Origin of the sequence: Streptomyces sp. NPDC094147, assembly GCF_044764265.1 — a bacterium.
Lineage (GTDB): Bacteria > Actinomycetota > Actinomycetes > Streptomycetales > Streptomycetaceae > Streptomyces.
The window spans coordinates 1-56,658 of the sequence record NZ_JBIWHT010000031.1 but is presented as its reverse complement, the minus strand read 5'-3'; the positions used below and the strand labels follow the sequence as shown (position 1 = coordinate 56,658).

At 69.5% G+C, this 56,658-nt stretch carries 47 protein-coding genes and 2 pseudogenes; 23 read left to right on the top strand and 26 right to left on the bottom strand.

Annotated elements, in window-relative coordinates:
• Positions 1-69: 69 nt before the first annotated feature.
• Positions 70-756 (bottom strand): ScbR family autoregulator-binding transcription factor, encoded by a 687-nt coding sequence (locus ACIQ8J_RS30465; RefSeq protein ID WP_403276056.1) that lies wholly within the window; start codon positions 754-756, stop codon positions 70-72.
• A gap of 415 nt (positions 757-1,171) precedes the next feature.
• On the opposite strand from ACIQ8J_RS30465, the gene ACIQ8J_RS30460 reads away from it, so the two are divergent.
• From ACIQ8J_RS30460 to ACIQ8J_RS30440, 5 genes are all read left to right on the top strand, one after another.
• Entirely contained in the window at positions 1,172-3,088 is a 1,917-nt protein-coding gene (locus tag ACIQ8J_RS30460; RefSeq protein WP_403276055.1) for an acyl-CoA dehydrogenase, read from the top strand.
• A 93-nt stretch (positions 3,089-3,181) separates the two neighbouring features.
• Positions 3,182-3,883 carry a TetR family transcriptional regulator gene (locus tag ACIQ8J_RS30455; protein WP_403276054.1) on the top strand — a complete coding sequence of 234 codons (702 nt, stop codon included), beginning with the start codon at positions 3,182-3,184 and terminating at the stop codon, positions 3,881-3,883.
• Positions 3,884-4,615: 732 nt separating this feature from the next.
• On the top strand, positions 4,616-5,740 hold the full coding sequence (locus ACIQ8J_RS30450; RefSeq protein WP_403276052.1) for a bifunctional DNA primase/polymerase: 1,125 nt from the start codon (positions 4,616-4,618) through the stop codon (positions 5,738-5,740).
• Between the two features lie 59 nt (positions 5,741-5,799).
• The gene (locus tag ACIQ8J_RS30445; protein ID WP_403276074.1) at positions 5,800-7,269 is read left to right on the top strand and encodes a phage/plasmid primase, P4 family; all 1,470 of its coding nucleotides are present in this window, start codon (positions 5,800-5,802) and stop codon (positions 7,267-7,269) included.
• Entirely contained in the window at positions 7,266-7,670 is a 405-nt protein-coding gene (locus tag ACIQ8J_RS30440) for a DUF6009 family protein (protein WP_399056939.1), read from the top strand. The genes ACIQ8J_RS30445 and ACIQ8J_RS30440 overlap by 4 nt, the downstream gene beginning before the upstream one ends.
• 558 nt (positions 7,671-8,228) lie before the next feature.
• Here ACIQ8J_RS30440 and ACIQ8J_RS30435 read toward each other — a convergent pair.
• A complete protein-coding gene (locus tag ACIQ8J_RS30435; protein ID WP_403276049.1) occupies positions 8,229-8,960 on the bottom strand; it encodes a TetR/AcrR family transcriptional regulator in 732 nt (243 codons plus the stop codon).
• A gap of 966 nt (positions 8,961-9,926) precedes the next feature.
• On the opposite strand from ACIQ8J_RS30435, the gene ACIQ8J_RS30430 reads away from it, so the two are divergent.
• Together ACIQ8J_RS30430 and ACIQ8J_RS30425 are read left to right on the top strand one after the other, a co-directional pair.
• Complete coding sequence (locus ACIQ8J_RS30430; protein WP_403276048.1) at positions 9,927-10,253, top strand: hypothetical protein; 327 nt, start codon at positions 9,927-9,929, stop codon at positions 10,251-10,253.
• On the top strand, positions 10,253-11,071 hold the full coding sequence (locus ACIQ8J_RS30425; protein WP_403276046.1) for a Crp/Fnr family transcriptional regulator: 819 nt from the start codon (positions 10,253-10,255) through the stop codon (positions 11,069-11,071). Before ACIQ8J_RS30430 ends, ACIQ8J_RS30425 begins: the two co-directional genes overlap by 1 nt.
• 248 nt (positions 11,072-11,319) lie before the next feature.
• Here the strand turns inward: ACIQ8J_RS30425 and ACIQ8J_RS30420 are convergent, their stop codons facing one another.
• A complete protein-coding gene (locus ACIQ8J_RS30420) occupies positions 11,320-12,075 on the bottom strand; it encodes a helix-turn-helix domain-containing protein (protein WP_403276044.1) in 756 nt (251 codons plus the stop codon).
• A gap of 257 nt (positions 12,076-12,332) precedes the next feature.
• Between ACIQ8J_RS30420 and ACIQ8J_RS30415 the strand changes: the two genes are divergently transcribed.
• Genes ACIQ8J_RS30415 through ACIQ8J_RS30405 form a run of 3 tightly spaced genes read left to right on the top strand, consistent with a single transcriptional unit; the run spans position 12,333 to position 14,776 of the window.
• Complete coding sequence (locus ACIQ8J_RS30415; protein WP_403276073.1) at positions 12,333-13,004, top strand: DUF4097 family beta strand repeat-containing protein; 672 nt, start codon at positions 12,333-12,335, stop codon at positions 13,002-13,004.
• 12 nt (positions 13,005-13,016) lie between these two features.
• The gene (locus ACIQ8J_RS30410; RefSeq protein ID WP_403276043.1) at positions 13,017-13,994 is read left to right on the top strand and encodes an ATP-binding cassette domain-containing protein; all 978 of its coding nucleotides are present in this window, start codon (positions 13,017-13,019) and stop codon (positions 13,992-13,994) included.
• Entirely contained in the window at positions 13,991-14,776 is a 786-nt protein-coding gene (locus ACIQ8J_RS30405) for an ABC transporter permease (RefSeq protein WP_403276041.1), read from the top strand. The genes ACIQ8J_RS30410 and ACIQ8J_RS30405 overlap by 4 nt, the downstream gene beginning before the upstream one ends.
• 188 nt (positions 14,777-14,964) lie before the next feature.
• Here ACIQ8J_RS30405 and tpg read toward each other — a convergent pair whose 3' ends face one another.
• The 10 genes from tpg to ACIQ8J_RS30355 form a co-directional block, all read right to left on the bottom strand.
• A complete protein-coding gene (gene tpg / locus ACIQ8J_RS30400; RefSeq protein WP_403276040.1) occupies positions 14,965-15,522 on the bottom strand; it encodes a telomere-protecting terminal protein Tpg in 558 nt (185 codons plus the stop codon).
• A 9-nt stretch (positions 15,523-15,531) separates the two neighbouring features.
• Entirely contained in the window at positions 15,532-17,868 is a 2,337-nt protein-coding gene (gene tap / locus ACIQ8J_RS30395; RefSeq protein WP_403276039.1) for a telomere-associated protein Tap, read from the bottom strand.
• A 90-nt stretch (positions 17,869-17,958) separates the two neighbouring features.
• A complete protein-coding gene (locus ACIQ8J_RS30390; RefSeq protein ID WP_403276038.1) occupies positions 17,959-18,687 on the bottom strand; it encodes a hypothetical protein in 729 nt (242 codons plus the stop codon).
• 101 nt (positions 18,688-18,788) lie between these two features.
• On the bottom strand, positions 18,789-19,463 hold the full coding sequence (locus tag ACIQ8J_RS30385; RefSeq protein WP_403276037.1) for a GtrA family protein: 675 nt from the start codon (positions 19,461-19,463) through the stop codon (positions 18,789-18,791).
• 119 nt (positions 19,464-19,582) lie between these two features.
• On the bottom strand, positions 19,583-20,662 hold the full coding sequence (locus ACIQ8J_RS30380; RefSeq protein WP_403276035.1) for a serine hydrolase domain-containing protein: 1,080 nt from the start codon (positions 20,660-20,662) through the stop codon (positions 19,583-19,585).
• Between the two features lie 279 nt (positions 20,663-20,941).
• Entirely contained in the window at positions 20,942-21,979 is a 1,038-nt protein-coding gene (locus tag ACIQ8J_RS30375; RefSeq protein ID WP_403276033.1) for an aldo/keto reductase, read from the bottom strand.
• A gap of 282 nt (positions 21,980-22,261) precedes the next feature.
• On the bottom strand, positions 22,262-23,995 hold the full coding sequence (locus ACIQ8J_RS30370) for a hypothetical protein (protein WP_403276031.1): 1,734 nt from the start codon (positions 23,993-23,995) through the stop codon (positions 22,262-22,264).
• Positions 23,996-24,385: 390 nt separating this feature from the next.
• Positions 24,386-24,859 carry a hypothetical protein gene (locus ACIQ8J_RS30365; RefSeq protein WP_403276030.1) on the bottom strand — a complete coding sequence of 158 codons (474 nt, stop codon included), beginning with the start codon at positions 24,857-24,859 and terminating at the stop codon, positions 24,386-24,388.
• A gap of 453 nt (positions 24,860-25,312) precedes the next feature.
• Positions 25,313-26,449, bottom strand: a complete 1,137-nt coding sequence (locus tag ACIQ8J_RS30360) for a hypothetical protein (RefSeq protein ID WP_403276029.1) — start codon at positions 26,447-26,449, stop codon at positions 25,313-25,315.
• Positions 26,442-27,326 (bottom strand): ParA family protein, encoded by an 885-nt coding sequence (locus ACIQ8J_RS30355; RefSeq protein ID WP_403276027.1) that lies wholly within the window; start codon positions 27,324-27,326, stop codon positions 26,442-26,444. The genes ACIQ8J_RS30360 and ACIQ8J_RS30355 overlap by 8 nt, the downstream gene beginning before the upstream one ends.
• A 1,802-nt stretch (positions 27,327-29,128) precedes the next feature.
• On the opposite strand from ACIQ8J_RS30355, the gene ACIQ8J_RS30350 reads away from it, so the two are divergent.
• The gene (locus tag ACIQ8J_RS30350; RefSeq protein ID WP_403276026.1) at positions 29,129-30,391 is read left to right on the top strand and encodes a ParA family protein; all 1,263 of its coding nucleotides are present in this window, start codon (positions 29,129-29,131) and stop codon (positions 30,389-30,391) included.
• Positions 30,388-31,443, top strand: coding sequence for a ParB/RepB/Spo0J family partition protein (locus tag ACIQ8J_RS30345; RefSeq protein ID WP_403276025.1), 1,056 nt, complete (start codon positions 30,388-30,390; stop codon positions 31,441-31,443). The genes ACIQ8J_RS30350 and ACIQ8J_RS30345 overlap by 4 nt, the downstream gene beginning before the upstream one ends.
• Before the next feature lie 42 nt (positions 31,444-31,485).
• Here ACIQ8J_RS30345 and ACIQ8J_RS30340 read toward each other — a convergent pair whose 3' ends face one another.
• The 6 genes from ACIQ8J_RS30340 to ACIQ8J_RS30315 form a co-directional block, all read right to left on the bottom strand.
• A complete protein-coding gene (locus ACIQ8J_RS30340; protein ID WP_403276023.1) occupies positions 31,486-32,391 on the bottom strand; it encodes a GNAT family N-acetyltransferase in 906 nt (301 codons plus the stop codon).
• A 229-nt stretch (positions 32,392-32,620) separates the two neighbouring features.
• On the bottom strand, positions 32,621-33,025 hold the full coding sequence (locus tag ACIQ8J_RS30335; RefSeq protein WP_403276022.1) for a GntR family transcriptional regulator: 405 nt from the start codon (positions 33,023-33,025) through the stop codon (positions 32,621-32,623).
• 78 nt (positions 33,026-33,103) lie between these two features.
• Positions 33,104-34,084 carry an ABC transporter permease gene (locus ACIQ8J_RS30330; RefSeq protein ID WP_403276021.1) on the bottom strand — a complete coding sequence of 327 codons (981 nt, stop codon included), beginning with the start codon at positions 34,082-34,084 and terminating at the stop codon, positions 33,104-33,106.
• Positions 34,081-35,028 carry an ABC transporter ATP-binding protein gene (locus ACIQ8J_RS30325; RefSeq protein ID WP_403276020.1) on the bottom strand — a complete coding sequence of 316 codons (948 nt, stop codon included), beginning with the start codon at positions 35,026-35,028 and terminating at the stop codon, positions 34,081-34,083. The genes ACIQ8J_RS30330 and ACIQ8J_RS30325 overlap by 4 nt, the downstream gene beginning before the upstream one ends.
• Positions 35,029-35,162: 134 nt before the next feature.
• Positions 35,163-37,043 (bottom strand): ATP-binding cassette domain-containing protein, encoded by a 1,881-nt coding sequence (locus ACIQ8J_RS30320; protein ID WP_403276019.1) that lies wholly within the window; start codon positions 37,041-37,043, stop codon positions 35,163-35,165.
• The gene (locus tag ACIQ8J_RS30315) at positions 37,043-37,486 is read right to left on the bottom strand and encodes an NUDIX domain-containing protein (RefSeq protein WP_403276018.1); all 444 of its coding nucleotides are present in this window, start codon (positions 37,484-37,486) and stop codon (positions 37,043-37,045) included. The genes ACIQ8J_RS30320 and ACIQ8J_RS30315 overlap by 1 nt, the downstream gene beginning before the upstream one ends.
• 489 nt (positions 37,487-37,975) lie before the next feature.
• On the opposite strand from ACIQ8J_RS30315, the gene ACIQ8J_RS30310 reads away from it, so the two are divergent.
• Complete coding sequence (locus ACIQ8J_RS30310) at positions 37,976-40,360, top strand: ATP-binding cassette domain-containing protein (RefSeq protein WP_403276017.1); 2,385 nt, start codon at positions 37,976-37,978, stop codon at positions 40,358-40,360.
• Between the two features lie 53 nt (positions 40,361-40,413).
• Here ACIQ8J_RS30310 and ACIQ8J_RS30305 read toward each other — a convergent pair whose 3' ends face one another.
• Positions 40,414-40,962 (bottom strand): DinB family protein, encoded by a 549-nt coding sequence (locus ACIQ8J_RS30305; RefSeq protein WP_403276015.1) that lies wholly within the window; start codon positions 40,960-40,962, stop codon positions 40,414-40,416.
• Between the two features lie 243 nt (positions 40,963-41,205).
• On the opposite strand from ACIQ8J_RS30305, the gene ACIQ8J_RS30300 reads away from it, so the two are divergent.
• The 3 genes from ACIQ8J_RS30300 to ACIQ8J_RS30290 all read left to right on the top strand — a co-directional run bounded on the left by ACIQ8J_RS30300 (position 41,206) and on the right by ACIQ8J_RS30290 (position 43,699).
• The gene (locus ACIQ8J_RS30300; protein WP_403276071.1) at positions 41,206-42,021 is read left to right on the top strand and encodes a class I SAM-dependent methyltransferase; all 816 of its coding nucleotides are present in this window, start codon (positions 41,206-41,208) and stop codon (positions 42,019-42,021) included.
• 409 nt (positions 42,022-42,430) lie between these two features.
• Positions 42,431-43,069: a DUF1707 domain-containing protein gene (locus ACIQ8J_RS30295; RefSeq protein ID WP_403276014.1), complete on the top strand. Its 639-nt coding sequence runs from the start codon at positions 42,431-42,433 to the stop codon at positions 43,067-43,069.
• 87 nt (positions 43,070-43,156) lie between these two features.
• Positions 43,157-43,699 carry a hypothetical protein gene (locus tag ACIQ8J_RS30290; protein WP_403276013.1) on the top strand — a complete coding sequence of 181 codons (543 nt, stop codon included), beginning with the start codon at positions 43,157-43,159 and terminating at the stop codon, positions 43,697-43,699.
• 15 nt (positions 43,700-43,714) lie between these two features.
• On the opposite strand, the pseudogene ACIQ8J_RS30285 reads toward ACIQ8J_RS30290, so the two are convergent.
• Both ACIQ8J_RS30285 and tnpA read right to left on the bottom strand, forming a co-directional pair.
• A pseudogene (locus ACIQ8J_RS30285) lies at positions 43,715-44,218 on the bottom strand (aldo/keto reductase); the annotation flags it as partial.
• Positions 44,219-44,327: 109 nt separating this feature from the next.
• Entirely contained in the window at positions 44,328-44,744 is a 417-nt protein-coding gene (tnpA, locus tag ACIQ8J_RS30280) for an IS200/IS605 family transposase (RefSeq protein ID WP_403276012.1), read from the bottom strand.
• 25 nt (positions 44,745-44,769) lie between these two features.
• Between tnpA and ACIQ8J_RS30275 the strand changes: the two genes are divergently transcribed.
• Positions 44,770-45,984, top strand: a complete 1,215-nt coding sequence (locus ACIQ8J_RS30275; protein ID WP_403276011.1) for an RNA-guided endonuclease InsQ/TnpB family protein — start codon at positions 44,770-44,772, stop codon at positions 45,982-45,984.
• 174 nt (positions 45,985-46,158) lie between these two features.
• Here the strand turns inward: ACIQ8J_RS30275 and ACIQ8J_RS30270 are convergent.
• Positions 46,159-46,503, bottom strand: a pseudogene (locus ACIQ8J_RS30270) (aldo/keto reductase); the annotation flags it as partial.
• A 378-nt stretch (positions 46,504-46,881) separates the two neighbouring features.
• On the opposite strand from ACIQ8J_RS30270, the gene ACIQ8J_RS30265 reads away from it, so the two are divergent.
• The 3 genes from ACIQ8J_RS30265 to ACIQ8J_RS30255 all read left to right on the top strand — a co-directional run bounded on the left by ACIQ8J_RS30265 (position 46,882) and on the right by ACIQ8J_RS30255 (position 49,796).
• Complete coding sequence (locus ACIQ8J_RS30265; RefSeq protein ID WP_403276009.1) at positions 46,882-48,129, top strand: DUF4157 domain-containing protein; 1,248 nt, start codon at positions 46,882-46,884, stop codon at positions 48,127-48,129.
• Positions 48,130-48,174: 45 nt separating this feature from the next.
• Positions 48,175-48,804 carry a hypothetical protein gene (locus ACIQ8J_RS30260; RefSeq protein ID WP_403276007.1) on the top strand — a complete coding sequence of 210 codons (630 nt, stop codon included), beginning with the start codon at positions 48,175-48,177 and terminating at the stop codon, positions 48,802-48,804.
• Positions 48,805-48,878: 74 nt separating this feature from the next.
• Complete coding sequence (locus tag ACIQ8J_RS30255; protein WP_403276006.1) at positions 48,879-49,796, top strand: aminoglycoside phosphotransferase family protein; 918 nt, start codon at positions 48,879-48,881, stop codon at positions 49,794-49,796.
• Between the two features lie 55 nt (positions 49,797-49,851).
• Here the strand turns inward: ACIQ8J_RS30255 and ACIQ8J_RS30250 are convergent, their stop codons facing one another.
• Together ACIQ8J_RS30250 and ACIQ8J_RS30245 are read right to left on the bottom strand one after the other, a co-directional pair.
• Positions 49,852-50,373 carry a DUF2231 domain-containing protein gene (locus ACIQ8J_RS30250; protein WP_403276005.1) on the bottom strand — a complete coding sequence of 174 codons (522 nt, stop codon included), beginning with the start codon at positions 50,371-50,373 and terminating at the stop codon, positions 49,852-49,854.
• Positions 50,374-50,460: 87 nt separating this feature from the next.
• Entirely contained in the window at positions 50,461-52,551 is a 2,091-nt protein-coding gene (locus ACIQ8J_RS30245) for a SpoIIE family protein phosphatase (protein ID WP_403276003.1), read from the bottom strand.
• Between the two features lie 235 nt (positions 52,552-52,786).
• Between ACIQ8J_RS30245 and ACIQ8J_RS30240 the strand changes: the two genes are divergently transcribed.
• The 3 genes from ACIQ8J_RS30240 (at position 52,787) to ACIQ8J_RS30230 (ending at position 55,146) form a co-directional block, all read left to right on the top strand.
• A complete protein-coding gene (locus ACIQ8J_RS30240; protein ID WP_403276002.1) occupies positions 52,787-53,368 on the top strand; it encodes a 2Fe-2S iron-sulfur cluster-binding protein in 582 nt (193 codons plus the stop codon).
• Complete coding sequence (locus ACIQ8J_RS30235) at positions 53,365-54,354, top strand: FAD binding domain-containing protein (RefSeq protein WP_403276000.1); 990 nt, start codon at positions 53,365-53,367, stop codon at positions 54,352-54,354. Before ACIQ8J_RS30240 ends, ACIQ8J_RS30235 begins: the two co-directional genes overlap by 4 nt.
• 312 nt (positions 54,355-54,666) lie before the next feature.
• On the top strand, positions 54,667-55,146 hold the full coding sequence (locus tag ACIQ8J_RS30230; RefSeq protein WP_403275998.1) for a hemerythrin domain-containing protein: 480 nt from the start codon (positions 54,667-54,669) through the stop codon (positions 55,144-55,146).
• Between the two features lie 84 nt (positions 55,147-55,230).
• Here ACIQ8J_RS30230 and ACIQ8J_RS30225 read toward each other — a convergent pair whose 3' ends face one another.
• A complete protein-coding gene (locus tag ACIQ8J_RS30225; protein WP_403275997.1) occupies positions 55,231-56,385 on the bottom strand; it encodes a lipase in 1,155 nt (384 codons plus the stop codon).
• Between the last annotated feature and the right edge of the window lie 273 nt (positions 56,386-56,658).

Here is a 56,658-nt window from a genome sequence, read left to right as displayed (position 1 = left end):
TTCATGTTCCAAAATCCTGTGCACAGAGAGCACTCACAGCCCCGTCAGCTGGCCGGTGGGAAACTCGGCTCAGCCAGGCAGCACGAGCTCCGAATCTTCACGGAGCCTCATTGCCGCCTCGTAGATCTGCGGCCCCCTCGTCGCCGTGAAGTCCAGCCGGACAAGCACGGCGGGCACCGCGATGGACGGCATCACATGCCGGTAGAGGTCGACCACCCGTTCCGCCATGTCCATCCGATCGGTCATGATCCTTGACAGCACCTGAATACCGGTGAAGGAAGCGACCATGAACTTCGCCACGCGAAGCACGTCCGTGTCCGGAAGGATCTCCCCGTTCGCCTTGGCCTCACCGAAGACGGCTACGTTGTGTTCGATCCACCCCGCCATCGGCACCTGCCGGTCCAGACCGTCTTTCGGTGACCCCTGGTCCACGGTAAGGCGGATGCTGCCCTGGATGATCGGATCGCCCCAGTCCCGCCCGAGCAAGTGAGTGAGCAGCAGCGACTCGTCCAGGGACTGCTGCAGTTTCAAGTCCCGCTCCGGAACCAGAGGCATCGCGGCGACCTGCTCCGCCAGCACTGCCTGGGCGAGCTCTTCCTTCGACGTGAAGTGGAAGTAGAGCGCTCCCTTGGTCATGCCGGACTTCTTCAGGATGTCGGCGATCGTCGCTGCTTCATACCCGACCTCGTCGAACACCTCTGCCGCCGAGACAAGAATCTTCTTCCGCGTCCGGATGGCTCGTTCTTGCCGCGCCACAACCCACCTCCATACCAGCCCCCGATCAGCTAGAAATAAACCAAAGGGTTCGTATTCTAGCATCGACTAGCCCTGCATGACGGGCGCGTACCGAACAACCCCATACCACCTCTACATGCCCCATAGCCTGGCCGTCACCCGCGATCAGGGGAGTGCATCAAAGAATAAAACCAGCGGATCGGTTTTTCAATACCGGACACCCGCGACGCTCGTTGCAGGAACTGACACCTACGGACACCCGGCGTGGGCATGCTATGCCCGGAATGCGCCGTTCCGGTGTGGTTCGCAGCCGCTCTGCGCCATCCGAGGCTCCGGAGCCGCCCCTCGAAGGGACTTGAAAACAAAACCGGTTGGTACGTATCTTCGTGGCTGAGATTCCCATCCCATCGGGTTCCTCATCAACGGGGAGAGGTCCATGACCTTGCTGACGTTCCAGAAGAACACCTTCATAGACGCAGAGATGGAGAGGACCGTTGGTAGCAACGGTCCGCTCAGCCGTCTCGCATTCGGGCCCTCGGCTATGGCCGCCGGCGAGCTCGCACACTTGCTCTTCGACAGACAGGACCGGGACCGGATCCACGAGACCTGGCGCAACCTTGCCGGTGGCCGAAACTTCACCTACCGGACAGGGCTGTCGCCGGACGAGCGAACCGCCCTCTCCTACGACCGGCTGCGTCTGGTCAATGAGGTCGTCGACAACGCCGCGGAACTGGCCAACGACCCCCATCGACTGGCCAGCCTGCACGAGTGGACAGGGCCCGTGGACGGTGGTCTGTGCACGGTGGCCAGCATCCACTACAACCTCTTTCTCGGCAGCCTCCTCGATCACAACACCGACGGCCGTGACCTGTCCGCCTTCACCTCGATGAAGCGCACAGGAACGTTTCTGTGCACGGAGCTCGAACACGGCAATGACGTGGCCGCGATGGAGACGACAGCGGTGCTCGACCGTACGACCGACGGATTCGTCCTGGACACCCCCACTCCGGGAGCGCAGAAGTTCATGCCGAACACCAGCACCATCGGTGGCCCGAAGAGCGCCGTGGTGGCGGCCCGGCTGCTGATCGACGGCCAGGACCACGGGGTCTTCCTCTTCCTGACCCCGCTGAGCGACGAGAACGGCCACCTGCCCGGAGTGAAGGTCCGCCCGTTGCCGCAGCGGACCGGGACCCCGGTCGACCACTGCCTCACCTCATTCGACCACGTGTGGCTGCCTCGCGAGGCCATGCTGGAAGCCGCACACGGCCGGCTGGACTCCGAGGGAAGGCTGAGCAGCAACCTCGGCAATCGCCGCAAACGCTTGCTTCGCTCCATCGGCCGCATCACCATGGGAAAGCTCTGCATGAGCGCCGGCACGTTGGGGATGTCCCGCACAGCGCTTGCCATCGCGGTGCGCTACGCCCACAACCGTTTCATCGCCGGGACCAAGGCCGGTGAGCGGGTGGCACTGACCGCCCATCGCAGTCATCACGGCCGCCTTCTCGACAAACTCGCCACGGCGTACGCCATGACTTTCCTGCACCGGTCCACGGTTACCCGCTGGGCCGGGCACACCGACGAGGACCGGGCGGAGGTCGAGCGTCTGGTGGCCATCGCCAAGGGGTGGATCACCTGGCAGGCCCGGGGGATCACGATCGAGTGCCGGGAGCGGTGCGGAGCACAGGGGCTCTTCCCTGCCAACGGCCTGTCCGATCTCCCCCTGAATGTCGAGGGAGGGATCACGGCTGAGGGCGACAACCTCGTGATCTGGGTCAAGGCCGCCTCCGAGATGGTGCTCGGCCATGAGGTCGACCGCAAGAGGTCCGCAGAACTCCCAGCCGGAGAACGGAATCTGACGGACCTGCACTTCCTGCGCGACCTGCTCGCCGAGGTCGAGGCCCTGTGGCAGGACCGAGCCCGCACCGCCCTGCGACAGGGCCCGTCCGGCGACCCGCTGTCCCGATGGAACGAAACCTCCCCCGCCGCGCTGGAGATGGTCTCCGTCCATGCCCGCCTCCAGGCCGCCGACGCCTTCATCTCGGCCGCTGCCGAGGCCGTGGATCCCATGGCCCGCTTCCTGCTGGAGAGCCTGTGCCGGCTGTTCCTCCTCAGGCAGATCAAAGAGCACACCGGTGACCTGCTCGCCGACGACCACATGACCGCCGACCAGGTGCGTGCGCTGCCGAGGACTGAAAATGCCGTCGTCGCCGAGCTCGCCCCGCACATGATGACCCTCGTCGACGCATTCGACATTCCGGCCGAGATGCTGGCTGCCATCCCCATCGCCAACGGCTCCTACATCGACCAGCACCTCGATGCCTCAGTCGCCGGCACGACCGCGCTCCCCGCGTGACCACCTCACCGTCACACGGGACCGCTGAACTTCCGTATGGCGGAGACTCATCGCGCCCCACACGTCCATCACCGATCCCAGCTCGGAGCGACCATGACGAAGCAGCAGGGCCGGGCGGTCCGGACGCGGGCGGCTGTCGTGCAGTCCGCTGCCGCGCACTTCGACCGGGAGGGGTACGAGGGCACGTCCCTGGTCAAAGTGTGCAGGACCGCGGGCACTTCGCTCGGCGCCCTCACCTTCCACTTCCCGACCAAGGGCGAACTCGCCGACGCGGTGATGGACGAAGGCCGCGCGCTGACCCAGGCCGCGTTGCTGCGGGTCTCGGCGCGGCCCGGTTCCGCGCTGCGCAAGGTCGTCGAACTGTCCCTGGAGCTCACCCGCCTGCTGGAGGAGGAGACGGCCGTGCGCTGTGCGGTACGGCTGGCCAGGGAGCGGCCGGGCACCGGAGGCTGGTCGGACATCTGGCTTCCGGTCGTCAAGCAACTGCTCGACCAGGCGCACAGCAACGGGCAGTTACGGGGCGGGGCCCGGCCCGCGGAGGTCACCATGCTGGTCGAGTACCTGACGGCGGGCGCGGAGGCGTTCCTGCGTGACCGCCCGGGTACGGGGGCGGCGTCCGGGAGCGGTGTCGCCCAGCTCGAGAGCGTCTGGCGGCTCGCCCTTGCGGGGGTGGGCGTCACCGAGGAGGCGGGCCAGGCCGGATGGTCCTCAAGCACCGACCGGGCTACGCCAACCAGGCTGGCCGGACCGGATGGTGATGGTCCATCAGTTCTCAATCCGGCCTTCCGCCCCTGAAGGAGCCAAGCTTCCGCCCCATGGCACCTCCCCCGTCACTCGACAAACAGACCGGTCACCCTTTATTTTGCTTGGGAAGTGCGCCAAGGGTGGCCAAGGGTGAGGACGGGTCAGGCGCACGCCAGGGGGGATCGGCCGCCGTCGGGGGCCGGTGCCCGCACAGCACAGCCAGGCTCTGCGCGCCTGCGGGCCGCGGGGCGACACTTCGCACGCCCGGGGGAAAAGGCATGCTCATCACCGAGGGACGTTCTCTTACGTCGCCAGCGGGGTCGCCGGACACGACGGCGCCCAGACGAATGCGCGGCAGCCGGTGTCGGTGGACGTCGTCCTGACGTGGACGCGCTCCTGACCGACTGACGGTCGGCCCGGTGACCGTACGGAAACCGTATGGAAACCGTCCGGATCGCCGCTTTCCGGGTTCTTCCCACCGCCCCCGCCGGGCCGCCCGGCGTGCCGCAGTCGGGCCGCGCCGGGGGCAGCGGCAGTGCCAGCCCCAGCAAACGGACGATCCGTCAAAAAGGGTTACAGAAGCGGAAGTTGCGTTCCTCTCCCCTCTTGTCGGCATCAATGCCTGGGGATGGTCGCTTCGGTCGCTGCTGGGGGCCGGCGCCCCGGTCGGGGATCTTCGCCTTGTTGAGTTCGCCGACCACGGGACTGTTCGAGCGCTCTGCACTAGCCTGTGCTGAACGCATCTCGAACGTGAGTCGCTTCGGTCGCTGAAAGGAAACACCCATGCCCCCTGACCTGGGGTTTTCAAGTAGCGACTCATCCCAGCGGGTAGCGATCGAGCACGAAGGGCGCAGATCGGGGACGCCGCTTGGCACCGCTCTGTGGTGCGCCGAACAGGGCTGGCCCGTACTTCCGTTGGCCCCGGGCAGGAAGACGCCCGCCGCCAACTGCGCCCCCTGCCGCGACCAGCCGCACAGCGCCCAGGGCTGCCCCTGCATCGCCGCCGGTCGCTGGTGCCACGGTTTTCACGCCGCCACCACCGACACCTCGCGGATCCTGGCGTGGTGGTCCGAGCAGCCCCGCTTCGGCGTGGGCGTGGCCTGCGGGCCCGCGAACCTCGTGGTGATCGACGTGGACGCGCACGCGGCGCCGCTGCCGGATCCCGACCGGCTGCTGCCGGGCATCCACATCCCCGCCTCGGTGTCCCTGGGCGGGCTGCGGCACGGTTTCCACAGCCTGGCCCTGCTGGCCGCCCTGCGCGGCGCACCCGACCCGAGCCAGGACGACACCACCTTGCGGGTGCGCACCCCCTCGGGGGGCCTGCACCTGTGGTACACCGCGCGGCCCGGACACACCTGGCGGTGCTCGAACGGCTCAAGTGCCCGGCGGGCCCTGGCCTGGCAGGTCGATGTGCGGGCGCACGGGGGCTACATCATCGCGCCGGGCACCACGACGGCCGTCGGCACGTACACCGCCTGCCGTCCCGTCAGGCGCCCCGCTCCGCTGCCGAGCTGGCTCGCCGCGGAGCTGGAGCGCACCGGCCACCGCCCCTCGTCCGCAACTCCCCGCAACGCCACGCCCGTTCCCTCGCGGGCCCGAGCCGCCGTCATCGCCGCGAGCGGTGGCCGGGACGCCGCGGCGCGCGCCCTGGCCACCGTGCTGATCGCGGTGACGGAGTGCGCCGCCACCGCCGAGGGCGCGGGCTTCACCGAAAAGCTCAACCGCGCCGCCTTCACCGCGGGCGGCCTGGTGGGCGCCGGCCGCATGAACCTCGCCGACGCGGAGGCCGTGCTGGTGGCGGCCGCCGCGCAGGCGCGCCCCGGCCAGGAACGCCGCTGTCTGCAGATCATCCGGGGCGGGATGAGCGCGGGGAGCCGACGGCCGCTCGATCCGGGAGTACGTACGTGAACGACGCACCGTCCTCCCAGGAGGGGCTGTTCGACCCGGTCGAAGTCGCGCGCCAGATCATGCTCGGCTGCCCCGACGGCGCCGTCCCCGCCCAGGCCGCCCCCAAGTCGGCCGCGGCGCCCGAATCCGTGGCGGCCCAGGCCACCGAGCACGGGCTGCTGCCGGACAGCCTCAGCGACCGGGGCAACGCCAAGCTGTTCGTGTCCCTGTACGGGCGGGACTTCCGGCATGTGCCGGGGCTCGGCTGGTACCGCTGGTCCGGGTTCCGCTGGGAGATCGACGAGGACGACAACGTCCTGTGGGCGGCCGGTGAGATGGCCGAGTCGCTCGCCGAGACCGATGCCCGCGCGCGGTACACGGACTCCGCGCTGCGCCGCCACCGGCGCCGGGCGCTGTCGACGTCGGGGATGAAGGCCATGCTGATGCAGGCGAAGGCCGCACCGGGCATGGTCCTCAACGCCTCCCTGCTGGACGCCGATCCGTACGCGCTGTGCACGCCCGAGGGCGTCATCGACCTCACCACGGGCACCCTCGCCCCGCCCGACCCCGAGAAGCACTACCACTCGCGCGCCACGAGCGTGCCGTCCCGGACCATGGCCACACCGCGCTGGCAGCAGTTCCTGACCGACACCTTCGGCGACGACGCCGAAGGCCGCCAGATGATCGACTTCCTGCACGTACTGCTCGGGTACTCCGTCACCGGCGACGTCGGCGCGCAGATCATGCCGTTCCTCTACGGACAGGGCAAGAACGGCAAGAGCGTACTGCTGGACGTGATGGTCAAGCTGCTCGGCGACTACGCCGACGCCGCCCCGCCCGGGTTCCTCATGGCCCGCCCCTTCGAGGGGCACCCCACCGACCTGGCCGAACTGCACGGCCGGCGCATCATCGTGTGCTCGGAGCTCAAGCCCGGCGACCGGTTCGACGAGGCCCGGGTCAAACTGCTCACCGGCGGCGACCGCATCAAGGCCCGCCGGATGCGTCAGGACTTCTTCGGCTTCAGCCCGACCCACAAGCTGTGGCTGCTGGGCAACCACCGTCCCGAAGTGGGCACCGGTGGCTACGCGTTCTGGCGCAGGATGAAACTCATCCCCTTCGAGCGGGTCGTCGCCGACGACCGCCAGGTGGACAACCTCGCCGACGTGCTGGTCACCGAGGAGGGCCCCGGCATCCTCAACTGGCTGGTCACCGGCGCCCGTCGCTACCTCACCGGCTCCCGCGACCTCACGGGCCCGCAGCAGGTGCGTACCGCCACGACCGCCTACGCCGAGACCGAGGACCACACCGGGCGCTTCCTGGGCGAGTGCTGCACGCTGGAGCCCGCCATGCGCGCCGAGCAGGCCCAGCTCTACAACAGCTACAAGAACTGGTGCCAGCTGGAAGGTGCCAACCCGGTCTCCTCCAGGGCCTTCGCCGCCCGGGTACGGGAGACTGTCGGCATCGCCACCCCCAAAGACATGATCCTTTCGAATCAGCGGAAGTTCTATCCCGGCATCGGGCTCAACGCTGAAGTGGGAGCAACCTCATGAGCGCCCTGATCGAGCCCGAGCAGCTCGCCCACGAGAGCGAGCTCGTGTGGCTGGAGGACACGACGGACCTGGACTACGTGCGCCAGAGCCTGGACCGGCTGCCCACCCGCCGGGGCAAGCCCGCCTACCACCGCGGCGGCCGCATGGTCGGCTACGCGGTACTCGGCCCCGACGCCCGCTCCTCCCGCGCCTCGGGCACCTTCCTGCGCCGGGTGTTCTGGCTCGCCCCCCACGACCGCGACGGCCAGCCGGGCGGCCTCTACGCCTCGGGCGCCCCGTCGGAAGCCGTCGACCCCCGCACGATCGCTCCGCGCGTCAAGGGCTACAAGACCCAGCGCTCCGAGGGCGGCCCGGAGTCCGAGGCGATGCGCGAACTCGGCATCACCCTGCCGAAGGCCTGAGCCCTCCTCTGCGCCCCGGACAGCGACTGAAGCCGCACAGCGCCTCAGCGACTGAACGTCCGGACCAAGGGAAATGACGAAACCCCAGGTCAGCGGCCACCTCACCAAGCAAGCAGCGACTGAAGCGACCGAGAGTCGGATCTATGACGACATTCCCGCGTGCGTGTGCGTGTGTGCGTATGCACGTCATAGATAGGAGGCTTCAGTCGCTTCAGTCGCTGTTTGGCCGTACGTAGCCTTTTGACCTGCACTTTCTTCTCCAGACCGAGCCAGCGACTGAACGAATCCGGGTCGCTTTTTTTTCGCGGGCGGCGACAGCCACCTTTTGCCGATGGCTACCGGGACGGTGCTCGCCGTCGGGGCGGCGGTGCCGGAGAACGGGCCGGGCCTCGCGCCACGTCGGCACCGCGTGGACGGGATTCGGCGGTCCCAGGCCGCCGGTCAAGCTGAACGCTGGAGTTCCAGGGCCCGCACCCCGAGCGCGGATCGACGGGGCGGGTGCTGCCGGTCGGCCCGCCGCTGACCGGCGCGAGGCGCCCCCGGGACCGTGCCGCTGCCCTAGCCGCCGGTACGGGAGAGCCGGGCCTCCAGGCCGTCGAGGACTCGTTCCAGGGCGTACGCGAAGTTGTCCTCACGGATCTGCTGGGGGTTCTTGCCCCGCTGCGCGCTCTGGCCCTCGCGCAGGCGCGGGTAGTCCTGCGCGGCCTGCTCGGCGGCCGGCATGAGGCTCTCCATCCACTCCTGTTCGTTCTTGCCGCTGCGGGCGATCATCGACAGGTAGGCGGCCTCGCTGGTGGTCATGCCGATGACGCAGGCGATGACGGTGTTCATGGCCTGGTCGGCCTCTTCCGCGGCGAAGCCGGCCGTGCCGAACACGGCGAGCATCCGGTCCGACATCCGCATCACGTTCGGCCCGAGGTGGACGAGCCCGACCTGGCCGAGGACGGAGGCGACCCACGGGTGCCGCAGCACCATCGAACGCAGGCTGTGGGCGCTGTGGTTGGCGGCCTTCCGCCAGCTCGCCGCATCGTCGGCTGGCGGTACTTCCAGCTCGCCGTAGACCTCGTCGACGACGAGTTCGATGAGCTCGTCCTTGCTGGCCACATGCCGGTACAGCGAGGTGGCCCCGGCGCCCAGGCGGGTCCCCAGACGCCGCATGCTCAGGGCGTCGAGCCCCTCGGAGTCCAGCAGCGCCACGGCCTCGGACACGATCTGCTCGCGGCTCAACTGCTCCCGCTGTCGGTGCGGCCGGGTCCAAACCGAGGGGATCGGCGTCTCGTCGCCAGACATAGGGCGTCCTCTTTCTCCCAGTGAACGATCTTTGTACGGCCTACCGTAGCCATGCCGTTCGCATGATGCGTACACCGGACGCCGAACGTCCCTCGGTTCTGGACGGCTCCTCCACGGATCCTTGTGGCCGCGTACGTCAGTTGGTGATTGCGAGGCGGGGAAGGCCCGTGCCGCCGCCCGCGCGGAAGCCTTCCGCGCAGAGCCGGGGCCGGCGGGAAAGCGCCGGTGCGGGAGGTCTGGTCCCGTTGGGTCCTGAACGCGGTGTCGTCCTCGACCGTGGTGTCGGCGCTCCAGCCGCTGGTGGCCCAACTGCCCTATGGCGTAACCCCGTTGATGGCAGCGGTGCGGGCTGGGGCGCACCCTTTGCCCGCAGGGCCCGCAGCAGGACCGGTGCCGAAAGCGGGCCTGACAGACCCAGCCCCGCCTTCTCTCGGGCCCGTCACAACGACTGAGTGGCGACACCGCAGGCGCCGCCACTCAAGATCCCAGAGCACTCATTCACGTGTTGTTCTTCCTGGTCGGTGCGTCGGGGGGCCCCCGGGGCACCACCCCCTTGGGGCCCCACCCGACTAGCTGCGCTGAGCCCTCCAAGACGCAACGTCAGCTTGAAGAATGTAACTGTCATGCCGACCAAAACATTCCCTAAGACTAGGGAGATCACATTCTTTCCGGTTCCCCGGCCGAATCGGGAACCAGCGTGAAGCTTTCCCTAGAGGTAGGGAATTCACCGCCCCGGTGGGTGGCGTAACGTCATCCCCGAGATGAACGCTCGCGCCTCGCCGACCGCTCCCCTGTGGAATCCTGTCCGTGTAGCCGCTGTCCTTACCGCACCGCAGTCGTGTTATATCCTGCTCGATCTAGAAGGCCACCCTTTTCGGCGGATCACCAATCCGGCCGGTGATCTTCTTGAGCTTTACCAGCTGAGCCCTCCAGTTAAACGACTCAACGACACGAAAGGGATTACCGGTGACCGGTTTCCTGCTGGCCACGGTCGTCATCGTCGCGATCGTAGCCCTCCTCCTCGCCTTCGTGATCAAGGTGCTGGCCTCGACCCCGGTCCGCATCGCGGCCGTGATCGGCGCGATCACGGTGCTGGTGACAGCGCTCCCGGCGTTGTTCCTCGTACTGCGCCCCGCCGAGGTCGGCCCCGCCCAGGGACCTGCGCCCGCCGCCTCGGCGGTGAGCTCAGCCCGGCCCACCGAGCCCCCCGCATCCGCCGGCGTGCCGGAGAGCACGACCTCGGCCGCGTCGCCCGCCTCGGCCGCGTCGGGCAGTCCGGCGGTGGGGGCCTGATGAACGCGTCCCGCGTGACGCCGCCGGCGACCCGGGCCGTGCTCATCGGCCCTTCCCTGTACGAGGTGGACTCGGTGACCGGCCGCACCCGCTACCGGACCCGTCGCCGTTCCGTGAGCGAGATCGTGGAGCACAACGCCTTCCTGCAGCGCCTGTCGCCGAACCAGCGCGACGACCTCCTGGCCGCCGGCCAGCTCCGCCGCTACCACCGGAAGGACCTTCTGCGCGGCTCCATCAGCTCGCTGGTGCACGTCGTGCTCAGCGGCTGCGTGGCCGAGGAAGCGACGTACGGCGACTCGACCACCGTGCGCATCCTGGGCACGGGTTCGGTTCTCGGGGACATGGAGATCTGCGACGGATCGCTGATCACGCCCACCACCCGGTGCCTGAACACGACGCTGACGCTCGCGATGCCGATGGAGCGGATACGGCTGCTGTCCGAAGCCAGCCCCGCCCTGGCTCTGGCGATCGGCGCCTCGGTGACCGAACGTCTCAAGAACGCGGAGAAGGTCTACAACCGCTCGGCCCTGCGCCCCGAGGAGCGGCTGGCCGGCCTGTTCATGCACCTTCTGCGGACCTGCGCGGTGCCCTGCAAGGAGTTCGGCCGGATGCTCGAAGGGCCCTCCCAGCAGGACCTGGCGGACGCTCTCGCCGTGAGCCGCGCGACGATCGAGGGGGCCCTGCGGGAACTGCGCCGCGAAGAACTCGTGGTCACCGGCTACCGCACCTTCCAGTTCCCCTCCGAAGCCCTGCTGGCCGACTTCGGGAAAGTCCGCATGCCCACGATGCGGGTGACCGGAGAATCATCTCAGCGGTAGCCGCTATTCCGTTTACGACGCCGGCCGTGAAGGTAATTCACCCTCGCGACCAGCGTCTTTTTCTTTTTGGTATAGACAACCGTGCGGGTTACCGTCGAGTATTCTCGACTTGAGGGCGTCGGCGCGCTCAACAAAGAGTTGAGAAAGCAATTTCTCACCGATACCGGAAAAGTTTAGGTTTTGCCCGAAGAGTCCTTTTCGGGCCGAACAAGTGGTCGGCGGAGGAGCGGGAGCGTCAAGACGGCCGTCTACTCGCGGTCCGGACTTGGCTCGGCAGTACCGCCTGACGTCGTTTCGGGTTTCGCGTAGAGGACCTCGCGGGCCTGCTCCGCGGCACGGATGATGCCCTCGCCGACGAAGTCGACGAAGCGGGCGATGTTCTCAAGGCGGATGGCGGCCGGGGTGTCGGGGCCGAGGATGCTGACGCCCTGCCGTGCGGTCTCGACGAGTTGGGCGTGGCCCCGGGCGCTGGCGATCATTCCTTGGTACCAGACGTCGGCGTCGACGACGTAGCGCTCGCGGCGGCGTTCGTCCCGTTCCCGGCGGATGAGACCCATGCTTTCGAGGAGCGAGACCGCCTTGGAGATGGACGCGGGGCTGACCTGGAGGCGCTGGACGAGTTCGGACGCGGTGAGGCTGCCCGCGTCGGTGGTGTAGATGGCCGCCAGCACCCGGGCCGTCATCTTGGGCAGGCCCGACTGCATGAAGACGCCGGCGAACATCTCCTCGTACTCGCGCACCGCCTCGGCGTCGCGCCCGTGGGCCTGCGGGAGCGCCTGCGTCCCCCGGGGCGCGGCCTGCCTGCGCCGGTGGGCGCGGTGTTCGGTGGCGCGGTGGGCCGCATCGGCGCGGTAGCCGGCGGGGCCGCCGTTGCGCATCACCTCGCGCGTGATCGTCGAGGTGGGGCGGTCGAGGCGTCGGGCGATCTCCGCGTAGGCGAGGTCGTCGGCCAGCCCCAGCGCGATCTGCTGGCGTTCCTGCTGGGTGAGTCTGCCTCCCGGCATCGCGGTCTCCTTCGTGTCCGTGGTGTCCCCAGTATAGCGTTCACTTCCAATTCATTGCAACGCACGAGGTGAGGGATGTTGCATTAGATTTAAATCCATTGCAACAACTTCTCGGCTCCCACCTGCAACGATGCCAATCAAGCGCAACGACTCTGTTGCCAGATCCTTGAATGCAACGTAGCGTTTCCATCATCGAAAACGACGGACCGAAGGAGCGCACGATGCAGAAGATCACGATGCAGAAGAAGCAGAGCACGGTGCAGAAGTTCGACACCCCCGCCCCGATCACCGCCGTCCTGGACATTCCCGCGGGCCGCATCCAGTTCATCGCCGCCGACCGCACCGACACGACGGTGGAGGTCCTGCCCTCGAACGCCTCGAAGGGCCGCGATGTGAAGGCGGCGGAGCAGGCCACGGTCGAATACCGCGACGGCGTCCTGCGGATCGACGCCCCGGCGGCGAAGAACCAGTACTTCGGCCCCTCCGGGTCCGTCGACGTGACCGTCCAGCTGCCCGCCGGGTCGAGCGTCGAGGCGAAGCCGTCCTGCGCCGAATTCCGGGCCGTCGGACGCCTCGGCGACATCAACTGCTCCGGCGCACACGGCGCGATCAAGATCGACGAGGCCGCGAGCGTCCGCCTCGCCGCCCACGTCGGTGGCATCACGGTCGGCCGCCTCACCGGCCCCGCGGAGATCAGCACCCACCAGGGCGACATCCACATCGCCGAGGCCTCGTCCGGCACGGTCGTGCTGAGCACCCAGTCCGGCGACCTGTCGGTCTGCGCCGCCCGCGGCGTCTCCGCCTCCCTGGACGCCGGCACCACCCACGGCCGGATTCACAACGCGCTCCAGAACACCGACGGCGCCGGCGCCGGCCTGAACATCCACGCGACCACGTCCTACGGCGACATCACCGCCCGCAGCCTCTAAGGAGCACTCCTCATGACCAACCTGGCCATCGCGGCGAACGGTCTGCGCAAGTCCTACGGTGACAAGGTCGTACTCGACGGTGTCGACCTGGCCGTCCCCGAAGGAACGATCTTCTCCCTGCTCGGCCCGAACGGCGCTGGCAAGACCACCGCAGTGAAGATCCTCTCCACCCTCATCTCCCCGGACCCGGGCACCGGCGACATCCACATCGGCGGCCACAACCTGGCCGGCCACCCCCAGGCAGTACGCGCCGCGATCGGTGTCACCGGGCAGTTCTCCGCCGTCGACGGGCTGATCACCGGCGAGGAGAACATGCTCCTCATGGCGGACCTGCACCACCTCTCCCGCAGCCAGGGGCGGCGCACCGCCGCCGAACTCCTTGAGCGCTTCGACCTGGTGGAGGCCGCGAAGAAGCCCGCCTCCACCTACTCCGGCGGCATGAAGCGCCGCCTGGACATCGCCATGACCCTGGTCGGCAACCCGCGGATCATCTTCCTCGACGAGCCGACCACCGGGCTCGACCCGCGCTCCCGGCACAACATGTGGGGCATCATCCGCGAGTTGGTCACGGGCGGCGTCACCGTCTTCCTCACCACCCAGTACCTGGAAGAAGCCGACGAACTCGCCGATCGCATCGCCGTCCTCAACGACGGCAAGATCGCCGCCGAAGGCACCGCCGAGGAGCTGAAGCGGCTCGTCCCGGGCGGCCATGTCCGGCTCAGGTTCTCCGATCCGGCTGCGTACCAGTCGGCCGCCTCCGCGCTCCGCGAGGTCACCTGCGACAACGAGGCGCTGTCGCTGCAGATCCCCAGCGACGGCAGCCAGCGCGAGCTGCGTTCGATCCTCGACTGGCTGGACTCGGCCGGTATCGAGGCGGACGAGCTGACCGTGCACACCCCCGACCTCGACGACGTGTTCTTCGCACTGACCGGCAGCAACGTGCCGAGCCAGCCCAACCAGCCCAACCAGCCCAAGGAGGCTGTCCGATGAGCTCCCTCTCCCTCGCCGTACGCGACTCGACCACGATGCTGCGCCGCAACCTCCTGCACGCCCGGCGCTACCCCTCGCTCACGCTGAACCTGCTGCTCACCCCGATCATGCTGCTGCTGCTCTTCGTCTACATCTTCGGCGACACGATGAGCGCGGGCATCGGTGGCGGCGGCCGCTCCGCCTACATCGCCTACATCGTCCCCGGCCTCCTGCTCATGACCATCGGCAGCACCGTGGTCGGAACCGCGGTGTCCGTCTCCAACGACATGACCGAGGGCATCATCGCCCGCTTCCGTACGATGGCGATCCACCGCCCTTCGGTGCTCGTCGGGCACGTCGTCGGCAGCGTCCTGCAGTCGATCGCCAGCGTGGTCCTCGTCGGCGCCGTCGCCGTGGCCATCGGCTTCCGGTCCACGAACGCGACCGCCCTGGACTGGCTCGCGGCATTCGGACTGCTCGTGCTCTTCGCCCTGGCGTTCACCTGGATCGCGGTCGGCATGGGCCTGATCAGCCCGAACGCCGAAGCCGCCAGCAACAACGCGATGCCGATGATCCTGCTGCCGCTCCTGTCCAGCGCCTTCGTCCCGGTCCACTCCATGCCGGGCTGGTTCCAGCCGATCGCCGAGTACCAGCCGTTCACGCCCGCCATCGAAACCCTGCGGGGCCTGCTGCTCGGCAGCGAGATCGGCAACAACGGGTGGCTCGCCGTCGCCTGGTGCCTGGGCCTGACCGTGCTCGGCTACTTCTGGTCGACCGCCAAGTTCAACCAAGACCCGAAGTAACCGCCATGACAGCGCGGGCCACCTCCCGCAACGCGTCCCGCCCCAGGGCGGCGTACCCCCGACACCGCGTCGGCGTACGCCGCCCCGTCGGCGTTCTGGGCCATCGGCCGGGCCCGCAGCGCCGACATCGTCGGCCGGACCTCCCCCGGGCGGCGCCGATCATGCAGCCATCGCCCCTCCGTCAACTCCTAGTAGTCCAGCTCCACATAGTCGATGTCGGTGAACTCGACCGTCAGATCGCGGGCCCGGCGGCCGCGGTCCTTGAAGTAGATCTCCTGGAGGCCTTCGGCGGCGATGGACTGGAGCTGCTGCTCGGTGGCGCCGGAGGACCGGGCCTCGAAGAGGCGGGCCGCGTACGCGGGGGGCAAGGACTGGGTGATGAGGCGCAGGCGGCCGTCGTCGGAGGTGCCGGGGGCCGCGGTGTAGCCGAACCGGGCGCGGGTCTCGATGACGATGCCGCCGGTCGCCGCGGCCCGCTGCTGCGCCCTCGCGCGGACCTTCGGCTGCCACCGCTTGCGCACCTCGCCCCGGAGCCGGGCGGCGAGTTCCGGACGGGGCTGCTTGAGCTGGCCCTTGAGGTAGCGCTCAACGGTGCGCTGGGACACACCGAGCAGCTGCGCCACCACCCTGGTGGAGCCCTTCTCCTGCTTGACCAGGAACTTCATCTGCGCCTGTGCGGACTTGGGGAGCGGCCGGGTGAACGTGTTCGCCGCGGCCTTGTCGAGGCTGTCGCCGATGATGCCCATCGAGGTGGTCTACTCTCCGTCGATCGCGGCGTCGGTGCCCTTGATGTGCCGGGCGGGGTTGTGGCCTTCGTCGAGCATCTGCACCGCCCACAGCAGTTCCTGGGTGCCCTCGTGCTTGACCATGCCGGGGCTGACCCCGAGACGGAACGTACCGGGTGCGGGCTTCCCGTCGGGGGTGTGCGGCAGGAAGTCCAGCGGGCCGGGCCCGTCGGCCAGGTACACCGCGCAGTCGGACAGCAGGGCGACGGGCAGCAGCGCCTCGTCGGCGAAGCGCAGATGCCCGACGGGGGCCGCCACCGGCTGCGTCGCCAGGGCGGTCTTGATCAGCTTGCGGTGCATGTTGACGCGGGCCGTGGAGATGACGGCGGCCCGGATGTCGGGGCGCCAGGTGGGACGTTCCAACGCGGGCCAGCGTTCCCCCGGCCGGTAACCGGCGCCCTGCGGCCGCTCGCGCAGCTTGCCGATGCCGCCCTTGACCGTCGACTTGATCGCGGACAGCACGGCGGCCGTCGCCGGATCGGTCTGCTTGTACGTCTCCATCGCCGCGAGGAACGCGCCCTCGTCCATCCCGGATTCGATGCCGAGGTCGGCCATCGTCGCCTTGTACGCCTCGCTCAAGTGCTTGTACCAGGGGTCGAGGTAGGGCCCGCTCTCCGGACGCAGCCATGCCTCGACGGGGGCGAGGGTGACGGGCAGGCCATAGGCGCCGATGAGCTCATGGGCGTACGCCACGGTGGGAGTCGCGTACCAGGCGGGCCCCTCTGGGCGTACGCCGTCCGGTGTGAAGGGGCTGGGCAGGCGCGGGTCCATCTCGATGCCCGACAGGTCGATGAGCCAGCAGCCGGGCACCGTCTTGTCGAAGGCGGGGGCGGTGACGTGGACGGGCGCCCCGAGGCCGACCACGAGACGGTTCGCGGCGGCGAGGAACGCGGTGTTCACGTCGATGCCCACCGCGAACTTCCGCGTGCACTCGGCATCGGTGAGCAGCTGCGGGTCCCGGATCCAGTCGAAGGCCTCCTCGTCGAGCACTTCGGCGGGGGTGCGTTGGTGGCCGCGCGGGTGGAGGGCGGCGACGACGGGGTGCTCGTCGGGCGCCTCGGGGGGCGCGGGGTCGACCGGCTCGGTGAGCGAGCCGGGCATCGGGCCGGACACCCACGCCTCGGAGTGCGGGTCCTTCACCGCCCGGGTCGGCGGGCGCAGCGCGGTCATCAGCTCCAGACCCGATACGGCGGTCGAGCCGCGGGGGGTGATGACCCGGGTCGCGTAGTCGCCCAGCACGCGGGCGAGTTCGGCCGGCGGGAACTGGCCCGCACTCCCCCAGGCACGGGCGTCGAGCGCGCCCCACGGCAGGACCGCGAACTGTACGCACTGACGCTGCCCGGCACGCGCCGGGCGGTAGACCCGGGCCCACGGGCCGAAGCCGCGCCGGGTCAACTTCCACTTAGCCTTGGTGATCTGCTGGACGGCCCGGTGGTCCTCCGGCAGCCGCAGGCCCCGCCGGTCCTCCAGCGCGGCCGGAAGCCCGAGGCGTTCGGCGGCCGCCGCCGTGAGGACGATCAGCGGGTCGGCGTCCTTGCCCGAGCGGTGCAGCCGGGACGCCCCCAACTTCGCCTCGTTCAGGGCCCATTCGACCAGCGAGACGATGTCGTCGGCCGGGCAGTCCAGGACCAGGCCGCCGACGCAGTACGCGGATCCGTCCCCGTCCAGGACGGCGATCGGTCCGTGCGCGAAGCGCGGATCGGTCACGGGGGCGGGCGCCTTGGCCCCGGACTTGGCGGTGGTCCTGGCGGTGCTCCTGGTCGCAGTCTTCGGCATGCCCTTGGCCGGAGGCTTCTGCGCGCCGTTCTGCGCGGCGGGACGGCGCACCGTCGAAGACGGCCGGACAGGCGCGGCTGACGCGGTGGCCGGTTCGGGCGTGGTGGCGGGCCGGGGGGCGGTCACAGGCTCGGGTGCGGCGGCCGGTTGAGGGGTGGCCTCGAAGGCGGCGGGTGGTTGGGGAGCGGCGGCCGACTCGGATGCGGGCCGGGGCACAGCGGCCGGGCTGCCGGACACTCCGGTCTCCGGGGCCGCGTCCTGCGGCGCCGGGTGGCGGGCGGCGAGGCCGTCCAGGAGGCGGAGGTAGGCGGCGCGCTTCGGCGGGCGCGGTTCGGTGCGCCCGGCTTCCCAGGACGTCACCGACTCGCGGCGCACATCCAGCGCCCTGGCGACCTGTTCCTGGCTCAGCCCAGCGGCCTTCCGCAGCCGCTTGCGCTCCGCCGGCGCCGGGAGCCCGTCCTGCGCGTACACCTGCTCCAGCAGCGCATCGATCGAGGCGAACAACTCGTCCTGCTCATCGGCCACATCCATCACCTCCAGCAGCGCACCCTATACGAATCGCACATCGAATCACACGCGAAACGCACGTCGCCGGGAGTGGAAGGAAAGTGCCGCCGGGCGTTACGGCGTCAGGGTCGACTGGGGCTCGTACTGGGGCATGGGCGGCGCGGCGGAGGCGAACGGCTGGGGCTGCGGACTCGGGGCCGGGGTGTGGGCGGACGTACGGGCGTATACGACGACCGTTCCCGCCACCCGGTCGGCCACGGTGCGGCCCGAGTACGCGGACAGGGCGTTGAACCAGAACGCCGCCACCGCTCCCAGCCAGGCCAGGACGGCCCAGACGAGGTGCCCGGAGACCAGCAGGCAGCAGGCGAAGGCGAAGCAGCCGACGTCGGCGAGGGTGGTGACGGCGGCACGGGCGGCGGCCCGGCCCGGGGTGTGCGGGGTGATGCGTACGCCGACGAGCACCTTGCCCAGGGTGCGGCCCGCGAAGGTGAGGGTGGCCCAGTGGTAGGCGAAGGTGGTGGCGGCCAGGAGCAGGAAGCCCTGGATCACGGACACGACCACCTGGTGCCAGAGCGATGTCGCGAGGTGGCCCGCCTTGCCGATGGCGCCGCCGTCGCCGGTGACGATCTGCCAGGTGGACAGGCCGAGGTGGGGGGCGTTGCTCCAGACGTCGCTGATCTGGTGGGCGGTGTGGACGCCGATGGCGTACGCGGCGGCGAGGACGAGGGCGAAGTCCACCGACCAGGCCACCGCCCGGCGCGCGATCGAGGGGCGGTCCGGGTTGCCGGGGCGGTTGTCGGAACGGCTCTCGGGCGTTAACAGGTCCGCTGTGCTGGTCTGCATGGTCGTCTCCCGCTGTGCGGCAAGGGCGGTGGGCGCGGCGCTGACCGGCCGAGGTCACTGCTCTCGCATATCCGGATGTTTCGGTCGGCGGCGCGGGCCGGTCAGGCCCGCACCCGAGCGGTGCTGAACTGCCGTCCCTGTCCCGGTCGTTGGCCCGCCGTGCCACCGGGCGGCCGGCGCCTTCCGCGCTGCGCCCGGCCCGGCGACGGCCCCCAGTGGGCGCTCCCCACGCGACGGCCCCCACCGGCTCCGACGAGTCCGAGGTCGTCCCACCGACCCGCCCGGCGGGACACAACTGCCGTGACCGGGGCCCCGGTTCGCTCTTCGGGCCGGTTCTCCGGCAGGTCCTGGCCCCGCCCGCCGCCGAAGACGAACAGGCGGAGCACCACGAAGCGTCCGATACCGGCGAGCCCGGCGGCCGAGAGGTAGACCACCTGCTCCCACAGCACGCCGGGCGACGCGACGAGCAGATGCAGTACGAACATCGCGGCGCAGGTCACCACGTAGGCCCCGGCGGCCGAGCCGAAGGACTGCAGATGCCGGCGCCACCCGGCCCGGCCGCCCCCGAAGGTGAAGCGGGAGTGCAGTTCGGTGGCGACGACGGTCGACGCGACGGTGGTCAGCGCGTTGGCCAGCGCCCAGGGCATCACCAGGGCCAGCAGCGCCAGGGAGACGGTGGAGGCCACACCCGTACCGCCACCGCACGCCACGAACCGGACGAACGCGCCGAACGGGCCCGGCGCTGTGGAGAGTTGGCTGCTGCTCGCTGACTTCATGTTCAACCCTCCATTCGACCCGCACGGCGTTCGTCCTAACGAACACTGTACGGGGCGCGCACACTGTGCGCAACCCTGGACGCTGTACGAAGTCGGTCAGTGGACGGTGGGCACGCGGTTTACGACGCCGACCGGGCCACCCGGGAGGCGTCCGTGCTGAACTCGGCGTTCAGCACGTCGGTGAAGATGCCGATCGGGTCGTCCCAACCACCCTGCGCCCAATCGGCGTTGATGTTGACCGCCACCATGCGCGCCCCGTCACGGCTGCCGTAGGCGTACGACCACGAACCGAGGACGGCGCCGCCCATGCCCCAGAGCGTCGTCCCGCACTCCAGCTCCAGCGAGGAGACGCCGAGGCCGTACCGAGTGCCGGGGATCCACCCCTGGGTGGGGACGGTGGTGAACATCGCGCGCTGCTGCTCGTCCGGGAGGATCCGCCCCCCGAGCAGCGCGCCGAAGAACTCGTTCAGCTCCCCGGCCGTGGAGATCATGCCGCCGGCCGCCCAGTACGGGCTCGGGTCCAGCTCGGTGGCGTCGTAGATCTCGGCGTCGGGGTCGGGCAGATACAGCTTCGTGTAGTGCTCGGAGTGCGGTCCGCTGATCGTCGGGTCGTCGCCGCGCGGCAGGTACGTGCCGGTGAGGCCGAGCGGCTCGGTGATGCGCCGGGAGATCTCGTCGGCGAGTACTCCGCCGGTCACCCGCTCGATGACCATCCCGGCGAGAATGTAGTTGGTGCTGGAGTACCCCCAGCCCGTACCCGGTGCGAACGGGGCCGGGTGAGCCATGGCGATCTGTACGAGCTGCTCGGGCGTGAAGTTGTCGCGGGACTGCAATGCCGCATAGTCCTCGGTGTAGCTGAAGATCCCGCTGGTGTTGTCGAGCAGCTGCCTGACGGTCGTCCGGCCTCCGTCGTGGCCGTTGCCCAGGACCACGCCCGGCAGCCACTTCTCGACGGAGTCGTCGAGGCCGAGCGAGTGTTCCGCGACGAGCTGGAGCACCACGGTGGCCACGAACGTCTTGGTGATGCTGCCGATCCGGAACCGGTCCCGCTCCCCCCGCTCCCGGCCGGTCTCGGTGTCGCCCACCCCCGCCGAGCCGAACCAGCGCCCTTCCCCGTCCCGCACCTCGGCGAGAATCCCGGGAACCCCGCCTTCGGCCACGGCCCGCCCGAGCTCCAGCCCCACCCCACTCGCCACCATCGCCCCCGCCTTCCACCTGCTCCGTGCCGCGCACTCCACGAGGAGGCACACAGGAGACCCGGACACCGTCGGCTCTTCACGGTAGCCAGGCAAGTGGGGGTCCGCCGGTCCGGCGGTCGAGGGGGACTCAAGAACGGCTCAAGGGGCCGCCGTTGGCCGGCCCGGGTGTCGTCACACTGCCCCTTGCCGCGTCGATTGGACGTGGCCGCTTCCCGCCCCGGATGAGGTGAGACGGGAAGCACCGTGATCAACGTTCCCGGACTCGGGATCCTGTCGAGGTCAGGGGCGGGTGGGGCCCGCACCGGCACCGGTGGTGGCGATGGCCCGGCTGATGGTGGCGATGTCGGACTCGGAGAGTTCGAGGGAGGCCGCGTCGATCCAGCCGTCGATCTGCTCGGGCCGACGGCTGCCGACGATGGCGCCGGTGACCCCGCGCCACGCAAGCGTCCAGGCGACGGCAACCGAGGAGACGCTGGTGCCATGGGCCTCGGCGACCGGGCGCAGCGCCTCGGCCAGGGCGAGGTTGCGATCGAGATCCGTGGTGAACTCGGGGAAGCTCTTGCGCCAGTCGTCGGCAGGCAGCGCCGCCACCCGCTCGCGCGAGAAGGTGCCGGTCAGCAGGCCGGAGTGGAGCGGCTGATAGACGATGCCCCCGACGCGATGGGCGTCGGCCCAGGCCAGGTCGTCGGCGGCAGCCCGGCTGAGTGCGGAGAACTGCGGCTGGATGGCGTCGACATGGGCGATCGCCTCGGCGGCCGCCAGTTCCGGGATGCCGTGGTTGGACAGGCCGATGGCCCGCACCTTGCCCTCGGCTTTGAGGTCGGCCATCGTCTGCCAGTACTCCTCGAGTGGGGTGGGGTCGCCCGGCTCGTTCTCGCTGCCCCACTCCAGGGACTTGCCGGTGTCCGGCCAGTGCACCTGGTAGAGGTCTATCCGCTCGGTGTTCAGCCGTCGCAGCGAGTCCTCGACCTCCCGGCGGACGCTGTCCTTGGCCATGATCCGGCGGGGCGCGGCAAGCCGGTTGTTCTCGTCCCAGACCAGTCCGACCTTGGTGAAGACGTAGGGGCGGTCGGCTTCCGGGATGTCCTTGAGTGCCTTGGCGACGACTTCCTCGGAGTGGCCGAGGCCGTAGACGGCGGCCGTGTCGATCCAGTTGATTCCGGCCTCCACCGCACGCCGGATGGTGGCAATGGACTCGGCATCGTCCTGAGTGCCCCAGCTGTAGCGCCAGCCGGCCCCGCCGATGGCCCAGGCGCCGAAGCCGAGGCGCGTGACGTCGAGACCGCTGCTGCCCAGAGGGAGGGTGGGAAGTCCCATGCTCTGCAAGCTCCTTGAAAGGGTGGGAGGCGACGCCGTCTGCGCAGCCCGGCTGCTGACCCTAGTGGCCGGAATTGGACGTAGTGCGGCGAACGAACGCACGCACAGGGGCGTTCATCGGGAACCGCTGGCCGTCCGCCCACTGTGGGTGCTGGAGCGTCGTCACCGCACGACTGGCCCAGGAGCCCAGCGAAGGAGCCGACAGGGCGGTCGCCACCTTCCTGGCCCGAAAAAGCCCGGACGGCCGTAAGGGGTGGGCGAGGTGTCTCCCCCGGGTCTGCCTCAAGACGCCTCCCGCTCCCCCGCCACTTCGCGCGCACGGTGCCGCGCGCACACCGCCCGGGTCGGCAGTGCCGGGCGGTCGCACGGCACGCCGTCCCACCCCGCGCAGACCGCCGACGACCGGGCACCGGCGACACCCTCAGCCGTTCCCTCGACTGGGGCTTGCTGTTCGCGGCACGGCTTGCACAGCCCGTCCGTGTGGGCCTTGCCGATCAGGACGATCCGGCAGCCGCACTCAGCGCAGTTGGCGCGTGGCGGCTCCTGCGGGTCAGGAGCGACGGGTACGCCGTCCGAGGGGCGAAGGGGCGCGGCAGCAGCCACGGGGTCGTACGGGCCGGGTCGACCGCTTTCGCGTTGCCGGGCCGCGCGTCTGTCCGCCACGACTTCCGCACACACCGCGCACGCGGCACCGCTGGACCACATCGTTCCGGTCTCGCAGTCCAGATGGCCGCAGCCCCATCTCGGCAGGGCCACGCCAAGCAGCCAGCGCCCGGGGTCGCGGATCTCGGACGGCGACGTACCGGCGAACCGGACCGTGAGGCGGTGGTGCAGGCGGGCGGCGTCCGTGCCCTCGCGCATCTGGCGGCCCACCTCCCGGGCGATCTGGCGTACCAGGAAAGGGTTGTTGACCTGTTGCAACAGCCAGTGCACGGGTTCGAGCACGGCGTAGATCTGCGGGCTGAGGGTGAGTTGAGGTCCGGTGTAGCGCTTGCCCACTCCCCCGCCGGTGCCGGGCTGTGCTGGTGAGGGCGAGGGGTTGGCATCCGCGCGGAGCGCGAGACCTGCCGTCGGGTTCGCGGCTCGCGGTTCGCGACGGGTTCGCGCGAGTGCGACGCGCGAAACCACCCGAGTCTCGCCTACGGCGGATGAGGAAAGACGGGGTTCGTTCTCGGGTCGGTCAATCCTGTGGTCTTCCTTAGTCGCGAGCGATCCCGCATGAACTTGAGAACCCGATCCTTCATCAACAACAGGAGTCCGCACGTCGGCTGACGGGGCGTGAGGGCGGTCGGCCGGACTCTCTTCGACGGCGGTGGTGGCCGTGGCCGGTGTCTCGCACCCTGACGGAGCCTGCGAGTCGTACCCGTACGGTTCGGATCCCTCCGGAGCCTGCGAGCGCGGAACGTCGTGGACGACGTAGTGATTGCGGCCCTGCGCCCCGGTCCGCCGCTCCACTGTGGCCCAGCCCGATGCCTCCAAGGCGGCGACCACCGCCGCCGCCGCGTTGGCCGTGATCGGCTGCCCGGCACGCCGTCCCGAATAGTGCAGCAGGTACCCGGCGATGTCGCCGAGGGTCAGCGGGATCCCCTGCGCCTGGGCGAACATCAGCACCGCGAACGCCCGCAGCTGACGCGGTGTGAGGTCCTCGCAGGCCGCGACCGGCAGCCACACGAACAGCTCGGTGGGGCCCATCCGGCGGACCCGGCGCCGCGCGGTGGTACCGGTGCCGCCGGGCAGGGAGCGGCGGGTGTTCTCGGGGAGCTCGATCACGCCGTCGGGGCGGGGGCTGCGCAGTTGCGCAAGTCCGCGTTCGACGGACGAGGTCGACATGTCCAGGTACCTGGCGAGCGTCGCCGCTCCGGCCGTACAGCCCTCCGGCCGCTGCCCGAGGACCTTGATCTTCATGTACACGGCCACGGCGACGTCGGAGTAGAAGGGGGACGCCACCACCATCCAGGGCACCCGTACCCGCTGGCGCCGCTCCCGCCGGGGAGGGTGCTGCGGGGCGGGGCTCACGGGGACGTGGATGAGGGCAGGGACGGGCTCGGGCACCGGGCGCGTCGCGCGGGCGGTGCTGCCAGGGGAACGGCGGGAGTCGGGGCTGGCGGCCCGCATGACGGGGCGGGCCGTAGTGCGGTGGGAGGAGGGAGTGTGGGGCGAGGCTGGACCAGCAAAAGACAACACTGAACCAGCCCTCGTGCTGGTAGCGATGATGTGCTCCTGGCAGGGGGTAAGAAGGCAAAACGCCATCGCCGTTCGACAGACTGCTGACGAACGCGGGGTGGGGATTCAGTTGGGGGAAGGGCTGAGGGTCACCTCACGGGCTGTGGTTGGCGGTGGATGTGGGGGTCTTGACGGGCGCCCAGGAGATACGCCGTCAGGCGGGCTCCTGGAGGGGCCTGGGAGTCAGGCGGAGGCCCTGGCGTGGAGGTTGCGCCGTCGCCGACGCGGCACGGCGTTTATGGCGTCGGGGAGCTCGCAGATCCACATCCCGATGGGGATACGGAAGGCGGCCCGCCCGTCCAGGTGCTTGAGATCGAAGGCGGCGCGCTCCGCGGGCGTGGTGACCAGATAGACGGAGTCCTCCAGCACCCACAGCGCGGTCTCGGGCGTGGTGAGCGGATCGTCCACCGCCTGACGGGCCGCGTCCACCGCGCTGGACTGCCACAGTTCGAGGTCCTGGCGGGCGCTGCGGGGGCGGCGGCTGCCAGGCCACACGATCTGGGAGACGAAGGCGTAGACGCGCAGTGCGACGACGGCGTCCTCGAAATGGGGCTCGAACAGGACGCCTTGGTCGCGTGCCTTCCAGGCCCAGGACTCGCTCAGACCGGCGGCCATTGCGACCGCACTGGCGCTGAGCTGGGCGTTTGTCACCGACATGGCCATCACTCCAGGGATACATGGGTTGATCGTTGGAATCACGGTACCGGAAATCTCGGACTGCTCCGGTTGACACTAGAAATCGCGCGTGTTGCCGAATCGTCAGGGGGTCCTTGGTGTCCGCTAATTGACGGTCTTTCAGCTATCTCTGCACCATTTGGTCTAGCCCACTACTCTGGCGACACATGGTTAGTTACCAAGCAAGACCGTTAGCTAGATAGTTCGACCGTAGGTACGTCAGTCAGTGAGAGGGCAGCAAACAGCGCAATAGGAAACGTGACAAATATCGCCGTAACCTTCGGTGCATGTGCTCGTTGGACAGCGGGTTGTCTGCCGAGCTGGACCAGGATCACGGCCAGGACGCGGATATGGGTGTGGCCCGTGCCTAGGCACGGGCCACACCCACATCGACACTGCCGCCGAGGCGGCAGGTTCCGCTGTTGTGCCGTCCCGCTATGAGGACGCCGGGCGCTGAACCTTCATCCGCCGCTCGGGCCGCCGCAACTCCCCCTCGGCATCCATCGCCTGCATCAGGGCCTCCAGGGCGGCGGAGACGACGTACAGTCCGCGACGTCCGTAGTCCGCCTCCTGGAGCCCCTGGTTGAGGCTGCGGACCAGAGCGTAGGCCTCCGGCCCCACCCGGAACGTCGACTGCTTGCCCGCCGCCACCACGCCCATGCGCTCGTCGAGGAAGGCCTGCGCCATCGCGATCTGGGCGTCGACGTCCTCCGGAATGTGCCGCAGCGCGGCATCGAGGTAGTGCCCCAGACTGAGCAGGGTGTTCGCGGACGTCCGGCGATCGGTCTTGATACGCGCCTTCAGTTCGGCCAGCACCTCCGGGTCGAGCCGGAATCCGTAACTGGTCCAGCCCTCCGAGCGGATCTTCGCGCTGGCGAAGCTCTCGTGCAGTGCGGCATGGGCCCAGGGCTTTCCGGCGGCGCGCAGACGGCGACGCGGCGAGGACGCCTCCTCATCGGCAGGAGCAGGATCCCGTCGCTCCGGCGCGGGGGCGTCCTCACGGACTGCCGCCTTCGTCGGCTGAACGGCCGCCGGGGCGTCCTCACGAACCACTGCCTTCGGGGCAACGGGCGCCGGGGCAGCAGCAGCTGACGGCGTCTTGACCGCGCGAGCCGGCGTCCGTACGTCGTCGGTCACGGCCACGCGGCGGGCGGCAGGGGACTTCGCGGCCCCTCCCCCGGCATCGGTGCGGGCCGTGCTCCTGGAGTCGGCTCCGGCATCGCCTCCGGCATGGGTGTCAGCACCCGCCGGGGCATCGGACACCGGGGGCGCCGACGGCGCGGGCGCAGTGGACGCGGTGGACGACGCGGGCGCGGCGGGCGGGTCCTCACTGGCTGCCTGCGGCGGTACGGATCTCCCCGGCTTCGGCGGCGTCTGAGCCGCCGGGGCGGCGGTGTCCGAGTCGAGGTTGGCCCCGCCGAGGAACGACCGTTCGGCGACCTGGTCGGCCCCCGCGAGCAGCCCCGCCACCAAGGAGGTGCCGACGGCCTTGAAGTGGTTGGGAGCCTTCTTCTTCGGCTTGGCCCCTCCCGCGCGGGGCACGGGCTGCGTGATGTCGTCGGAGTTACTCAACGGAGTCCTCCAGCGAGATCAGTTCGGGCGTCTCCCACTTCTGCGCCGGCTGCTGCATGCGCTCAAGGATCTGGGTCATCAACTGTCCGTACAGCTTGCCGGGTGCGTGACTGGCGAAGCGGATCGCGGCCGGGACGCCGTAGGCGAAGGAATCGGAGATCCGGTTGTCACTGCGGATGTCCGTCATGAACGGCTTGAGATCCGCCTCAAGCATGCCGTTGCGGATGTTGACCTCTTGGGCCTTCCACTTCGACGGCGGGTTCGAGCGGTTCAGTACGGCGCCCAGGTACTGTGGATCGCACTCGCCTCCGGTGCGGTCCTTGACGTAGGCGACCGTCCCCCGGGTGGCGGCCGCTCCCTTGAGGGCCGGGTACTCCGGGACGCAGACGGTCACGACGTAGTCGGCGGCGGCCAGCGCGGTGGCCGACAGCGAGGAGACCGCAGGCGGGGTGTCGATGACGACGAAGTCGAAGAGGTCGGTCACCTCAAGCAGCATGCGGCGCACGATCGGCGTCGCGTGGTAGCCCTTGCGGTGGATGATGTCCTGAACCGACGTCATCGTCGATTCCTCACTCGCCAGAAGATGCAGGGTGCCCGCGTCCTCCCACTCGGAGAGGAGCTCACTGCGGTCGTACCAGGCGCTGGGAAGATCCAGCGGCATGCCCTGCAGTCGGCCCTGCAACACCCAGCCGAGCGAGCGGGCGAGCTGCTCCCCGTCGGACAGGTTCACTCCGAGGGCAGTACCGGCCTGGGCCTGTGGATCGAGGTCCACAACCAGTACGCGCGCGCCGGCGAGGGCCAGGCTCGCTCCAAGATTCACGGTAGTGCTGGTCTTGCCGACCCCTCCCTTCTGGGTTGCGACGGCGATGACCTTCATCGCGACTACCGCCTCTCTGCCTCTCGGCTGCTGCTATCAGCTCTATCCGTCCCGTGACACCAGGTCAGCAAGCCACTCCTGGAACGACAGCGGAGGGAGAGAAGGGCCGTTTATGTCCCTTTACTTCCCGTCAACCCCTGCCGGGGTGCCGCCAATGATCTAGTGACACGGGATCATTGAGGGTGACCTTAACAGGATCTCCGGACCGTCCGTGAGGCGACGCGCTGAACCGCACGCAAGGCGGGACAACTGACGCACCGTCACCGAGGCCGCAGGTTGGTCCGCCTGAGCGCCCGAACGACGATACGCGAGCGAGCGGTGGTACGAGGGACAGTTCGTCAGACAGACGGTACGCGGGTCACCTCGTCAGTTCGTAAGCGAGAGGGATAGAGCGACAGTTCGAGCGTTCGCTCGTTCGTAGGCAAGAGGGTTAGCGGGTACGTAAGCGCGTATGCGCGCAAGCAAGCTAGATGGTAAGCGCGATGGTCCGTCAGATCGCACGCAACATGGTTCGTCCGTAGGTCAGCTAGCACGCTCGTACGTCAGCTGGACGGACAGCGCGACGGTTCGTCCGACAGCGGGTCGGCAAGCGGGTCAGCTAGTAAGCAAGCTCGTTAGCTCGTCAGTCCGTTGGAGGGTTCGTTAGCTGGTTCGTAAGTTAGATGACTAGCAACGCAGTGATGCGACTAGTTATAGGGCAACATGTGTCGTTGCAGTGTTCGTGATGCTCAACGAGAGGAAAATCCACACAAGAAACAGGATATGTAGTGGTGCATCTACCGCTAGATGAATCCATAGAGGTGAGGCAACCTCCATCGCGCCAAATAACACAACTGTCAAGCCAACTTGAAACGAAGTATCTATAGGCTTCTATTAGGGGACATGCATCGTTATATTCCCAGTTCGCCTGGGGTTTGGTCAGAGCTCAGCGATCTACGAACTGCAGCGACGACGCTCGGCTAAACCGAACCCGTCAGTCGACGCCAAGCCCGTGCCAAGCTCGCCCCAAGCCCGCGTCGGGCCGCCAGAAATGAGTGTTGCTGCGAGCCCGAAAACTTCGCAGCGGGGGAGCTCTTCAGGCCGGCGCGAGGCTCGCCAGAGACGGCCTGAACGCGTCTCCGCGACGCCAGGGAGCCGCGCCGACGAAGCCGTTCAGAAGCCACTCGCGCCAAAAATCGCGCCGACACTCATCCAACTTTCCCCCTTCAGGCTCCGGCAACGCGGTCCGCGGACGTGTCCGAAGGCGTCTCCGCAGAGGCGTCTCACGCCTAAGGCGAGCGCGGACGAGCCCACTTCCGTCCTTGCTCAGTCCTCGTTCTGAGCGGCTCAGACAGCCGGAACGGGAACGAAAGGCACTCGAAATAGGACCGAAGTGGAGCCCGAAGCTCTCCGGATCCGGCACTCAATCTGCGCCACCGTGCGAACGAAGACGGCGCTCATCTCCGTGGTCGTGCATCGTCGTCCGTCGTCGTCCGTCGCCAAAGGGGCGGAATGCGGCGGCACGGGGAGGCCATGGGCGACCGGCAAGCACCCTTCTGGTGCCTCTTCCGGAGGGAGTGGGAGACGGTTCTGGCTCGCTCCGGGGGACTTGAAGCGGGCCATTCTTGACGGGCGTGATGGGGGAGCGCGGCTCCTGGAGGCTGCCGTGCCGATCGGACCAGGCCGGGTTGGAGAGTCGGCGGAGCGCCCGGCCGCCCGTCTTGTCCCGGTCCGGCACGGGCCCAGCCGATCAATTGGGGCGGTGGAACGGTCATGTGATGGCAGGTCATACCGAAGAGACCGGAAGTTAGTATGCTGACTTCATGGTTACGCCGAAGCACGCCGAAGACAGAGAGAAAGTTGTCTCCAAGCTGCCCGTCTGGCTCCGCCAGGACTTGAAGATCCGCGCCGCCGAACTCGGCGTGGACATCCAGGACGCCACCGCGGAAGGCATCGAAATGTGGCGGGCGACGGACGAGAGGCTCTCGGTCGTCGACACCTCGGGAGCGGCGACGTTCTCGACCTGGCTGCTGCCCGGCCAGTGGGACGCACTGAAGGCCAGCTGCCAGCACGCCCGCATTCCCTTCGTCCAGGGGCTCTCGCAGTCGATCGCACTGTGGCTGCGTGAACACCCTTCCCCCAAGCACCGACCCGTCACCGGCATCCCCCGGCGCAAGATCGTGTGCAACCAGAAGGGCGGCGTCGGCAAGACCGCCGTCGCCGCCGGGATCGCCGAGGCCTACGCCGAAGACCCCTCGGCCGTCGTCGGCGTCGAGAACGGCATCACCAAAGCCGCGGCCGCCGCGGGAGTTCCCCGCGAGAACCTGAGCGCGCTCACGGAGGCCCAGCAAGCCACCGGGATGGGCCTTCGCGTGCTGCTTGTCGACTACGACCCCCAAGGGCATCTGACCAAGCAACTCGGCCTTCAGCACCTCCCCGCCGACGGGGACAGCCTGGCCAAGCACATGTCCGGGCAGGCCACCAGTGGGACGATCAAGGACCTGGTCGTCACCGTCAAGGAGCCCCGCTTCGGCGGCCGTCTGGACGTCCTGCCCGCCTGCCCGGACTCCTTCCTCCTCGACATCATGATCGTCTCGGCCCGCAACCGGCAGGCGACCCTCGAACGCGCCCTTGAGCCGCTGGAATCGGACTACGACGTCATCGTCGTCGACTGCCCGCCCAGTCTCGGTGTGGGGATGGACGCCGCGATCTATTACGGCCGCCGAAGGGAAGGCGAGGCCCCCGGCGTCTCCGGCACGGTCATCGTCGTCCTCGCCGAGGACTCCTCCGCGGACGCCTACGCCATGCTCATCGACCAGATCGAATCGGGTAAGCACGACTGGCGCATCGAGGTCGACTACCTCGGCCTCGTCGTCAACGCCTACGACCCGCGCGACGGATACATCATCACCTCGTCCATGAGGTCCTGGCTCGAACTGGGGAAGGAGCACCCGCCCGTCATCGCCGTGATCGACCGCCTCAAGGAACAACGCGAAGCGGTACGCGGCAAAGTACCCCTCCTGTCCTACGCACCCGACTGCCCCCAAGCGAACGTCATGCGGGCCATCGCCAAGGAAAGCCTGTGAACAGTCGTCAGAGCGCCGCCGCCCGGGTCGGCCCTTCCACGTCATTCGGCAACGCGGCGCGGGCGACCAGCCTGCGGGGCCAGCTCATCGCCCAAGTCACCGGCACGAATCCGCCGCAGCACGCACCCATGCTGTCGATCGGGCTGATCAGCGAGAACCCGGACAACCCCCGCGAGACGCTCGGCGACCTCAGCGGTCTAGCCTCCAGCCTCGCCGAGGTCGGACAGGTGCAGGCCATCACGGTGGCGTCGGTCGCGGCCTACCTGGAAGGCCGGCCCGGACGGCAGGGCGAGCTCAAAGCGGGTGCCGAGTACGTCGTCGTAGACGGTCACCGTCGCCTGGCCGCCGCGCAGGAGGCCGGCTTCACGGACATCAAGGTCACCTTCGACGACAGCTTCGCGGCGACCGATGAAGCCCTCCTGGAAGCCGCCTTCGTCGCCAACGCGCAGAAGGAGAGCCTCTCGGACCTGGAGTACGCCACCGCGCTCAAGAAGCTGGTCGACTTCTACGGCTCTCAGGGCAAGGCGGCCAAACGCCTCGGCCTGAGCCAGCCGAACATCTCCCAGAAGCTGTCGCTCCTCGCTCTCACCCCGGCTCTGCAGGCCGACCTCGAAAGCGGCAAGCGCAAGATCGAGCACGTACGCGGTCTGGCCCGTCTCTCTCCCGAGCAGCAGCGGGAGGCCGCGGACCGCCGGGCGCGCGAAGCCGACGAACGCAAGCAGCAGAAGAAGGCCAGCCGCCGTCAGGACCCCGCACCCCATAACGCCGTTATGACTCAGCGATCGGCAGGGGCAGCAGACGTACCGTCAGACGCCGACGGAGGCAAAGTCGAGGGCGAGGGCAAGGGTGCGGAATCCGCTCCCACTCATAACGGCGTTATGACCCCGGCCGCCGGTGCGGAGCTTGCAATGGCGGACGCGGCGGGGGACCCGAAGGCATGGGAGAGCGTCGAGCAGCTGGCCCAGTGCATCATCGATCGGCTGGGACAAGAGGACGTCCTCGCGCTGACGCTGCTGCTGCAACACCACAACCGCACCGTGCTGCGTTCCTGAGTCTCCAGCTGAGCGTGAGGGTTCCGCCCGCCGACGGAACCCTCATTCTGTGGTCGACGTGGTGATGCGCTTCTCGAACCAGTGGTGGGCGTAGGGCTCGTCGTTGAAGGCGGGGACCTCCTCGAAGCCGAACGAGTGGTACAGGCCGATCGCGGCGCCGAGCGCTTTGTTGGTGTCCAGGCGCAGTACGTCGCGGCCGTGCTCGGCGGCCCGCGCCTCCAGCTCGGCGAGGAACCGGCGGCCGAGGCCGAGGCCCCGGGCGTGGGGTGCGACCCACATGCGTTTGATCTCGGCCGGGGCGCCGGGCGGCAGCTTCAGTCCGGCGCAGCCGATCGGCTCCCCGTGCATCCGGGCGACCAGGAACAGACCGCGCGGCGGCCGGAGTTCGCCGGCGTCGGGCAGCAGGCTCCGCGCGGGGTCGAAGCCGGTGTCGAAGCGTTCCTGGAGTTCGGTGAAGTACGCCAGCAGGCAGTGCCGGGCGTCGGGGCAGTCCGGGGCGACGGCGTCCAGGGTGACCGTGGCGGCGGTCAGCAGGCGGTCGACCTCGGCCATGGCGGCGACCAGCCGGGCGCGCTGGGAGGTGTTGAGCGGTTCCAGAAGGGCTCCGGCCAGTTCGTCGCTGCGGCCGTCGAGCACGGCGCGCTCCGCGCGGCCCGCCTCGGTGAGCCGGACGGTACGCACCCGCCGGTCCTCGGGCTGCGGCTGCACCGTCACCAGGCCGTCGCTCTCCAAGGAGCGCAGCAGACGACTGACGTACCCGGAGTCGAGCCCGAGCCGCTCGCGCAGCCGCCGCACGTCCTGGCCCCGGTCGCCGATCTCCCAGATGAGCCGGGCCTCGCCGATGGGCCGGTCGCGGCCCAGGTAGCGGTCGTGGAGCACGCCCACGCGTTCCGTGACGGTGCGGTTGAACCGCCGCACCTGTGCGATCTGCTCTGCGTCGTCACCCATTCTCTGACTTTAGTCAGAGAATGGGTGCGGGGCCAGTGGTCTCGGTCGGCCGTCGGACGGTCGAGTAAATCTCCTCTATCGAGAATTTCGGAGAGACGGCTCGAAAAGCGACCCACAGAATGGCACCGTGGAGCGTCGAACGGGACTGTCCTGGTGTGCCGGGACCTTCGAGGCGCCGGCAGGCGATCAGGGAGCCGTACGGCGCTTCCGGGTCTCGCAAGGCCCGCAACTAAAGCCGTTCAGGGGCCCTGTCGACCGCGAAGGTCTCGTCCAGGGCCGTGTTGAACAGGGTGGTGACGTCCTGTTCCGTCAGGCCTTCCGCTCTCGCCTCGCGCATCCAGTCGCCGAGCCGGGACCGCAGCGGTGACTCGGGTGCGGTCTGCGGGGTGGCCAGGGAGCGGGTGATGAAGGTGCCCGCGCCCTGGCGCACCTCGACCAGACCGGACCGCTCCAGCTCCCGGTACGCCTTCAGCGTGGTGTTGGGGTTGACCTTCGTGTCGGCGGCGACCTGCGCCGCCGTGGGCAGCCGGTCTCCCTCGGTCAACGCCCCCATGCGCAGGGCCTGTTCGACCTGATGGACGATCTGGCGGTACGCGGGCACGCCGCTGCGTCGCTCTATGCGGAACACGACCACCGCACCCGCCTCCTTCCGTCTCTGCCCTGGTTGCTGCCGGGGGCGCCCCAGCGTATGCCGTTGTCCATCGTCGTACGGCTACAGCGGGTGGCGCCGGGTCCGCCACCAGACCAGCGCGATCAGGGCCGCGGTCCCCGCGAGCAGCAGGCCGGCCGCGGTCCACTGCAGGGTCGGCATCTGGTCGTAACCGAAGTAGTCCCAGACCGAGTTGACGATGCCGCGCTTGGCACGGCAGGCCTCGGGGGCGGAGTCGTTCACGCAGGTGCTCCACCCGTAGAGCTTGCCCGAGGCGGTGCCGACCCACTGGTCGACCTGGACCGCGTCGGTGAGGCCCGCCGGGTGCTCGCTGTCGAGCGGGAAGGCGATCCGGCGCGGGGTGCCGAGGTGGGGCCTGAGGTAGTCGGCGACGAGGAGGAAGGCGGCCGAGCCGAGGAACGTGAGGGTCATGGCGGTGACCGCGCGGCGGAGCAGCGCGCCGATGACGATGCCGAGGGACGTGGTGAACAACGTGAGCGTGGTCAGCACCGGGCCGGTGTTGTCGAAGACCCACCCGTCGAGCCAGTTGCTGGATGCGACGGGGCCGGCGGCCCGCCACCACCAGGTGAACAGCGCGCCCAGGATTCCGGTCGTCACCACGACGAGGGCCAGGGCGAAGCCCAGCTTCCACAGGAGCCAGCGCAGTCGGGGCACGGACTGGGTGGTGACCAGTTGGGCGGTGCCGTGTTCCTGGTCGGAGGAGGTGAGGGGGGCGCCGAGGAACACGCCGAACAGCATGGGCAGATAGGAGAGGTAGCCGGCGGCGTCGCTGAAGGTTCTGCTGAAGTGCTGGAGCATGGCGTGGTCGAGGACGTCGGTGGGCTTGCCGGGCCAGCCCGCGCTGTGCAGGGAGTCCAGCATGGCGCCGCGCTGGTAGACGATCCAGGCCGCGCCGAGTACGGTCGCCGCGGTGCAGGCGAGCAGCGCCGACCGGTGCTGACGCACCATCAGCCAGGCGAGTCCGCGCAGCCGCCGGGGCGCGGCGGTCTCCTGCTGGACGGGGGTGCTGGTGAGGGTGCTCATGCCACGTACTCCTCTCGGTGGTCGGGGCCCGCGGTGGGGGAGAGGAGCGCGGGGGCCTCGGGGTGACGGAGGTAGCCGAGCAGTACTTCCTCCATGCTGGGTTCGACCCGCTGCCAGTCCGGATCGATCGGCCCGTGGTGCCGCACCAGTGCGGTGAACTGCCGCCCGGCGGTGCGGACATCGATCACGGTGTGCGCGGACAGCGCGGCGGGCAGCCCCCCGTCCGTGGTCAGCCCGGTGACCAGGGTGTGCATCGGCACCAGCTCGTCCGTCTCGCCGGCCATGCGGACATGGCCGCCGGCCAGCACGAGGAGGTAGTCGCACATGTGCTCAAGGTCGCCGAGCACATGGGAGGACATCAGCACCGTGGTGCCCCGCTCGGCCACCTCCGACATGAGCAGCGAGCCCATCTCGTCGCGGGCGAGCGGGTCGAGGTCGGCCATCGGCTCGTCCAGGAGCAGCAGTTCGGGCCGCTTGCCGAAGGCGAGCGCGAAGGCGACGCGGGTGCGCTGGCCGCCCGAGAGTGTCCCCACCCGGGCGTCCAGCGGGACCTGTCCGGCCCGGACGATCCGCTCGGCCGCGGCCTGGTCCCACCCCGGGTTGAGTTCCTGGCCCAGGCGCAGGGTCTCGGCCACCGTGAACCGCTTGAACAGCGGCTTGTCCTGGCCGAGATAGGCGTAGCGCGGCATGGCGGCGGGCTCGTCGACCGGCACCCCGAAGATCCGCAACTCGCCGCGGGTCGGCTCGACGAGCCGGGTGGCGAGCCCCAGCAGGGTGCTCTTTCCGGCCCCGTTGGGCCCCACCAGACCGCAGACGCGACCGGCCGGAATCCGGAAGGAGCAGTCTTCGAGCGCCCACCCCCGCCGGTACTTCTTGCCCAGTCCCCGCGCCTCCAGGGCCCATTGCCCACCGGCCGCCGCCCCGGAAGTGGCCATATGTGGCATGCGCCCTCCCCTTCCCTGAATTCCACTAGTCAACTAGTGGAATCATGGTCTTCGCGGCGATGGCATGTCAAACGCCGTGGGCGTGGGGAGTGGGAGCGGGTGCGGTGCGCCAGGACCGCACCCGCCGGGTCGCGTCAGCGGTCCTTCGAGATGGCGAGCAGCTCCGCGAACAGCCCGCCGCCATGGGCGAGTTCGTCGTACGGGCCCTGCTCGATGATCCGGCCGCGCTCCATCACGACGATCCGGTCGGCGACCTTCGTGTTCTCCAGGTTGTGGGTGACCATGAGGGTGATCCGGTCGGCCGCGACGGCCCTGATCGCGTCGAACATGTCGCGCTCGCCCCGTACGTCCATCTGGGACGTCGGCTCGTCCATCACCAGCAGGGCAGGGCTCCGGTACAGGGCGCGCGAGCAGGCCACGCGCTGGAACTGGCCGCCGGACAGCTCCACGCCGCCGAAGAGCTCACGGGCCAGCAGGGTGTCCAGGCCGTGGCGCAGGTCCTGGACCGGGGTGCGCATGCCGACCGCGTCGAGGGCCTCCCACACGAGGGTGTCGTCCGGGGTGCGGGGCTGGCCGAGCGTCACGTTCTCGCGCACCCGCAGGGGCCACTGGGCGAAGTTCTGGGGCACCAGTCCGGTACGCGCCCAGACGCTGTGCGGGTCCGCATCGGCGAGGTCGGTCCCGTCCCAGGTGACCGCGCCCTTGTCGGGCAGGAGGATGCCCGTGACCAGGCGCATCAGGGTGGACTTGCCGCAGCCGTTCTCGCCGACGACGGCCACGATCTCGCCGCGTCGCAAGGTGAGCGAGACATGGTCGACCGCGGGAGTGTCCTTGCCCGGGTACTGGTGGACGACCTCGTCCAGCCGGATCTCGCGCACCCGCTCCGGAACCATCAACTCGCCGCGCCTGGGCGCTAGTTGATCCGCCAGGTCGAGGAAGGAGCGCATGTCGGCGAGGTAGAGGCTGGTGTGGAACATCGCCGCGCCGTAGATCACGAGCTGGGAGAGCGCGGCGAGGGAGGTCTGTACGGCGATGACCGCCGTCGCGGCGACGGCGAGCTCCACGCGTCCGGTGACGGCGAGCCAGGCGAGCGCGGCCCAGGTGCCGGCGAGGAAGACGCCCCCGATCGCCGAGCCGGCCAGGACGATGCGCAGCATCCGGGGCACGTCGCGCAGGGTGCGCCGGTCGATCCGCTCGGACAGGGCCCGGTACCAGTACAGGAGGTAGCCGGTCATCCCGTTCGCCCGGACCTCGTCGGTGTACTTCGCGGTGGTCGACCACCAGCGCATCATGTGGCGCACGGTGCGGTCACCGATGTTGGCGTAGTGCGTCTCGTAGGTGACGCGCGCGGACAGCACCGAGCCGACACCCGCGGGAACCACGGCCAGGACGATCAACGGCAGCATCAGCGGATGCAGGACGGACAGCACGCCGCTCGCGGTGACCATCCGGACCAGGGCGGACAGGAACCGCGTCGCGTCCTGCACCATCGTGTGCGTACGGACCACGCCCATCTCCGCCGCCTCCTGCCGGTCGCAGAACCCGTCACGCGCGTGCGCGGCGGCCTCGACCCGGCACACGGCCGCCACCAGAGCGGTGTCCGCCTCGGTGGTCAGCGGCGGGGTGATCCGTCCGTCCGCGTAGCCCGACAGCGCGGTGGCGACGCGGCCGGCAGCGCTCGCGGCGGCGACGACCAGCAGGAAGGGGAGGGCCGCGTGGAGCCGCTCCGAGGCCGCCCCGCCCCGCAGGACCGGCTGCATGGCCTGCGCGGTGAAGGCCAGCAGGACGGCGGCGGACGCACCGGTGAGCAGCTGGCAGAACAGGAGCAGGAGCACGGCCCCGCGGTCGGTGCTCCAAGCCATCCGGGCCGTGTGCCCGAGCACCGAGGGCAGCCGGGAGCACAGCTGCGCGAAGGAGGTCTCGCTGAGGGGGTTCTTGGCCTGGTTCCCCTCGTACGTGATCTCGGCCGGCGGGGGCGGCGGCAACGGGGCCGTGAGCTCGGGTTTCGTGGCCATCACGCGCCCCAGCCCATCGCGGTGTACGGGCGGTTGGCGGCGATGGCGGTGAGTGCGACGGCGGTGTAGTCGACGAGCGGGGCGGGCAGTGCCGCGTACGGATGCCAGGCCAGCGCGGTGCAGCGGTCGGGCTCGCAGATCCTCGGGGTGCCCCGGTGGGCGAGGACCCGGAAGAACAGCTGCATGCGCGGGGTGCTGTCGATCCCGTCGCGGTAGTGGAGTACGTGGACGAGGCGGAGATCCTGCGGATCGATCTCCACGCCGAGCTCTTCGCCGGACTCCCGCACGGCACACTCCACGGCCGACTCCGCCTCCAGATGTCCGGCCGGCAGATGCCATTCGTTGGGGGCGAACTCGGCCGAGGGCGACCGCTGTTGGAGGAGCACCTGGCCGACCTGTTCGAACACGAGGTGAACACCGATGATGTTGGGCTGGGTTCGCATGGGAGCGCCTCCGGTGGCATCCGTACGGACAGGTGCTCGGGAAACCGGCCGGGCCGGTCATGCGTAACGGTGACGTGGGGGCGAGTCATCGCTCGAACGTTCCAGGTCGGGCGAGGGGTCCGTGCTGCCGGGCCGCAGCGTCGTGATCTTGCGTTCGATCCACTCCTGGGGATGCGATCACTCGAACCGGTGATTGCTTTTGCGCCCGGAGTCCCCGGTCGGGGCAGCGGAGACGAACCGATCAGGAATCGAGAAGCGCGGTCATCGGGCCGGGGCTAGCGTTGACGGTCATGGACATCACAGTCGGCTCCGCGATGTGCCCACGACTTCAGGAGCGACCACGAGAGGACCGGTGACCGGCCCCCGCTCCCGCGTGGCCGGGGCGTAGCAGGACCAGACGTACTGCTCGAAGCCGTTCGGATCGAGCCAGGCGACACCGACGGGGACCACGAAGGCGGCCCCGTATCGACAGATGGAGACCCGAAGAGCATGGCCACGAAGAAGGACCCGCAGTCGCCTGCGCCGCACGTTGCCGACAGCCACGGCCTGATCCGTGTGCACGGCGCGCGCGTGAACAACCTCAAGGACGTCAGCGTAGAGATCCCCAAGCGCCGCCTCACGGTGTTCACCGGCGTCTCCGGCTCGGGCAAGAGCTCCCTGGTGTTCAGCACGATCGCCGCCGAGTCGCAGCGGATGATCAACGAGACGTACAGCGCCTTCGTGCAGGGCTTCATGCCGACGCTGGCGCGCCCCGAGGTCGACGTACTCGACGGGCTGACCACCGTGATCACCGTCGACCAGCAGCGGTTGGGTGCCGACCCCCGCTCCACGGTCGGCACCGTCACCGACGCCAACGCGATGCTGCGCATCCTCTTCAGCCGGCTCGGGAAGCCGCACATCGGCTCGCCCAAGGCCTTCTCCTTCAACGTCGCCTCGATCAGCGGAGCCGGCGCGGTCACCATGGAGCGCGGCGGACGGACCGTGAAGGAGCGCCGCAGCTTCAGCATCACCGGCGGCATGTGCCCGCGCTGCGAAGGCCGGGGCACGGTCACCGATCTGGATCTCACCCAGCTCTACGACGACTCCAAGTCGCTCTCCGAGGGCGCGATCACCGTCCCCGGCTACACAGGAGGCGGCTGGAACTCGCGGCTCTACAGCGAGTCGGGCTTCTTCGACCCGGACAAGCCGATCCGCAAGTACACCAAGAGGGAACTGCAGGACTTCCTGCACCGCGAGCCGACCAGGATGAAGATCGCGGGCATCAACATGACGTACGAGGGGCTGGTCCCGCGGATCCAGAAGTCGATGCTCGCCAAGGACCGGGAGGGCATGCAGCCGCACATCCGGGAGTTCGTGGACCGGGCGGTCACCTTCACCACCTGCCCCGAGTGCGACGGAACCCGGCTCAACGAGGGGGCCCGGTCCTCGAAGATCAAGAAGGTCGGCATCGCCGACGCCTGCGCGATGCAGATCAGCGACCTGGCCGAGTGGGTCCGCGGCCTCGACGAGCCGTCGGTGGCGCCGCTGCTCACCGCGCTCCAGCAGAGCCTCGACTCGTTCGTGGAGATCGGCCTCGGCTACCTCTCGCTCGACCGGCCCTCGGGCACGCTGTCGGGCGGCGAGGCGCAGCGCGTCAAGATGATCCGCCACCTCGGCTCCGCGCTCACCGATGTGACGTACGTCTTCGACGAGCCCACCATCGGCCTGCACCCCCATGACATCCAGCGGATGAACGGCCTGCTGCTGCGGCTGCGGGACAAGGGCAACACGGTGCTCGTCGTGGAGCACAAGCCGGAGACGATCGCGATCGCCGACCACATCGTCGACCTCGGTCCGGGTGCCGGTACGGCGGGCGGTGCGGTCTGCTTCGAGGGCACCGTCGAGGGGCTGCGGACCGGCGGCACCGTCACCGGCCGCCATTTCGATGACCGGGCCGCCGTCAAGGAGACGGTGCGCAAGTCCACCGGCACGCTGGAGATCCGCGGCGCGAGGACGCACAACCTGCGCGATGTCGATGTCGACATCCCGCTCGGGGTGCTGACCGTCGTCACGGGTGTCGCCGGTTCCGGCAAGAGCTCGCTCGTGCACGGCTCGGTCCCGCCCGGCGAAGGCGTGGTGTCGGTCGACCAGAGCTCCATCCGCGGCTCGCGGCGGAGCAACCCGGCGACGTACACCGGACTGCTCGACCCGATCCGCAAGGCGTTCGCGAAGGCCAACGGCGTGAAGCCGGCGCTGTTCAGCGCCAACTCCGAGGGCGCCTGCCCCACCTGCAACGGCGCCGGTGTCATCTACACCGACCTGGCGATGATGGCCGGGGTCGCCACCACCTGTGAGGAGTGCGAGGGCAAGCGGTTCGAGGCATCGGTCCTGGACTACCACCTCGGCGGCCGCGACATCAGCGAGGTGCTCGCGATGTCGGTGGCCGAGGCCGAGGAATTCTTCGGCGCCGGTGATGCGCGTACGCCGGCCGCTCACAAGATCCTTGAGCGGCTCGCCGACGTCGGGCTCGGCTACCTCACCCTGGGCCAGCCGCTCACCACGCTGTCCGGCGGCGAGCGGCAGCGGCTCAAGCTGGCCACTCACATGGCAGAGAAAGGCGGCGTCTACATCCTCGACGAGCCGACCGCCGGCCTCCACCTCGCCGACGTCGAGCATCTGCTCGGCCTGCTCGACCGGCTTGTCGACTCCGGTAAGTCGGTCATCGTGGTCGAGCACCACCAGGCGGTCATGGCGCACGCCGACTGGATCATCGACCTGGGCCCCGGCGCCGGTCACGACGGCGGCCGGATCGTCTTCGAGGGCACCCCCGCCGACCTCGTCGCCACCCGCCCCACCCTCACCGGCGAACACCTCGCGGCCTATGTCGGCTCCTGATGTGCCGTTGCGGGCCCAGGAGTTGACCACGTAGACACACCTGTTGCTGGGGGTCACACCCCGGTGCGGCCGTCGATGCGTTCGCGGAGCAGGTCCGCATGGCCTATGTGCCGGGCGTACTCGGCGATCAGGTCCACCATGATCCTGCGCAGTGAGATCGGCTCGCCGGTCCGCTTGCGGATCCCGGTCGCATCCAGCGACACCGCGGCGGCCGTGATCTGCCGGGAGCGCTCGCACTCGGCCCGCCAGACGGCGAAGGCCTCTTCGACGTCCCCGTCCAGTCTTTCGAAGTCCTGGTCGGGGTCGTCTTCGGAGTAGTGGAGCAGAGGGACGTCCTCGCCCGCGAACTGGATGCGGAACCACCAGCGTTCGACCCCGGCCAGGTGCCGTGCCAGGCCGTGCAGGGACAGCGCCGACGGCGGCACCGCCCGTTCGGACAGCCGCTCCGGCGGCAGGCCGGCGCACTTGAGCTCGAAGGTCGCCCGGTGCCAGTCCAGGACCGTACTCAGCGTCTCCCGCTCGCTGCCCACGGCGGGCGGATCGGGTCGGGTGCCGCTGTTCCACCGGGGTGAGTAGTGCTTGGGGGCAGGTGTGCCGGTCATCAACTCCCCTTCTGGTCGAGGACGTACATCGAGGCGTCGAGGACGTGCATCGGCCTCGCACCGAGTCTGGCAGGCACCACTGACAGCGGAGCTGCGCACAGGGTCCGACCTGGTCGTAGGCGTTCAGTGCGCGCATGACTGGCCGGCCGCGCAGGAAGCCGGCTCTCCTCATCAGGCCCTCTGGAATCGATCATCTAGGCTGGCGCGGTGACTGATGAGCAGGAGCGGGCGCAGCCGTCGGGAGTGTGGGCCACGGCGGTGGGGGTGGCCAGGGTGCGGGCGCTGGAGACCGAGCGGGAGAACGCGCTGTTCCGCGACCCACTGGCACACGCCTTCGCCACCGCCGGCGGCCTGTGGCCCTCCTCGCCGCCGCTGCCCGATGACGAGGCCGCGCGACGCCGCCGGCTGGCCGTGTCGTTCTCCATCGTCATCAGGACGAAGTTCCTCGACGACCTGTTGCAGCAGGCCTCCGCGTCCGGGGTCCGGCAGGTCGTGCTGCTCGGCGCTGGCATGGACAGCCGGGCCTTCCGGATGGACTGGCCCGAGGGGACCCGGCTGTTCGAGGTCGACACCGCCGCGCCACTGGACTTCAAGGCTTCGGTGCTGCGCCAGGAGCGGGCCGTCGCACGCTGCGAGCGGATCACCGTCGCGGTGGATCTGCGGGAGGACTGGCCAGGCGCGCTCGCCGCCGCAGGGCACGACCCGGCGGTGCCGACCGTGTGGATCGCCGAAGGACTGCTGATCTATCTGCCCGAGGAGGCGGTGGAGCTACTGCTGGCCCGGATCAGCACGCAGTCGGCGGCAGGCAGCCGGATGGGGCTGACATTGGGCTCGCGCGGCGTGATCGAGCGCTTCGGCGCGGACGCCGCGCAGGGATCGGCGGCGTCCATGTGGATCTCGGAGATGCCCGACGACCCGGTGGGCTGGCTGGCCGGGCACGGCTGGGAGGCCGACAGCCACACCCTGCGCGAGCGCGCCGCCGCCTACGGCCGCCCGATCAGCACCCCGCCGCAGAACGAGGAGGGGCCCGGCGGACTGATCTCGGCGGTCCGCCGGTAGAGCGCCTCCCGGTTCCCCAGGTGATCGATTCCCAGGGGGGGCGGAGTGGCCGGTCGGTCAGGGCGGTCACGATTTCTTCGGGGCGGATTCGTGGCAGCGGGTGTTCAGGGCATGTCGAGCGGGTGGCCGACGACGCTGGCGATGTCCGGGTGCCGGACGGTGCGGACCCGGTCGAGGGGGCCCATCCGGTCTCCATGTCCACGGGGCGCGGCACTTACGGGGCGCCATCCGCAGACGGCTTCGGCACGGGAGAGGCTGCTGGCCGGCGCGTGACCCCGGCGGGGGCGGCAAGTGCCCTTACTGGCACGGGAGTTGGTGGGTCGGCTGGCCGGAGAGCAGGCCGGAGATCCTGACCACAATCGTGATCATCAACCTTGCAGGACCTCGGCCCGGCCACAAGAATGCGGGCATGACGGGCGAACTCAGGCCAGCTGACAACTCTTCCGGGCAGGGCGCGACGCCCGAGCTGCGGGCATCCGACCGGGACCGGGACAGGGTCGTGGAGATCCTGCAGATCGCGGCGGGCGACGGCCGGATCACCGTGGCCGAACTGGACGAGCGCCTGGATGCCGCACTGGCCGCCCGCACCATCGGCGACCTGGCGGCGCTGACCGCCGACCTGCCCTTGGAAGGGATGCCCCCGCAAGCCAAGGATCTGGTCCGGATCGACCAGCGTTTCGGCGATGTCTCGCGCGTCGGCCGCTGGCTGGTTCCGCGCCGCATGGAGATCCGGATGACGTTCGGTGACGCGAAGCTCGACTTCACCGATGCGGTGATCACCCACAACTCCCTTCACATCGACGTCGATCTGCGCCTCGGCGGAAACCTGATCCTGGTGACCAGGCCGGGCATCGTGGTCGACACCGACGAACTGGTGCGCAGCAGCGGCGACATCAAGATCCGGCCGGTCTCCGGCCCGGACACTCCCATCGCCCTGCGCGTGCACGTGGCCGGACAGTCCCTCGGCGGCGACATCATCGTCCGCCCGCCACGGCGGGGCTTCTCGGACTGGGTACACCGCCGCCCACCCAGAAGCATCGGCCGCTGAGCACGGGCCTCCCGTGCGGGGCGGCGCTCAGCGCACTGGCTCCTTCCGCCCTTGTGGTGGGCGACGCGCCCTTGGCAGGGTGCTGCCGTGATCCTTCCCTTCACCCGCGATGGTGAGACCGGCAGTGTGCGGGTGACCCTTGAACAGGTCGATGAGCCGTCGACGGTCGGCAAGCACCCGCAGTCGCGCGGATTTCCGTGCTGCACGGCTGCCGTTGACTGTCCCGGCAGGGGGTACCGAGCCCTGTTCGGCTGGGTCCAGCTGGTCCGGTCCACCGACAACTCCTCCGGTGGTGTCGACTTCGACATGGACCCCTTCATCCTGTTCGAGGACGCGCCGTCCCCCTACGCCTTCTTCGGTATCAGCCCCACCTTGTTCGACGCCCCGTCACGAGCCGAACGCAAACCCATGGCCTGGCTCGCGCACAGCTTCCTGGCCTGGACACCGCTGGACCAGGCCCAGCGGCACGTCCTGCCGCTGGCCGGTTTCTCCTGGGGGTTCGACATCGATGGAACCGGCCACATCGCTCTCCGGCCCGCGAAGGCGCTGACAGACGCCGACTGGGGCGGACACCTGCCGTACATGGGCGCGCGCTACCCGGCCTGGAGCTTCGGCCGTACGTCCTGGTAGGTGCGCCCGCCCGCCTCAGGCGTCCAGGCGCCGTGTCCCGAGCTGGCTGGTGATGGCCGGGTCGCGGTGGTCGAAGAACAGTGACGTTCCGGTGTCCAGGGTGGTGATGGAGGCCATCTGGTCGGCGGTGAGCTCGAAGTCGAAGACGTCGATGTTCTCCGCCATGCGCTCGGCGCGGACCGACTTGGGGATCGCGACGATGTCGCGCTGGGTCAGCCAGCGGAGCACGACCTGTGCCACGGACTTGCCGCGCTTCTCGGCGATCTCGCTCAGCAGCGGATGAGTGAAGAGGTTGTTGCGGCCTTCGGTGAAGCCGCCCCAGGACTGGATCTGGACTCCGTACTCGCGCATGACCTCCTGATCGGCGGTGCGCTGGAAGAACGGGTGGGTCTCGATCTGGTTGACCGCGGGCGTGACGTCGTTGTTGACGATGAGGTCGACGAGCCGGTCGGGGTAGAAGTTGGCGACGCCGATCGCCTTGACGCGGCCCGCGCGGTGGAGGTCCTCCATGGCGTGCCACCAGTTTCTAGCGAGGGAGTGCCGCCCTTCAGGGCGGTAGGGAATCGCTTCTCAGGGTTGCTCTGACCTCAACTGTGTGCACGGGTCTGCGCTGTCGGCCTCGGCCGGGTCAGAGTGGTCGGTTCTGGTTCTCGATGTACCGGCGGACGGTCGATAGCGGGGCCCCTCCGGCCGATCCGGCGAAGTAGGACCCGGCCCAGAGCTTATTGGCCCGCCAGTAGTGCTGCACGAGGTCGGGGAACTCCTGGCGGAGTCTGCGGGAGGAGACTCCCTTGAGGGAGTTGACCAGTTTGGAGACGGCGACCTTGGGCGGGAAGTTGACCAGGAGGTGAACGTGATTGGCCTCGCCGTTGAACTCGGTCAGCTCGGTCTCGAAGTCCGCGCACACGTCCCGCATGATCTCCTCCATGCGCCGCAGGTGTGCGTCGGTGAACACATTGTGCCGGTACTTGGTCACGAAAACCAAGTGTGCGTGCATGAGGAATGTGCAGTGTCTACCAGTGCGGATGTTCACGTACTCGGCCATAACCCAATGGTAGTACGGTGATCGTATGCAGCTTCGGTACCAGTACCGCGTCTACCTGACGCCTGGTCAGGCTCTTTGGGCCCGCCGGGTGTTCGGGTGCCGACGTGTGGTCTGGAACGATGCCCTGGCGATCGTCAAGCCGCGCAAGGCATCGAACAAGCTGCTCGGCAACCCCAAGTCCAGGACCGCCGAAGGCCCGTACCAGCAGATCCCGAAGAACCAGGACCTGTCCAAGACGCTGATCACCGCCGGGAAGAAGACACCCGAGCGGGTATTCCTGACAGATGCGCCGGTCGGCGTCCTCCAGCAGACCCTCCGGGACTTCGACAGGGCATGGGCAGCACACGAGGACTCCAAGACCGGCAAGCGCAAGGGGCCCAGGGTCGCGCCACCCCGGTTCAAGTCCCGCAAGGATCATCGGCAGACCGCCCGGTTCACCCGCTCCGACCGCTGGTCCATCACCGAGACCGGCAAGCTCCGCCTGCCGAAGATCGGCGACCTTGAGGTCACGTGGAGCCGGGATCTGCCGTCCGGCCCGTCGTCGGTGACGCTGATCAAGGACCGGTCCGACCGGTATTTCGTCTCCTTCGTCGTCGAGTCCGACCCGGCCGCGGACATCCTTGCGCCCACCGACGGGGACCAGGGCATCGACCTGGGCCTGACCCGCTTCGCGGTCCTCGCCGACGGCTCGCACATCGCCTCACCGAAATACCTGCGCCGGGCGGAGAAGAAGCTGAAGAAGCGACAGCGGGAGCTGTCGCGCAAGAAGAAGGGGTCGAACAACCGGGACAAGGCCCGGACCAAGGTCGCCCGCGCACACGCAGCCGTCGCCGATGCGCGCCGTAACTTCCACCACCAGTGGTCTCACAAGCTGACGAGTGAAAACCAAGCCGTCTTCACCGAGACCCTGAACGTGCGTGGACTGGCGCGAACCCGGCTGGCCAAGAGCGTCCACGATGCGGGCTGGGCACAGTTCGTCATGTTCTGCGAGTACAAGGGGGTCCGGCGCGGCCGGTCGTTCGCCAAGGTCGCCCGGGACTTCCCCTCCTCGCAGGTATGTTCCGCCTGCGGCTTCCGCGACGGCCCCAAGCCGCTCCACGTCCGCACCTGGGCCTGCCCGAATTGCGACACCCGGCACGACCGGGACTGGAACGCCGGAAAGAATGTCCGCTATGAAGGCCGCCGCATCATCGCGACGGCAGAACCATCCACCCCCGGACCGGGGGCCCCGGCGCGGTAACGCGCCGGGTAAACGCCTGCGGAGCGCGCGTAAGACCCGGCAGGAGCCAGGCAGCGCGCACAACCCCGACACCCGTCGGGAGGAACCAGGAAACACCGTGGTCCCCGGCCGCTCACGCGAGCCGGAGACGGACGGAGAATCCCCGTGCTTCAGCGCGGGGAGGCGAGGTCAATGGCCGTACACGTCGGCGTACGGCTGATGCATCAGGTACAGGTCGAGGTGGTCCAGACCCAGCTTGTCCAGCGACGTCTCGAAGGCGCGCCGGGTGTTCTCCTGCGCGGGCGCGTCCTGGATCCACAGCTTGGTGGTGACGAACAGCTCCTCGCGCGGGATGCCGCTGTTCTTGATCGCGCGACCGACGGCCTCCTCGTTCTGATAGGCGGCCGCCGTATCGAGCAGGCGGTACCCGGCCGCGAGGGCGTCGGTGACGGCCTGCTCGGTCTGCTCCGGCGGGATCTGGTACACGCCGAAGCCGAGGATCGGCATCTCGACGCCGTTGTTCAGGGTGACGTTCTGCATGGGGGTGGTCCTTCTGTGCGGGATGACGTGGTGAGTACCGGGGGAGCGGGGGAGGCCGGCGTTTGATGGGGCGCATCAGCTATCTCCGATGCGTCACCTTCCGGCGGGTTCCACTCTGGCTCGATCGCCCTGCGACCGCGCGCCGTGGGCGCACCCGTGCAGCCGGTCCGGTTGGTGTCCGGCGGCGACGAACCCCCTGACCCCGGTGCTGGTTTCGGCCAATGCGGGGCTGACGGGATGTTGGGCGTGCGTTGGGGGCTGGTGAAATACTTCCGCGGGGGCTGCAAGCCCGCCGGGGGTCGGCGTCGTAACTGCGTGAGAGGCACGGCACCGGGTGGCCCCGCCCCCGCACCAGCCCGCCTCCCCCGAAAGGCCCGGATGCACGCCAACGAGCAGGCCCAGACCACCGACGGCAAGCGGTCCGGCCGCGCGCCCGCCAGAACCCAGGCCCCCGGCGGCGTGCCCGCGCAGCTGCGCGCCCTCCAGGCGAGCGCGGGCAACGCGGCCGTCCTGCAGATGCTCCGGCAGGCCGGCCACTCCTGGGCGGCCCAGGAACAGCACCAGCACGGCGCCGGCTGCGGCCACCAGCAGACCGAACAGCCCGCCGTGCAGCGGTCGTCCGCCGTCCATGACGTCCTGCGCACCAGCGGCAGGCCCCTGGACGCGGCGACCCGTACGGACATGGAGGGCCGCCTCGGGGCCGACTTCTCCGACGTCCGCATCCACAGCGACAGCGCGGCCAAGGCCTCCGCCGCCGAGGTCGGCGCCCGCGCCTACACCTCCGGCCATCACGTCGTCATAGGTGACGGGGGAGCGGACAAGCACACCCTCGCCCATGAGCTGACGCATGTGATCCAGCAGCGCCAAGGGCCCGTGTCGGGTACGGACAACGGGTCGGGGCTCAACGTCTCCGACCCGTCCGACCGTTTCGAGCGCGAGGCCGAGGCCAACGCCACGCGTGTCATGCGGTCGGCGGCTCCCACCACGAGCGCGCATTCCGGTGACGCGGCCGTGCAGCGCGCGCTCCCGCAGCCAGCGGGATCGGAAGAAGGCGTCGCGGTACAGCGCGCCTTCACGGGCAAGCCGTACGTGAATTACGGGCCGATCCACCCGACTCATGACGCCGGGACGCTCATGCACGCCGAAGTCCACCCGGGGAAGACGGGCGGCGGGTCGAAGCCGAGCACCCGCCCCAACTGGTGGCCGGACGCCGGTTCCGCCGCCTCCCAGGCAACCAAGACCTGGTTCTCCAACTACATGGTTCAGGGGCATCTGCTGAACCACAACATCGGCGGTCCGGGCGATGACATGAAAAACCTGACACCGCTGGTGAAGTCGGCCAACAGTACCCACTCCAAGAAGGTCGAACAGGACATCAAGGGGTACGTGGACAAGAACTATGTGGTCGAGTACGAGGTTCGGGTAGATTACTCCAATTCGCCGTCGGCGAGCGATCTCAAGGCTCCGGCGGGAATTCAGAACGAGATCGACACGGATTATGCCCACCACCTGGCTCATGCCATCGAGGTGGAGTACTCCGTCTACGATCTGACGGGTAACGAGCGGGACGTGCAGGCCCTGGACAACAAGAACCAGTCCTGGTGGATCGGTAACGACGCCCTGTAAGGCGGACCGGCATCGCAACTCGATCTCACGAATTAGGAGTGCTGAATGCAGGGCATCCGGTCGCGCATCTTGCGGATGATCGAAGAGATTGACCAGAATCCCGACCTCGAACTGATCGACTCCGAGGTGGCGGCACCGGCGTCCGAAGCCGACCTCGCACAGGCGCGCCGCCTGGCGCACGGAGAGCTGCCCGCAGGTCTCGCGGACTTCTACCAGGAGGTGGGCTCCCTTCGCCTGGAGTGGCGGCACACGGTGGCCGACCTTCGCAAGGGAGACCTCTCCGACCAGGGATTCATCAACATCCTGCCGGTCACGAAGGTATTCGGAGACTGGGAGGGGATCACCTATTTCCCGGGGCAGAACGAGGATTTCAGGGCAGTGAAGCCCTTTGACATGTTCGTCCCGGAGGCGTGCGCGGCGTTCCTTCAGAAGCCGGGCGGGGAGCCGGGTGACACCGTCTCCTATCACTATTTCGGCGAAGAGCTCTGTGACACTCGATTCACCTTCGCCGAATATGTGGAGCGGCTGCTCGCCGCACGCGGCTACTGGTACTGGCTGCAAACGCTCTGCCCCGGAGCCGAGGAAACGTCAGAAGTGGTGGCGTTCCGCGCGAAAATGCCCCGGCTGTTCCGCGACTACGACGATTCCCTTTTCCACCCCCGATCGGGCGGCTGAGCCCGCAGCCGTCCCGTACGCAGGCCGGAAAAGCGTTTGACGCCCTCCGGGGCGCGGCGGTCGGATGGCGGGCCATGAGCACAGCACAGACGCAGCCCGGTCCGCGCCCCATCGACGACGACCTCGTACGGCGGCTGATCGCCGGGCAGTTCCCGCGGTGGGCCGGGCTCGCGGTGGAGCGGTTTGCCTCCGGGGGCACGGTCAATGCCGTGTACCGGCTGGGCGACGGCATGGTCGTACGGCTGCCGCTGATGGAGGGCGGAGCCGACGACGTATCGATGGAGCGGGAGTGGCTGCCCCGTCTCGCGCCCCGGCTGCCGACGGCCATCCCCGAGGTGCTCGGGGCCGGGCAGCCCGCCGAGGGGTACCCGTGGCCGTGGTCGGTGTACGGGTGGCTGGCGGGGGAGCACCCCGAGGCGGGCGCGCTGGCCGAGCCCGTACCGCTGGCCGAGGACCTGGCCGCGTTCGTGGCGGCGATGCGGAGCGTCACCCTGCCCAGGGCGCCGAAGGCCTACCGCGGTGGGCCACTCGCCTCGCTCGACGCGTCGACCCGGGCGGCGATCGCGGAACTGCGCCGGATCCCGCAGGAGGGCATCGACTGCGATGCGGCGGCTGCCGTATGGGAGGACGCGCTGCGGTCCCCGGGCCGGGAGGGGGCGCCGGTGTGGCTGCACGCCGATCTGATGCCGGGCAATCTGCTGGTGGACGGCGGCAGGCTGATCTCGGTGATCGATTTCGGGTGCATGGGGGTGGGCGATCCGGCCTGCGACCTGTTCCCGGCGTGGAACCTGCTGCCGCCCGCCGCGAGGGAGGTCTTCCGTGACGCACTCGGCGTGGACGACGCGACCTGGAAACGCGGCCGGGCACGGACACTCTCCCAGGCCCTGATCGCCCTGCCCTACCACCGGACGAGGAACCCCGCGATGGCACACAACGCCCGGCATGTGATCCGGGCCGTGCTTGAAGAGGACTCCGGGCCACCGGCCCCGTAGCCTCCTCGGCCCCCTTGTCCAGCCCCTGTCCGCGTCTGTCCAAACCCTGTGCGCTTCAGGCCGCGCGGTCGTGGTGGATGCGGAGCAACCGGGTGTTCTGGACGGCCAGTTCGTCGCGTTCCTGGGTCGGGGTCAGGCGGATTCCGACGTGGTAGTCCTGGACCAGCATCGAGCCCAGGAAGCTCGCGCCGATGGTGACGGCCACCCCGGCGGCCGCGAGTGCGAGGCCCAAGGTGGCGCTCTTCGCGGGCCCGTCCCAGTGCGACGCGTACATGCCCAGAGTGATGGCGAACAGGGCCAGTGCGGCGACGTTCAGCCCCGCGTGGGCCAGTCCCACGGTCTTGGCGCCGGACGTGCGGGGGATGCCGAACGCCCAGTCGACGAAGCCCGGCAGTGCGGCGAGCAGTGCCCCGCCGACACCGGCGATGTTCAGGGCGATGGCGAAGTTCAGCCAGAACTGCTGCCCGTTCGCCGCGTACACGGCGAAGCCCACCAGCGCGCCGATGTAGCCGACCACCGGATAGGCGACCAGCATGGGGTGGACCGGGTGGCCCGCGATCGTGACTCTGCTGTACATGACGTTCGCCTCCGCGTACGCGAAACCCCTCCGTTCCAGCGTCCTCCCGTTCGCCCCGCGCGGCCGGCGACGGTCCTGCCGGGGCCCTCAGGTCCTGCTTCGCGGCGAGGCGACCTCGGCGATGAGCAGGGCGACGTCGTCATGGCCCTGCGGCGCGGGCAGCGCGGCCAGGAGCCGGTCGCAGGTCGCCTCCAGGGGCAGGCGGTGGTGGGTGAGCACGTCGAGCAGCGCGCGCAGGCGGTCGTCGATGGGCTGGTCACGGGTCTCGACGAGGCCGTCGGTGTACAGGACGAGCCGGTCCCCGGGCGCGCACTCGACATTGGTGGCCTCGAAGGGGACGCCGCCGACGCCGAGCGGCGCCCCGGTGGGCAGCCGAAGGAACCGCGGGGTGCGCCCCGGCCGGTCCCAGATGGGGGGCAGATGGCCCGCGAGAGCGATGCGGCAGCGCGTTCGGTGCGGGTCGTAGACGGCGTACACGCAGGTGGCGGTGGTCTCGTCCAGCTCGGAGGTGATGCGGTCGAGGTGGCGCAGCACATCGGCGGGGTCGAGGTCGAGGCCGGCCAGGGTACGGGCCGCGGTGCGCAGCTGGCCCATGGTCGCGGCGGCGTTGATGCCGTGGCCCATGACGTCCCCGACGACCAGCGCGGTCTTGTCACCTGCGACGGGTATGGCGTCGAACCAGTCGCCGCCGGCCTCGCCGATGGCGGCCGCGGGCTGGTAGCGGTACGCGACGTCGAGACCGACGGGCTGGGGCGGCTGGCGTGGCAGGAGGTGGCGCTGGAGAGCGAGGGCGGCTTGGCGCTGCTGCTGGTACCAGCGGGCGTTGTCGATGCAGACGGCGGCCCGGGTGGCGAGTTCGAGCGCCAGGACCACGTCGTCGTGCGTGAAGGGCTGCGGATTGCGGGCACGCTTGAGGTCGAGGGCGCCCAGTACTTCGCCGCGCGCGATCAGCGGGACCGCGAGGTAGGAGTGCAGGCCCGCGCGCTCCAGGAGGGCGGCGCCCTGTTCGTCGCGGGCGATGTTGACCAGGTCCCCGCTGCCGACATGGCTCACCAGGACCGGCCGGGCGGTGGTGACACACCGGGTGACCAGGCGTTCCGCGGTGTACTTGGCGATCTTGCCCGGCGGGTCGGCCGCCTGGAGGGCCTCGGTGGGGTAGGCGGTCGCGACGGCCAGGGCGCGGATGGACACGGGCCCCGACCGGGGCGCTTCGGGGACGCTGCGGCCGTCCAGGATGGAGTCCAGGAGGTCGACGGCGGCGATGTCGGCGAGGTCGGTCACCACGAGGTCCGCCAGTTCGTGCGCGGTGCGGTTCAGGTCGAGGGTGGTGCCGATGCACACCGAGGCGCGCGCGATGAGGTCCAGGCGCCTGCGGGCCTCGGCGGCCTCGTTCGCCGCGTGGAACTGTTCGCTGACATCCACGATCGAGATCGCGACACCGAGGATCCGGCCAGCCCTGTCCTCCAGGCGGTAGTACGACACGTTCCAGGCACGGTCGGTCGCCGGATCGCCGGGTATCCGGCCGATCGCCGTCTGGTCGAGCAGCGGCACACCGGTCTCCAGGACCCGGCGCATCGCGGACTCGATCTGCTCGGAGTCCAGGAACGGCAGGGCGACCCGGACCGTGCGGCCCATGTGCTCGGCGGCGGGAACCCCGTTGATGCGGGCCAGCGCCGGGTTGACCAGCACGTACCGCAGGTCGGTGTCGAGCACCGCGAGGCCGATGGGCGACTGCGACACCAGGCGCACCGACAGCGCCAGATCGCGTTCCACGGCGCGCAGCGTGGGCTCGTCGGTGGCGATGCCCAGGGCGTACAGGCCGCCGTGCTCGTCCTGCAGCCGCATGTTGCGGAACTCCACCATCCGCGTACGGCCGTCCTTGTGCCGGACCGGGAAGACGCCCGCCCACGGTTCGCCGCCGCTCATCACCCGGCCGAACAGCTCCAGGACGAGCGGGCGGTACTCCTCGGCGACCAGGATCTTCACGGCGGAATGGCCGAGCGCCTCCCGCGAGCTCCAGCCGAACAGTTCCTCGGCCTGCGGGCTCCACAGGGCGATCCGCCCGGCCTCGTCCAGTACGACGGCGGCGACGCCCAGCAGGTCCAGCAGACCGCCCCGCGCCGACGGGGCGACGCGCGGAGGGCCGGGCCGCTCCCCGAAGATCTCGGATGCGTTCATGGTCGGCCCCTTCTCAAGGCTCTGACTCCGCCCGCTACCTCATCCCTGTCTCAGCCCGGTGCCTCCTGCCTCAGCGGTCTTCACCATCTTCTCCCCGCGCGCGGAGATCGGCAGACCAGGAAGCCCCCCTCTCGGCCGTCGCCGAGATGCCGCAGGGCGCGACCTGTACGAGGGTGGGTACGCGGCACGCCGCTGACCGTCCAGAGCGAGGAGCCCGTGAACGATGGAAGCAAGCGTGGGCCGAAGCGAAGAGGTCCTTGGGCCGGGCGCACAGGCTGCCGTCCCGGAGACCACCGAGTCACGCGTGGCCGTGCGGGTCAACGGCGTGTCCCGTGTGGTCGAGGTGGACCACCGCACCACCCTCCTGGACTTCCTGCGCGAGAGCCTCGGCCTGAGCGGCTCGAAGAAGGGCTGCGACCACGGGGAGTGCGGCGCGTGCACGGTGCTCCTTGAGGGCCGGCGGGTCAACAGCTGCCTGCTGCTGGCCGTCGCGCAGGAGGGGTACGAGATCGTCACAGTGGAGGGCCTCGCCGACGCGGCGGGTGCGGACGGCGATCTGCATCCCCTTGCGCGCGCCTTCCTCGACCGGGACGCGTTCCGGTGCGGCGACTGCACACCCGGCCAGCTCTGTTCGGCCGTGGGGATGCTGGAGGAGGCCAAGTCCGGCCAGCCGTCCGTCGTCACCGACATGCGGCTCCCGACGGACGCGCCGGTGAAGCTCACCACCGAAGAGATCCGGGAACGGCTCAGCGGCAACCTGTGCCACTGCGGGGCGTACTCGAACATCGTCAACGCCGTACAGGACGTGATCGCATGAAGCCGGTCGCCTATGTCCGTGCCCGGAGCGTGGCGGAGGCCGCCGCCGCCCACGCCGGGCGACCGGAGGCCCGCTACCTCGGCGGCGGCACCAACCTGGTCGATCTGATGAAGCTCGGCGTGGAGCGTCCCGACGTGCTCATCGACATCACCCGGCTGCCGCTGGACCGGATCGAGGAGCCGAGTGACGGTTCGGTGCGGATCGGCGCGACCGTACGCAACAGCGATCTCGCCGCGCATCCGGCGGTCCGGAAGCGGTATCCGGTTCTGTCGCAGGCGGTGCTCAGCGGCGCGTCGGGCCAGCTCAGGAACGTGGCGACCACTGCGGGAAACCTCCTCCAGCGCACCCGCTGCGGCTACTTCCAGGATCTGTCCAGGCCCTGCAACAAGCGGGTGCCGGGGAGCGGGTGCGGAGCGCTCGACGGTGTCAACCGCGACCACGCGGTATTCGGCCACTCACCCCACTGCGTGGCAACCCACCCCTCCGACCTGGCCGTGGCGCTCGCGGCGCTCGACGCCGTGGTCGAACTGGCCGGCCCCACAGGGCTCCGGACCGTCCCCGTCACCGAATTCCACCGGCTGCCGCAGGACAGGCCCGAGCTGGACACCGTGATCAGCCCCGGCGAGCTGATCACGGGAGTGCTGCTGCCGCCCCTGCCCGACGGGACCGTCTCGCGCTACCGCAAGACGCGCGACCGGGCGTCGTACGCCGCCTTCGCGCTGGCCTCTGTCGCCGCCGTGGTGTACATGCGGCGCGGCGCCGTCCAGCACATCGCCGTCGCCTTCGGCGGCCTCGCCCACCGGCCGTGGCGCGCCCGTGCCACGGAGGCCGCGCTGCTCGGCACCGCGCCCGATGCCGCGGCCGTCGAGCAGGCGGTCGAGGCCGAACTCGCCGCCGCCGTCCCGCTGCGGCACAACGCCTACAAGGTGGAGCTCGCCCGCGACCTCGCCCAAGAAGTGCTCGGCTCGCTGACCGTCCGGCCCTGAGCGGAGAGCGGTCATGGCCCCGACCACGGGCGCACCCGTCGAGCGCCGGGAGGGCCGGGCGAAGGTGACCGGCGCCGCCCGGTACTGCGCACCTCCCGGCGGCGCCCACGCCTGGGTGGTGCCCGCCACCACAGCCGCCCTCGCGCGGCCCGGGGCACTCGCCGTCCGCACCCCGGATTCCGCGGTGCCGCGGGACTTTCCGTATCCGCCCGATGACGCACGAGCAGCCCGGGAGCAAGGGCGCATGGCCGTCCGGTTTGCCGGGTATTGGCCTGTCACGGAAGTGAGTCCCGTGCCTCAGGGAGCTGCCTGATGTCCACCGACGCGATCGTGATGCTGAGGGAAGGCCACAAGGAGATCAGGCAGCTGATCAGGTCCTACCGGGTCGAGCGGAATCCCGGGGTGGTGGCGCAGTTCCTGCGCGCATTGACCGTGTACACGTACATCGAGCAGGAGGGCATGTACCCGCGCGTATCCGTCCTGGCCCCGGAGACCGAGCTGGCCATCCTGGACTTCCGGGAGGAACACCACATCGCCGAGGTGCTGGCCGCCGAGCTGCACGACATGCGCCCCGAAGAGGTCGCCTTCGACGCCAAGGCCCGCCTCCTGATGGACATCGTCGAACGGCACATGGACACCGAGGAGCACATGTGGTTCCCGCACGTCCGAGCCGCCGTCGGCCGCAAGGAGCTGCAGGAGATCGGCGCCTGGATGACCAAGCTCGCCGAGCGGGCCCCCCAGTGGCCGCACCGCCCCGCACAGCAGAAGGTGTGGGACACCGTGGCCGCCTGAGGGCCCTCGCTCACGGCTGGAAGGACAGCGAGTCCGGTCTCCCCCGGGAAAGGGCGGGCCGACGCGGCTCGCCGAGCAGCACGGTCAGGATGCCTCTGACCTGGGGAGTCGCGCCAAGCCTTCCAGGGCGAACGGCCCCGAAGGTGCGAAGACGATCTCCGAGAACCGTTCGGCGATGCGGTGGTGGCCGCCGACGGTGGGGTGGAGGCCGTCGCGGAGATCGCGGATGTCATCGCTTCCGAGCAGTTCGCGGCCGTCGAGGTAGTGGAGGTTCCGATCGTGGGCGGCGCGAGCGGTCACGATGCGAGCCAGCTCAGAACGGATGACATTGAGCGTGAGCGCCCCACGTGGGACGTCGGCGGGGTCGCCGAGCGCGGTGAAGTGCCCGGCAGGGGTGCGGCCGGTGGGACCGGGAGTGTCCTCGACCGGCGGACAGAACACCGGGGACACGACGAGCAGGGGCGTGTCCGGGTGGCCGTCACGAACGGTGTCGAGAAACCCGTTCACCGCCGGTCCGAAGGTACGCCGCCGGAACGAGGCGCCGGTCACGACGTTGAGGCCCAGCTTGAGGCTGATGAGATCGGCCGGAGCATCGCGGACGGCACGGGCCACGAACGGATCGAGGAGGCAGTTGCCGGCCAGCGAGAGGTTGGTGAGCTCGACGTCCCCCAGCCCCGCGGCGATGACCGGCCAGGTGTCGGCGGGGGAGTCGGCCTCGGGGAAATGGCTGACGGAACTGCCGTGGTGCAGCCAGCGGCGGCCGGTGGCGCGCGGCGGCATCGCCGCGGCGTCCGCCCACAGGCCGACCACCTCCGTACGGCACTGCTGCGGCAGCCAGAGCTCGATGTCCTTCTCGCCCGGCGGCAGTTGACCGAAGCGCACTCGACAGGACGAGCCCGACCCCGCCAGGGTGCCCCGCCCGCCCGACACACGCAGTACGTTGCCCGTGCGGAGCAGCTCCCTGTGGTTCAACTCCCCGTCGACAACCAGCTCCAGAGCACCGTACGCCGCCGGCTCCGCCGCACCCTCGTACTGCGTGACGGTGGTGAGCACCTCGACTTCCAGCACCGTCGCACCCGTCCGGAACGCCAGCCGGACCCCCGACGAAAGAGCGGCCACTCGCTCGACGGCCTCGTCCGGGAACTGCGCCCGCGCCGCCGCGGGCAGCCGCCAGGGCAGCACCCCGGCCTCGGTCAACTCCACATCCAGCGCCCCCCGGAACCGCACCGGCCCGCCCACCAACGGAATCCCACACAGCCGGCCGGTCACACCCGTTCCCCCTACCACTGTGTCAACGACAAAAATCCGAAGCACCGCCCCTGGAGCTAGGAGTTACTGACCCTTTCGGGTTCATGTCGGGTGTGGCGTGAGGACCAGCCCGGTTTCGGTGAGGCAGCCGTCGATGAGTTCGGGGTGCTGCTGGATATGAGCGAGGCCGCGGCGGAGGGTGCGCTCGAGGTGGTCGGGATCGGTGAAGGCGGTGTTGGCCAGCGGTCCTCGCCGCAGCAGCGA

Excerpts from the sequence above, each read along its gene's own strand:
- ACIQ8J_RS30385 (WP_403276037.1), bottom strand. The coding sequence starts at position 19,463 with ATGAAGTCAGCGAGCAGCAGCCAACTCTCCACAGCGCCGGGCCCGTTC.
- ACIQ8J_RS30355 (WP_403276027.1), bottom strand. The coding sequence starts at position 27,326 with ATGAAGGTCATCGCCGTCGCAACCCAGAAGGGAGGGGTCGGCAAGACC.
- ACIQ8J_RS30310 (WP_403276017.1), top strand. The coding sequence starts at position 37,976 with ATGGCCACGAAGAAGGACCCGCAGTCGCCTGCGCCGCACGTTGCCGAC.
- ACIQ8J_RS30425 (WP_403276046.1), top strand. The coding sequence starts at position 10,253 with ATGAACGCGTCCCGCGTGACGCCGCCGGCGACCCGGGCCGTGCTCATC.
- ACIQ8J_RS30460 (WP_403276055.1), top strand. The coding sequence starts at position 1,172 with ATGACCTTGCTGACGTTCCAGAAGAACACCTTCATAGACGCAGAGATG.
- ACIQ8J_RS30350 (WP_403276026.1), top strand. The coding sequence starts at position 29,129 with ATGGTTACGCCGAAGCACGCCGAAGACAGAGAGAAAGTTGTCTCCAAG.
- ACIQ8J_RS30455 (WP_403276054.1), top strand. The coding sequence starts at position 3,182 with ATGACGAAGCAGCAGGGCCGGGCGGTCCGGACGCGGGCGGCTGTCGTG.
- ACIQ8J_RS30440 (WP_399056939.1), top strand. The coding sequence starts at position 7,266 with ATGAGCGCCCTGATCGAGCCCGAGCAGCTCGCCCACGAGAGCGAGCTC.
- ACIQ8J_RS30255 (WP_403276006.1), top strand. The coding sequence starts at position 48,879 with ATGAGCACAGCACAGACGCAGCCCGGTCCGCGCCCCATCGACGACGAC.
- ACIQ8J_RS30230 (WP_403275998.1), top strand. The coding sequence starts at position 54,667 with ATGTCCACCGACGCGATCGTGATGCTGAGGGAAGGCCACAAGGAGATC.
- ACIQ8J_RS30250 (WP_403276005.1), bottom strand. The coding sequence starts at position 50,373 with ATGTACAGCAGAGTCACGATCGCGGGCCACCCGGTCCACCCCATGCTG.
- ACIQ8J_RS30405 (WP_403276041.1), top strand. The coding sequence starts at position 13,991 with ATGAGCTCCCTCTCCCTCGCCGTACGCGACTCGACCACGATGCTGCGC.
- tpg (WP_403276040.1), bottom strand. The coding sequence starts at position 15,522 with ATGGGCATCATCGGCGACAGCCTCGACAAGGCCGCGGCGAACACGTTC.
- ACIQ8J_RS30315 (WP_403276018.1), bottom strand. The coding sequence starts at position 37,486 with ATGCGAACCCAGCCCAACATCATCGGTGTTCACCTCGTGTTCGAACAG.
- ACIQ8J_RS30450 (WP_403276052.1), top strand. The coding sequence starts at position 4,616 with ATGCCCCCTGACCTGGGGTTTTCAAGTAGCGACTCATCCCAGCGGGTA.
- ACIQ8J_RS30410 (WP_403276043.1), top strand. The coding sequence starts at position 13,017 with ATGACCAACCTGGCCATCGCGGCGAACGGTCTGCGCAAGTCCTACGGT.
- ACIQ8J_RS30275 (WP_403276011.1), top strand. The coding sequence starts at position 44,770 with ATGCAGCTTCGGTACCAGTACCGCGTCTACCTGACGCCTGGTCAGGCT.
- ACIQ8J_RS30390 (WP_403276038.1), bottom strand. The coding sequence starts at position 18,687 with ATGCAGACCAGCACAGCGGACCTGTTAACGCCCGAGAGCCGTTCCGAC.
- ACIQ8J_RS30260 (WP_403276007.1), top strand. The coding sequence starts at position 48,175 with ATGCAGGGCATCCGGTCGCGCATCTTGCGGATGATCGAAGAGATTGAC.
- ACIQ8J_RS30420 (WP_403276044.1), bottom strand. The coding sequence starts at position 12,075 with ATGCCGGGAGGCAGACTCACCCAGCAGGAACGCCAGCAGATCGCGCTG.
- ACIQ8J_RS30340 (WP_403276023.1), bottom strand. The coding sequence starts at position 32,391 with ATGGGTGACGACGCAGAGCAGATCGCACAGGTGCGGCGGTTCAACCGC.
- ACIQ8J_RS30245 (WP_403276003.1), bottom strand. The coding sequence starts at position 52,551 with ATGAACGCATCCGAGATCTTCGGGGAGCGGCCCGGCCCTCCGCGCGTC.
- ACIQ8J_RS30235 (WP_403276000.1), top strand. The coding sequence starts at position 53,365 with ATGAAGCCGGTCGCCTATGTCCGTGCCCGGAGCGTGGCGGAGGCCGCC.
- ACIQ8J_RS30320 (WP_403276019.1), bottom strand. The coding sequence starts at position 37,043 with ATGGCCACGAAACCCGAGCTCACGGCCCCGTTGCCGCCGCCCCCGCCG.
- ACIQ8J_RS30330 (WP_403276021.1), bottom strand. The coding sequence starts at position 34,084 with ATGAGCACCCTCACCAGCACCCCCGTCCAGCAGGAGACCGCCGCGCCC.
- ACIQ8J_RS30265 (WP_403276009.1), top strand. The coding sequence starts at position 46,882 with ATGCACGCCAACGAGCAGGCCCAGACCACCGACGGCAAGCGGTCCGGC.
- ACIQ8J_RS30305 (WP_403276015.1), bottom strand. The coding sequence starts at position 40,962 with ATGACCGGCACACCTGCCCCCAAGCACTACTCACCCCGGTGGAACAGC.
- ACIQ8J_RS30365 (WP_403276030.1), bottom strand. The coding sequence starts at position 24,859 with ATGTCGGTGACAAACGCCCAGCTCAGCGCCAGTGCGGTCGCAATGGCC.
- ACIQ8J_RS30445 (WP_403276074.1), top strand. The coding sequence starts at position 5,800 with ATGCTCGGCTGCCCCGACGGCGCCGTCCCCGCCCAGGCCGCCCCCAAG.
- ACIQ8J_RS30325 (WP_403276020.1), bottom strand. The coding sequence starts at position 35,028 with ATGCCACATATGGCCACTTCCGGGGCGGCGGCCGGTGGGCAATGGGCC.
- tap (WP_403276039.1), bottom strand. The coding sequence starts at position 17,868 with ATGGATGTGGCCGATGAGCAGGACGAGTTGTTCGCCTCGATCGATGCG.
- tnpA (WP_403276012.1), bottom strand. The coding sequence starts at position 44,744 with ATGGCCGAGTACGTGAACATCCGCACTGGTAGACACTGCACATTCCTC.
- ACIQ8J_RS30435 (WP_403276049.1), bottom strand. The coding sequence starts at position 8,960 with ATGTCTGGCGACGAGACGCCGATCCCCTCGGTTTGGACCCGGCCGCAC.
- ACIQ8J_RS30375 (WP_403276033.1), bottom strand. The coding sequence starts at position 21,979 with ATGGGACTTCCCACCCTCCCTCTGGGCAGCAGCGGTCTCGACGTCACG.
- ACIQ8J_RS30295 (WP_403276014.1), top strand. The coding sequence starts at position 42,431 with ATGACGGGCGAACTCAGGCCAGCTGACAACTCTTCCGGGCAGGGCGCG.
- ACIQ8J_RS30380 (WP_403276035.1), bottom strand. The coding sequence starts at position 20,662 with ATGGTGGCGAGTGGGGTGGGGCTGGAGCTCGGGCGGGCCGTGGCCGAA.